Source organism: Paracoccus halophilus, assembly GCF_000763905.1.
In the GTDB taxonomy this organism is placed as follows: Bacteria; Pseudomonadota; Alphaproteobacteria; order Rhodobacterales; family Rhodobacteraceae; genus Paracoccus; species Paracoccus halophilus.
Genome location: NZ_JRKN01000027.1, coordinates 1 through 43,700, shown reverse-complemented (window position 1 = coordinate 43,700; position 43,700 = coordinate 1). Strand labels below are relative to the sequence as shown.

Annotated in this window: 37 protein-coding genes and 4 pseudogenes; 19 read left to right on the top strand and 22 right to left on the bottom strand. The window is 66.3% G+C overall.

Annotation, left to right across the window (positions count from 1 at the left end; translation table 11 throughout):
* Together IT41_RS15195 and IT41_RS21675 are read right to left on the bottom strand one after the other, a co-directional pair.
* The coding region (locus tag IT41_RS15195; protein WP_036742929.1) for a nitroreductase family protein at positions 1-525 on the bottom strand (525 nt) is incomplete at its 3' end.
* Positions 422-898 carry a cation:proton antiporter domain-containing protein gene (locus IT41_RS21675; RefSeq protein ID WP_414811557.1) on the bottom strand — a complete coding sequence of 159 codons (477 nt, stop codon included), beginning with the start codon at positions 896-898 and terminating at the stop codon, positions 422-424. The genes IT41_RS21675 and IT41_RS15195, both read right to left, overlap by 104 nt.
* A 19-nt stretch (positions 899-917) precedes the next feature.
* Here IT41_RS21675 and IT41_RS22060 point away from each other — a divergent pair.
* Both IT41_RS22060 and IT41_RS15190 read left to right on the top strand, forming a co-directional pair.
* Positions 918-1,130, top strand: a pseudogene (locus tag IT41_RS22060) (universal stress protein); the annotation flags it as partial.
* A gap of 13 nt (positions 1,131-1,143) precedes the next feature.
* Positions 1,144-1,620, top strand: a complete 477-nt coding sequence (locus IT41_RS15190; RefSeq protein ID WP_052081663.1) for a universal stress protein — start codon at positions 1,144-1,146, stop codon at positions 1,618-1,620.
* 34 nt (positions 1,621-1,654) lie between these two features.
* Here the strand turns inward: IT41_RS15190 and IT41_RS15185 are convergent, their stop codons facing one another.
* Positions 1,655-2,740, bottom strand: a complete 1,086-nt coding sequence (locus tag IT41_RS15185; RefSeq protein ID WP_052081656.1) for an endonuclease/exonuclease/phosphatase family protein — start codon at positions 2,738-2,740, stop codon at positions 1,655-1,657.
* Positions 2,741-2,914: 174 nt separating this feature from the next.
* Positions 2,915-3,238 carry a TIGR02300 family protein gene (locus IT41_RS15180; RefSeq protein ID WP_036742927.1) on the bottom strand — a complete coding sequence of 108 codons (324 nt, stop codon included), beginning with the start codon at positions 3,236-3,238 and terminating at the stop codon, positions 2,915-2,917.
* Between the two features lie 148 nt (positions 3,239-3,386).
* Here IT41_RS15180 and IT41_RS15175 point away from each other — a divergent pair, with 148 nt between their 5' ends.
* Positions 3,387-4,076: a M48 family metallopeptidase gene (locus IT41_RS15175; RefSeq protein WP_036742925.1), complete on the top strand. Its 690-nt coding sequence runs from the start codon at positions 3,387-3,389 to the stop codon at positions 4,074-4,076.
* Between the two features lie 30 nt (positions 4,077-4,106).
* Positions 4,107-4,751 (top strand): GntR family transcriptional regulator, encoded by a 645-nt coding sequence (locus IT41_RS15170; protein ID WP_036742923.1) that lies wholly within the window; start codon positions 4,107-4,109, stop codon positions 4,749-4,751.
* Positions 4,752-4,756: 5 nt separating this feature from the next.
* Here the strand turns inward: IT41_RS15170 and IT41_RS15165 are convergent, their stop codons facing one another.
* The 4 genes from IT41_RS15165 to scpA all read right to left on the bottom strand — a co-directional run bounded on the left by IT41_RS15165 (position 4,757) and on the right by scpA (position 9,752).
* Complete coding sequence (locus tag IT41_RS15165; protein WP_036742920.1) at positions 4,757-6,073, bottom strand: homoserine dehydrogenase; 1,317 nt, start codon at positions 6,071-6,073, stop codon at positions 4,757-4,759.
* A gap of 64 nt (positions 6,074-6,137) precedes the next feature.
* Positions 6,138-6,671, bottom strand: a complete 534-nt coding sequence (locus IT41_RS15160) for a hypothetical protein (protein ID WP_036742917.1) — start codon at positions 6,669-6,671, stop codon at positions 6,138-6,140.
* On the bottom strand, positions 6,659-7,483 hold the full coding sequence (locus IT41_RS15155; RefSeq protein WP_036742915.1) for a hypothetical protein: 825 nt from the start codon (positions 7,481-7,483) through the stop codon (positions 6,659-6,661). Before IT41_RS15155 ends, IT41_RS15160 begins: the two co-directional genes overlap by 13 nt.
* A 127-nt stretch (positions 7,484-7,610) precedes the next feature.
* Positions 7,611-9,752: a methylmalonyl-CoA mutase gene (gene scpA, locus IT41_RS15150; protein WP_036742913.1), complete on the bottom strand. Its 2,142-nt coding sequence runs from the start codon at positions 9,750-9,752 to the stop codon at positions 7,611-7,613.
* Between the two features lie 57 nt (positions 9,753-9,809).
* Here scpA and IT41_RS15145 point away from each other — a divergent pair, with 57 nt between their 5' ends.
* Both IT41_RS15145 and IT41_RS15140 read left to right on the top strand, forming a co-directional pair.
* Entirely contained in the window at positions 9,810-10,328 is a 519-nt protein-coding gene (locus tag IT41_RS15145; protein WP_036742944.1) for a DUF4174 domain-containing protein, read from the top strand.
* Between the two features lie 108 nt (positions 10,329-10,436).
* Complete coding sequence (locus IT41_RS15140; RefSeq protein ID WP_139221642.1) at positions 10,437-10,631, top strand: hypothetical protein; 195 nt, start codon at positions 10,437-10,439, stop codon at positions 10,629-10,631.
* Here IT41_RS15140 and IT41_RS15135 read toward each other — a convergent pair.
* From IT41_RS15135 to IT41_RS15105, 8 genes are all read right to left on the bottom strand, one after another.
* A complete protein-coding gene (locus IT41_RS15135; protein WP_036742910.1) occupies positions 10,597-11,256 on the bottom strand; it encodes a hypothetical protein in 660 nt (219 codons plus the stop codon). The two genes, IT41_RS15140 and IT41_RS15135, sit on opposite strands and share 35 nt — an antisense overlap.
* A gap of 43 nt (positions 11,257-11,299) precedes the next feature.
* Entirely contained in the window at positions 11,300-13,297 is a 1,998-nt protein-coding gene (locus tag IT41_RS15130) for an acetyl-CoA carboxylase biotin carboxylase subunit (protein ID WP_036742908.1), read from the bottom strand.
* A gap of 112 nt (positions 13,298-13,409) precedes the next feature.
* Complete coding sequence (locus IT41_RS15125) at positions 13,410-13,622, bottom strand: hypothetical protein (RefSeq protein WP_036742907.1); 213 nt, start codon at positions 13,620-13,622, stop codon at positions 13,410-13,412.
* 66 nt (positions 13,623-13,688) lie between these two features.
* Entirely contained in the window at positions 13,689-13,928 is a 240-nt protein-coding gene (locus IT41_RS15120) for a hypothetical protein (RefSeq protein ID WP_036742906.1), read from the bottom strand.
* A 130-nt stretch (positions 13,929-14,058) separates the two neighbouring features.
* Positions 14,059-14,460 (bottom strand): hypothetical protein, encoded by a 402-nt coding sequence (locus IT41_RS15115; protein ID WP_036742904.1) that lies wholly within the window; start codon positions 14,458-14,460, stop codon positions 14,059-14,061.
* A 93-nt stretch (positions 14,461-14,553) separates the two neighbouring features.
* Positions 14,554-14,688: a hypothetical protein gene (locus IT41_RS21900; RefSeq protein WP_269429319.1), complete on the bottom strand. Its 135-nt coding sequence runs from the start codon at positions 14,686-14,688 to the stop codon at positions 14,554-14,556.
* 184 nt (positions 14,689-14,872) lie between these two features.
* Positions 14,873-15,496, bottom strand: coding sequence for a DUF6497 family protein (locus tag IT41_RS15110; RefSeq protein ID WP_036742902.1), 624 nt, complete (start codon positions 15,494-15,496; stop codon positions 14,873-14,875).
* A 9-nt stretch (positions 15,497-15,505) separates the two neighbouring features.
* Positions 15,506-17,038: an acyl-CoA carboxylase subunit beta gene (locus IT41_RS15105; protein WP_036742900.1), complete on the bottom strand. Its 1,533-nt coding sequence runs from the start codon at positions 17,036-17,038 to the stop codon at positions 15,506-15,508.
* Positions 17,039-17,197: 159 nt separating this feature from the next.
* Here IT41_RS15105 and alr point away from each other — a divergent pair, with 159 nt between their 5' ends.
* From alr to IT41_RS15075, 6 genes are all read left to right on the top strand, one after another.
* A complete protein-coding gene (gene alr, locus IT41_RS15100) occupies positions 17,198-18,217 on the top strand; it encodes an alanine racemase (RefSeq protein ID WP_036742943.1) in 1,020 nt (339 codons plus the stop codon).
* Positions 18,214-18,972 (top strand): MlaE family ABC transporter permease, encoded by a 759-nt coding sequence (locus IT41_RS15095; protein WP_036742898.1) that lies wholly within the window; start codon positions 18,214-18,216, stop codon positions 18,970-18,972. The genes alr and IT41_RS15095 overlap by 4 nt, the downstream gene beginning before the upstream one ends.
* Positions 18,972-19,706, top strand: coding sequence for an ABC transporter ATP-binding protein (locus IT41_RS15090; RefSeq protein WP_036742896.1), 735 nt, complete (start codon positions 18,972-18,974; stop codon positions 19,704-19,706). Before IT41_RS15095 ends, IT41_RS15090 begins: the two co-directional genes overlap by 1 nt.
* Positions 19,707-19,836: 130 nt before the next feature.
* Positions 19,837-20,961, top strand: a complete 1,125-nt coding sequence (locus IT41_RS15085; protein ID WP_036742893.1) for a PhoH family protein — start codon at positions 19,837-19,839, stop codon at positions 20,959-20,961.
* A gap of 1 nt (position 20,962) precedes the next feature.
* Complete coding sequence (ybeY, locus tag IT41_RS15080; RefSeq protein ID WP_036742892.1) at positions 20,963-21,457, top strand: rRNA maturation RNase YbeY; 495 nt, start codon at positions 20,963-20,965, stop codon at positions 21,455-21,457.
* A complete protein-coding gene (locus IT41_RS15075) occupies positions 21,454-22,410 on the top strand; it encodes a hemolysin family protein (protein WP_081967581.1) in 957 nt (318 codons plus the stop codon). The genes ybeY and IT41_RS15075 overlap by 4 nt, the downstream gene beginning before the upstream one ends.
* Positions 22,411-22,731: 321 nt before the next feature.
* Here IT41_RS15075 and IT41_RS15070 read toward each other — a convergent pair whose 3' ends face one another.
* The 4 genes from IT41_RS15070 to dctP are packed head-to-tail and all read right to left on the bottom strand — an operon-like array spanning position 22,732 to position 27,145.
* Positions 22,732-24,207 (bottom strand): M81 family metallopeptidase, encoded by a 1,476-nt coding sequence (locus IT41_RS15070; protein ID WP_036742937.1) that lies wholly within the window; start codon positions 24,205-24,207, stop codon positions 22,732-22,734.
* A 54-nt stretch (positions 24,208-24,261) separates the two neighbouring features.
* A complete protein-coding gene (locus tag IT41_RS15065; RefSeq protein ID WP_036742891.1) occupies positions 24,262-25,566 on the bottom strand; it encodes a TRAP transporter large permease in 1,305 nt (434 codons plus the stop codon).
* Complete coding sequence (locus tag IT41_RS19545) at positions 25,563-26,078, bottom strand: TRAP transporter small permease (protein WP_074948064.1); 516 nt, start codon at positions 26,076-26,078, stop codon at positions 25,563-25,565. Before IT41_RS19545 ends, IT41_RS15065 begins: the two co-directional genes overlap by 4 nt.
* Positions 26,079-26,137: 59 nt before the next feature.
* Complete coding sequence (dctP, locus tag IT41_RS15055; protein ID WP_036742890.1) at positions 26,138-27,145, bottom strand: TRAP transporter substrate-binding protein DctP; 1,008 nt, start codon at positions 27,143-27,145, stop codon at positions 26,138-26,140.
* Positions 27,146-27,287: 142 nt separating this feature from the next.
* Here dctP and IT41_RS15050 point away from each other — a divergent pair, with 142 nt between their 5' ends.
* Positions 27,288-28,193 (top strand): LysR family transcriptional regulator, encoded by a 906-nt coding sequence (locus IT41_RS15050; RefSeq protein WP_052081651.1) that lies wholly within the window; start codon positions 27,288-27,290, stop codon positions 28,191-28,193.
* A 130-nt stretch (positions 28,194-28,323) separates the two neighbouring features.
* Here the strand turns inward: IT41_RS15050 and IT41_RS21670 are convergent.
* Positions 28,324-28,549 (bottom strand): annotated as a pseudogene (locus IT41_RS21670) (IS256 family transposase); the annotation flags it as partial.
* A 151-nt stretch (positions 28,550-28,700) separates the two neighbouring features.
* Here IT41_RS21670 and IT41_RS21665 point away from each other — a divergent pair.
* Positions 28,701-28,997, top strand: a pseudogene (locus tag IT41_RS21665) (transposase); the annotation flags it as partial.
* 23 nt (positions 28,998-29,020) lie between these two features.
* On the opposite strand, the gene IT41_RS19540 reads toward IT41_RS21665, so the two are convergent.
* The gene (locus IT41_RS19540) at positions 29,021-31,897 is read right to left on the bottom strand and encodes a trypsin-like peptidase domain-containing protein (protein WP_052081649.1); all 2,877 of its coding nucleotides are present in this window, start codon (positions 31,895-31,897) and stop codon (positions 29,021-29,023) included.
* A gap of 240 nt (positions 31,898-32,137) precedes the next feature.
* On the opposite strand from IT41_RS19540, the gene IT41_RS15035 reads away from it, so the two are divergent.
* The 5 genes and pseudogenes from IT41_RS15035 to IT41_RS15015 form a co-directional block, all read left to right on the top strand.
* Entirely contained in the window at positions 32,138-39,484 is a 7,347-nt protein-coding gene (locus IT41_RS15035; RefSeq protein WP_139221643.1) for a cupredoxin domain-containing protein, read from the top strand.
* Complete coding sequence (locus tag IT41_RS15030; RefSeq protein ID WP_036742886.1) at positions 39,466-41,256, top strand: hypothetical protein; 1,791 nt, start codon at positions 39,466-39,468, stop codon at positions 41,254-41,256. Before IT41_RS15035 ends, IT41_RS15030 begins: the two co-directional genes overlap by 19 nt.
* Positions 41,253-41,882, top strand: coding sequence for an SCO family protein (locus IT41_RS15025; RefSeq protein WP_036742885.1), 630 nt, complete (start codon positions 41,253-41,255; stop codon positions 41,880-41,882). Before IT41_RS15030 ends, IT41_RS15025 begins: the two co-directional genes overlap by 4 nt.
* A complete protein-coding gene (locus tag IT41_RS15020) occupies positions 41,867-42,889 on the top strand; it encodes a hypothetical protein (RefSeq protein WP_036742884.1) in 1,023 nt (340 codons plus the stop codon). The genes IT41_RS15025 and IT41_RS15020 overlap by 16 nt, the downstream gene beginning before the upstream one ends.
* 188 nt (positions 42,890-43,077) lie before the next feature.
* Positions 43,078-43,588, top strand: a pseudogene (locus IT41_RS15015) (IS5 family transposase); the annotation flags it as partial.
* Between the last annotated feature and the right edge of the window lie 112 nt (positions 43,589-43,700).

The following is a 43,700-nucleotide window of genomic DNA, read 5'->3' as shown; positions in this document are numbered from 1 at the left end:
GTCAGGGGGCGGGGCGCCGCGCTGGCCGATATGGATCAGCCCGACGACCCGTTCGCCCGGGCCGACCCCCAGATGCGCTTGCGCGAATTCCGGCTGCGCGGCCGGCCCGGTCAGCCATGCCGCGCCATAGCCAGCGGCCAGCGCGGCATTGACGAGGCCAAGGCAGACCGCGCCGGCCGACAGGAACTGCTCCCATTCCGGGATCTTGGCGCTCTCGACCGGGGCCGAGATCACGGCGACGATCACCGGCGAGCCAAAGGCCGCGCGCGCCTTGTCCACCGCGGTCTCGTCGCCGCCCTGCGCTGCCACATATTCGGCAAGCTCGGGGGCAAGGCGATCCAGAACCGGGCGCGTCAGCACGACGAAGCGCCATGGCTCCAGCTTGCCGTGGTCGGGAACGCGGGCGGCCAGTTCCAGCAGTTCAAGCAGCGCGTCGCGCGCCGGCGGCGGATCGTTGAGCAGTTTCGGCGGGTGCGAGCGGCGCTGACGCAGGAAGTTCAGGATGGCGGTATCGGACTGTGGCATTCGGACCTCGAAAACGGCTTGGCCGGCGCAAGACGGCCAGGGAATTGCGGATCCGGGGTGGCCCGGATCCGGGGCACTCGCGCCCGGCCGGCAGGCGGGGCGACTGGGCCTGATACCCCGCAGATAGCCCGCTTTGCGCGGCGGCACCAGCCTTGCCGGCCGGCCCGCCGCCCTCGGCCGTCGCGGCGATGCCGATGGCCGGGAGCACGATCATGGCCAGCACGACGACGAGATCCTGCACGATCAGGAAGCCGAGCGCGATCTGGCCGTGAAAGCTGTCGATCTCGCGCTTGTCCGAAAGCAGCTTCACGATGATGATCTTCGAGGAAAAGGTAAGGGTAACCGCCACATAGAGGCTCGTGACATGCCCCAGTCAGAGCGCGAGCCCGATCATGCGCCTTTCCCGCAGGCATATGCGTCACCACGGCCGGACCCGGCCCGGCTCGGGGCGATCCACCAGACCTGCCGACCCTTTCGCGGGCATCGCGCAAGCCGTGGCCGAAGACGCGCCGGATCTTGTCGTCATCGGGCCGCACAGGCGGCAGGCGCTGCGCGACGTGTTCGTCGGCACGACGGTAGAGCGCAGGATACGCCCGGTCACCCGTTCCGTGTTGATGGATGGTCAAGGCGCCCCCGGTGGCCGCGTATCGGCGCGTGATGCTGACCGCGGACATGTCCGAGGGGGGCCGGAACGCGGTGAAAACCTGCGCCGCGCTCGACATCGCGCGCGGCGCGCGGGCATCTATCCTGCATGTCTTAGACGCGCCCGCCATCCATCTGGCCATCAGCCATGCGCTGCCGTCCGATGAGCGGCAGGCCTATCTCGACGACCAGCGAAAGGAGGCGTCACAGGCGCTCTCGGCCCTCGTGGGATCGGTCGAATGGCGATCGTTCCGGCAGGATCTCCGTCAGGTCCGAAGCCCGCCGGCCGAGGATATTCTTGCCGCGGCGCGAGAGGAATCCGGGGATCTGCTGGTCGTCGGAGCGCATGGGCGCAGCGGCCTCGCCAGATTTTTCCTCGGCAGCGTGGCGGAGGCTGTGCTCTGCCGGGCCGATCGCGAGGTCATGGCGATTCCGCCGGCCGCAAGCCCTTGACCGGCGCTGCCCGGGGGCGGCCGGGGGGCGGCGTTCAGCTGACCGCCGGGCTGCCGGCCTCCTCGAGAATCTTCTCCGCCTCTTCGACCATCGGATTCCAGTCGAAGCGCGCCGCGACGATGCCGTGATCGTTCTGGCCCAGCCGGCGGCGTTCGGCCTCGGTCGAGGTCAGGTGATCGTTGAGGATGTTCATCTCCCGAAAGGACCATTTGCGGATCGACGAGTGATCGTAAAACGAGTCCGAGACCATGATGTGGTCCAGCGACTCCATCTGGTTCTTGAAGATATGCGTGTAATAGACATGCCTGAACGAACGCAGCTGTTGCAGCTTTTCCACCGAATAGAGCCCCGTATCCGACTTGCTGCCGGCCGTGCTCTTGGCAAAGAAACGGTAGCCCGGATTGCCGCTCAGCAGCTCGGTCGAGACCGAGATCGAGCTGTCGTTGAGATCGCCGATCACCACCAGCGGCCTGTCGTTGCCGCTCAGCTCGTCGTCGAGGATGGCGCGAAACGCGCCGGCCTCGACCATGCGCCGCACATGTGACACGACCGAGCGCGCGATGAAGCTGTTGTCGCGCAGAACCGGGTTGTCGCGATCATATCGCAGCGTGGTCGGCCCCTTGGATTTCAGATGCGCGACATAGACCACGATGTTGGGGCTACCCGCAGCCTTGTTGACCACCACCCGCAACAGCGGTCGCGAGAATTTGCGAATGGTGACGGTCACCGATTCCTCGGCATCGCGCGCCTCGCGCAGATCGGTGAAGCGGGCGTTCTCGGGCAGTTCCTCGATCCAGCGCGGTTCTTCGCGAAGCATTCCCTTTCGCGCCGCCAGGGCGACCTGTATGCCGCGCGGCGACAGGGTGCGGGCGACCAGATCGTAGCGGTCCTTCAGGGCGGGACGGTCAAACAGCTCGGCCAGCGCCTCGGCATCCCAGCACTCCTGAAAACCGATGATATCGGCATCGATCTCGGCCAGTCTGCTTTCGCAGAATGCCAGTTTTGCGGCATATTCCAGCTCTGTCCAGCCGTCCTTGCCGTAGATCGGCAGCCCGGGCAGACCGAGGTTCAGAAGGTTGAAGCAGGCAATGCTGATATCGCGCTTGTTCGAACGGGCCATGGATGCACCTGTGACTTGCGGTTGAAACGCTCTGGCGGATATTCCACCCAGTTCCCGTGACATTCGGATGACAGCCGGCGCACAGCCGGCGCGACGGGCGCATGACAAACCCCGCCGCGGCCGGGCCGGGCGGGGTTTTTCCTGCGATGCGATGCGATCCGGGCTAGCGGGCGCTCAGTCCTCGTCCTCGTTCGGCACATCGGCGATCTCGTCCAGCGAGACATCGCCGTCATCATCGTCATCGTCCAGAAGATCATCGTCCAGATCGCCGGTATCGGCGTCATCGTCCAGATCCGCGTCATCGACGATCTCGGCCTGATCGTCGTCATTCGACGAGGTCTTTTCCGAGATCAGCGAACGCGAGCGGCCCGTGGTCAGGCTTTCCAGCGTGAACGCGTTGTTGCAGGCCGGGCAGGTCATCGGGTCATTGTTCAGATCGTAGAAGCGCGTCGCGCAGTGGGGGCACAGGCGTTTCGTGCCCCATTCCTCTTTGGGCATGGTATTCTCTTTCTGCCGCGTTTAGCTAAATCCGCTGTCCCCTGCCACAGCCAGATCGGGCTGTCAAAGCCTTTTCCCCCTTGCGGCCGGATGGCAGGAGGATGGACAAACGGGGCAGGGTTCGGATCAGCGCGGGATACGGTGCATCATGGACAGTTTTCTGGTCGGAGGGGACATTCCCGTGACGCTGAAACGTTCGGCGCGGGCACGGCGGATGACGTTGCGCGTGGCGCGGGCCGGCGGCGAGGTGGTGCTGACCCTGCCCAGCCTGGCCAGCCTGAGCGACGGCCGCGCCTTCGCCGAATCGCGCGCCGGCTGGCTGCGCCAGATTCGCGCGACAATGCCCCAGCCGCGGCTGGCGGCCCATGGCGCGCTGATCCCGGTCGAGGGGCGGGCGCGCGCGATCACGCCCGCGGATGAGCGCCGCGTCCGGTTGCGCGGCGATGCGCTGCTGGTGCCACGGCAGCGGCCCGCCGGCGTGCAGGTCGCGGCATGGCTCAAGCATCTTGCCCGCATGCGGCTGGCGGTGGCCTGTGACCGCCACGGGGCCGCCCTGGGGCGCGGATTTCGCGCCATCGTCCTGCGCGACACGCGTTCACGCTGGGGCAGTTGCACCCATGACGGGCGGCTGATGTTTTCCTGGCGCCTTGCCATGGCGCCGCCCGAGGTGCTGGATTACGTCGCCGCCCATGAGGTCGCGCATCTGCTGCACATGGATCACTCGCCGGCATTCTGGGCCGCGACCGAACGGCTTGTGCCGGATTACGCGCATCATCGCGGCTGGCTGAAGCAGCACGGGCACGAGCTTCTGGCATGGCGCTTTCGCGAAGGCGATTGACGGCGCCGCGCTTTGTGATCACATGGGCGCATGACTCCGCCGCGCAGTTCCGACATTCCCGCCCATGAGCGGCTTTACCGCCATCTTCGCCAAAGCATCATGCTGGGCGAGATGGCGCCCGGCGTCGCGCTGACCCTGCGCGGCATCGGCGCCGAGCATCGCGTCTCGATGACGCCGGCGCGCGAGGCGGTGCGGCGGCTGGCGGCCGAGGGGGCGCTGACGCTGTCCTCCTCGGGGCGGATCACCACGCCCGAACTGTCGGTCGAACGGATCGAGGAACTGGCCGCGCTGCGCGCGCTGATTGAGCCCGAGCTTGCCAGCCGCGCGCTGCCGCGCGCCCATCAGGCGCTGATCGACCGGATGGCGGTGATCAATTCGGCCATCGGCGACGCGGCAGAGCGCCACGACGCCATCGGCTATATCCGCGCCAATCTGGAATTCCACCGCATCCTGTATCTGCGCGCGCAGGCGCCGGCGATGCTGGCCACGATTGAAACCGTCTGGCTGCAGCTTGGCCCGACCATGCGGGCGCTTTACGGCCGCGTCCGGCGCCACGAGCCGCCGCGCCATCACCGCATGATCCTGGCGTCGCTGCGCGCCGGGGACGAGCCGGGGCTGCGGCTGGCGGTGCGGGCGGATGTGACGCATGGGCTGCGTCACCTCGCCACCAGCTAGCTCGCTCAGACCTCCTCGATGCGCAGTTCGATCGGCTCGCCGGCGATGACGCCAGTGCGGGGCAGGGCCTCCATCGCGTGGTCGATTGCCTCGGGCGTGGTCTTGTGGGTCACGATCAGGACCGGCGCGACGCCGGCGGTCTCGGAATGGCCATATTGCCGCATGCGGTCGATCGAGATCCCGGCATCGCCCAGCATGGTCGCGACCTTGGCCAGCGCGCCCGGCTTGTCGGTCAGCTGCAGGCGGATGTAATAGGCGGCCGGAACGGCGGTGCGCGCGGCCTGCGGGGTGGCCAGATCGCGGGCCGGCTGGCCAAAGCTGGGCATGCGCACACCGCGCGCGATCTCGACGATATCGGACATCACCGCGCTGGCCGTCGGGCCTTCGCCCGCGCCGGCGCCGCGCAGCACGATCTGGCCGACCGAGTCGCCCTCGACCACCACCATATTGGTGCCGCCCTGCAATTGCCCCAGCGGGCTGTCGGCGGGCACCAGACAGGGCGACATGCGCTGTTCCAGCCCGCGCGCGGTCATCTGTGCGACGCCCAGCAGCTTGATGCGATAGCCCATATCGGCGGCGCGGCGGATATCGTCGATGCTGACCCGCTCGATCCCCTCGATCTCGACGGCGTCGAAGCTGGGCCGGGTGCCAAAGGCGATGGCCGCGAGGATCGCCAGCTTGTGGCTCGCATCGATCCCGCCCACGTCCAGCGTCGGGTCCGCCTCGAGATAGCCAAGCTGGCGGGCTTCTTCAAAGACCGCCTCATAGGGCAGGCCGCCGTTTTCCATCCGGGTCAGGATATAGTTGCAGGTGCCGTTCATCACCCCCATGACGCGGCGGATCTGGTTCCCGGCCAGCGATTCGGTCATCGACTTGATGATCGGGATGCCGCCGGCCACGGCCGCCTCGAAGCGGATGACGCGGCCCCGTTCCTCGGCCAGTTCGGCCAGTTCCTGGCCGTGGATCGCCAGCAGCGCCTTGTTGGCGGTCACCACGTCCTTGCCGGCCCTGAGCGCCTCGGTCACGGAGGCGCGCGCGATGCCCTCATCGCCGCCGATCAGTTCGACGAAAACGTCGATATCGTCACGCACGGCCAGCGCGCGGGCGTCATCCTCCCAATCGTAATCCGACAGGTCCAGATCGCGGTTCTTCATCCGGTCGCGCGCGCTGACGGCGGTGATCGTGACGGGTCGGCCGCAGCGCGCCGACAACAGCTTGGCATGCTTGCGGATGATCTTGACGGTGCCGGTGCCGACCGTCCCGAGGCCGGCGATGCCGAGACGAAGCGGAGAGGCGTTTTGCCCCGGTTCATGGGCGGACATGCGAAACTCACATCTAAGGGTGAGGCGGTGTTAGCCCAAGGCGGCAGGGCTTGCAACGCGGGGCTTACGCCTCGTCGTCGCCGGCCCAGCAGCCGCGCTCGCCGGTGGCCCGCATGACACGCATGACGCGGGTGCCGATCTCCAGCGTGTCGCCGCGGATGCGGTCCAGATCCTCAAGGCTCAGCGCGCGCTTCTGCACTTCGCCCCGGTTGCTGACAAAGGCGGGGTGCCAGCGGGCCTTGCCCTCGGTCGGCCGCCAGGAGGCATGGCACAGCAGGTTGCGATGCAGCCGGATCTCGTTCAGCCGGTCGGTGATGCGGTTGCGGTCGTGGAGCCCCGGATGGCGGCGCATCGCAGCGTCCAGCTGCTCGATCAGCGTGCCCATGGAATCATCCGCCAGATGGCCGATCCGCTCCAGCCAGGATTGCAGCTCTTCCTCGGTCAGGTCATCGGCCAGGCGGGCGCTTTCCAGCGCATAGATGGTGCGCTTGATGATCTCTTCCAGCCAGCCGAAATTCGCCACGCATTGCCCCAGCAGGGCCGCGAATTCCTCAGGCAGCGTGTAATGCTGCTCGGGGGGCGCGCCTATTCGCGCCACAGCTCGTCCACCCAGCCGACCGGCAAGAGGTAATGGCGCAGATGCTTGGAGAACCGCTCGCGCCGGCGCCCGTCAAAGGCCGCGCGCAGATGATCCATGGGCGCGCGGTGCCGGTCGTTTTCGCTCCAGCGTCCGGCGATGGCGTCGGGCGGGTTCAGGTTGCCGGGAAAGATCACGATCCTGGTCCCCGGCGGAATCCGCGCCTCGCGGAAATAGTTCAGCGGAAAGTTCGGGATGCAATGCATGCGGAAATGCGCCAGCCAACCCTTGGGCCAGAATTTTACGCCGCCGGGGGCGTTGCGGGTGACGAAACGCTGCTCATATCTGAACTTGTCGGCGGCGGCCTGCGGATCGGCGCGGAACATGTCCTGAAGCGGCTTCAGCTTGCCCACCCGCATCCGATAGACCGAGGTCTGGCCCATCTTCTCCAGGGGCGTGTTCGGATTCAGCCCCAGCACCGTGTCGTCCGGGTCGCCATAGGCAAAGAAATCGTCAAGGCTGCCGGTGATGATGACATCCAGATCCAGAAACAGCACCACCCCGGTCACATCGCCCAGATCGCCCCAGAGCCGCGATTTCGGCCATTTTCCGCGCGTGTTGACCGGCGCCTGATAGTCGAATTCGGGCAAGGGGCGCACGGCGATATCGGGATGCAGTCCGGCCCCGTCATCGGTAAAGCAATACAGCCGGAACGGCGGCGTGATATTGCGCCCGATCATCGCATGCAGGCGGTTGACGAATTCCGGTCCGAATTTCGCCCCCCATTTGATGCAGATGATCTGCTTGACCGTGCCGTTGCGCCCGTCGTTCATGCCGCCCCCGTCTTTGCCGCGACTCTTTCACAGGGCGACCAGACTGACAAGCCGGGGCCCGCCGCGCGGATTTCTTCTTCATCCAAATATCCATGCGACAGCGCCCGCAGGCGCTGCCGGGGCGGATTCAGGCCTGTGCGGCCCGGATCAGCCCCAGGATATCCCTGGCGGCCGAGGGGATGTTGGTGCCGGGGCCGAAGATCGCCTTGACCCCGGCTTTCTTCAGGAAATCGTAATCCTGCTGCGGGATGACGCCGCCACAGATCACGATGATGTTGCCGGCGTCCTGATCCTTCAGCGCGGCGATCAGCTTTGGCGCCAGCGTCTTGTGCCCCGCCGCCTGGGAACTGATGCCGACGACATGCACGTCGCTGTCCACGGCGCTCTGCGCGGCCTCCTCGGGGGTCTGGAACAAAGGGCCGACATCGACGTCAAAGCCGATATCGGCGAAGGCGGTGGCGATCACCTTGGCGCCGCGGTCATGGCCGTCCTGACCCATCTTGACGACCAGCATGCGGGGGCGGCGGCCCGCTTCCTCGGCAAAGGCGTCGACATCGCGCTGGATGGCGGCGAATTCGTCGTCGCCCTCATAGGCGGCGCCGTAGACCCCGGCCAGGGTCTTTACCTCGGCCCGGTGGCGGCCGAATTCCTTTTCCATTGCCATGCTGATCTCTCCCACGGAGGCGCGCGCGCGTGCGGCCTCGACCGCCGCTGCCAGCAGGTTGCCGCCCTCGCGCGCGCGGCGCGACAACTCGTCCAGCGCGGCCCGGCAGGCGGGCTCATCGCGGGTTTCGCGGATTTTTTGCAGCCGTTCGATCTGCGCCTCGCGGACCTTCATGTTGTCGATATCGAGGATGTCGATCGGATCCTGCTGTGACAGGCGGTACTTGTTCACGCCCACGATGACCTCCTCGCCGCGATCGATCTGGGCCTGGCGGCGGGCGGCGGTTTCCTCGATCCGCAGCTTGGGCATGCCGCTGGCGACAGCCTTGGTCATGCCGCCCATGGCCTCGACCTCCTCGATCAGCTCCCAGGCCTTGTCGGCCAGCTCGGCGGTCAGGCTTTCGACGTAATAGCTGCCGGCCAGCGGATCGACGACATGGGTGATGCCGGTTTCCTCTTGCAGGATCAGCTGCGTGTTGCGTGCGATCCGGGCGGAGAACTCGGTCGGCAGGGCGATGGCCTCGTCCAGCGCATTGGTATGGAGCGATTGCGTGCCGCCAAGCGCCGCCGCCATGGCCTCATAGGCGGTGCGCACGACATTGTTATAGGGGTCCTGTTCCTGCAGGCTGACGCCCGAGGTCTGGCAATGCGTGCGCAGCATCAGGCTGCCCGGCTTCTTTGGGTTGAACTCGGACATGATGCGGTGCCACAGCAGGCGGGCCGCGCGCAGCTTGGCGGCCTCCATGAAGAAATTCATGCCGATGGCGAAAAAGAACGAAAGCCGCCCGGCGAACTTGTCCACATCCATGCCCGCGCTCAGCGCCGCGCGGACATATTCGCGCCCGTCGGCCAGCGTATAGGCCAGTTCCTGGACCAGATTGGCCCCGGCCTCCTGCATGTGATAGCCGGAAATCGAGATCGAGTTGAATTTCGGCATCTCGGCCGAGGTATATTCGATGATATCCGCGATGATCCGCATGCTGGGCTCGGGCGGATAGATATAGGTGTTGCGCACCATGAATTCTTTCAGGATGTCGTTCTGGATGGTGCCCGACAACACGCTGCGATCATGGCCCTGTTCCTCGCCGGTGACGATGAAACTGGCCAGAATCGGGATCACCGCGCCGTTCATCGTCATGCTGACCGACACCCTGTCCAGCGGGATGCCGTCAAACAGGATCTTCATATCCTCGACCGAATCGATGGCGACGCCGGCCTTGCCGACATCGCCCTCGACCCGGGGATGATCGCTGTCATAGCCGCGATGGGTCGCCAGATCGAAGGCGACCGAGACGCCCTGCTGCCCGGCGGCCAGGGCTTTTCGATAAAATGCGTTGGATTCCTCGGCCGTCGAAAACCCGGCATATTGGCGGATGGTCCAGGGCCGGCCGGCATACATGGTGGCGCGCGGGCCGCGGGTAAAGGGCGCGATCCCGGGCAGGCTGCCCATATGGGGCAGGGCGGCCACATCCGCCTGGGTGTAAAGCGGCTTGACCTCGATTCCCTCCAGCGTGTGCCAGATCAACTTGTCGGGATCGGCGCCCTTGAGTTCCTTGCTGGCGAGCGCGCGCCAGTCCTCCAGACCGGGTGTGGGGCTTTTGCTCATCTTGCATCCTTTCCCATGGCCGCTCGGCTCTTATATTGGGGTAGAGACGAGGGGATGATGAAACTGAAACGGTTGATCTTTCTGGCACTGGTGCCGCTGGTGGCGGCGATGGGCGGCAAACCCGAGGGCGAGGCCGACCAGTCGCAGCGATATGTGCGCGGCATGGTGCCCGCCGCACGCAGCGAGGCGCCCGAGGTCGAGCGGCCGACGCGCGAGCTGGCCATCCTGTCCGCCGCCGAGGCCGATCCGGCACAATTCATGTGGCAGCAACGCCCGTTGGTGATCTTTGCCGATACGGTCGCCGATCCGGCCTTCGTCGAGCAGCTGGCCGAGGTGCGGCGCGATTCGATCCCGCTTCTGATGCGCGACGTGGTGGTGATCACGGATACAGATCCGGCGGCGAACAGCATCTGGCGGCGGCAATTGCGCCCCGAGGGCTTTTCGCTGGTGCTGATGGACAAGGACGGGCAGGTCAAGCAGCGCAAGCCCGTCCCCTGGTCGGTGCGCGAAATTACCCGTGCGATCGACAAGTTTCCCTTGCGGCGGCAGGAAATCGGCCGTTCGCGCCTGCCCTGAGCGGTCATTTCCCCGCGCGCGCCGCGCAGAGCGATGTTGCGCAATCGGCCAAGGATGACTACCTTTGTGATGCGGGGAGGTGAAACCCTGCTGGAAAAGGAACGGGCAATGGCCAGATCGACCTCATTGCGCAAGACCGAACCTGTCGCCCCCGGCGCGGAGGCCGGCAAGCGGACGCGTTCCGCTGCCGCGACCGAAACGCTGGTCAAGAGGCTGGTGCGGACCCGCTCGGCCAATGAGATTACCAATGTGATCGGTCTGAAACCCATCAAAGGCCGCTCCGGTCCGAAAATCGCCTATTGAGATCGTCGCGCATCTGCGCGAGTTCCTGCGGCAGGTTCTGCCGGATCGTCTTTCCCGCTTCTTCGCGCTGGCGCTCCAGCATCGCCTCGATTTCCGCCGCGCCGCCCTGCAGGCTGGCGGTCAGGATTTCGAGAACATCCAGTCCGGCCTCGCGCGCTTCCTCGTTCAGCAGGATGTAATCCACCATCATTTCCGAGGCCTGATCGGGGCGGTTCCGCGCCGTGCGGCGGATCGAATCCGCCATGTTGTCCATGACCGCGATCAGCCGGTAATAGATCACCACCGGGTCGATGACCGAGCCGGGCAGCAGGTGGATCTCGGTCAGGATGGCGCGAAAGATCCGGTCATTGCCGCCATGCTGCATGACCAGCGTGGCATCGCCATTCTCGACCCGCTCCAGCAACTCGTCGAAGCTGCCCTCCTGCAACTGACGTTCCAGGCTGACGACATGGGCGCGCACCTCGGCCAGCAGCGCGCGCTGCATGTCCTCGACCCGCGAGCGGCGCTGCCTGCGGTCGCGCCAGGCGTTCTGAAAGGCCACGACCCACCAGCCGGCGGCGATGAACATCCCGGCGATGACCGCCTGCTGCGCCTGTGGCGCAAGATATGCGTCAAGCGGCGCCATTAGCGGTCGTCGCGGTCACGGTCCTGGCGCGCCGCGCTGGCCATCATTCGAACTCCATGATGACATCGTCCACCTTCAGGCTGTCGCCCGCCGTGGCGGCGACCGATTTCACCACGGCCTTTCGCTCGGCGCGCAGGATGTTTTCCATCTTCATCGCCTCGACCGTGGCCAGCGCCTGACCCTCCTGCACCTCGTCGCCGGGGGCGACATTGACGCGCACCACCAACCCCGGCATCGGGCAGAGCAGGAATTTCGAGGTATCGGGCGGCAGCTTTTCCGGCATCAGGCGCGCCAGTTCGGCGGCGCGCGGTCGGCGGACGAAGACCTTGAGATCGGCGCCCCGCACCCGCAGCCGGTAGCCCGAGGGCAGGCGGTCCGTCTTCATCACCAGCGGCGCGCCATCGACCGTCAGCCGCGCCAGCGACTGACCCGGCCGCCAGTCGCTTTCGACCCGCAGCCTGCCGCCCGCGATCTCGACGGTCGAGCCCTGCCTGTCGGCGGTGATGCGGACCGGAAATTCCTGCCCGTCCACCGTCACCACCCAATGTTCGCCGACATGGCGTTCGTGATTGTCCAGCCGCCCGCTGATCCGCGTGCGCCGGATCTCGGCCACCCGGTGCATGGCCGCGGCCGAGGCGGCGACGCGGATCACCTCGGCCTCGGGCAGGGTCGCGCCGGCGAAACCTTCGGGATATTCCTCGGCGATGAAGGCGGTCGAGATGTCGCCCGAGATGAATTTCGGGTGATCCATCACCGCCGACAGAAAGGGCAGGTTGTGGCCGATCCCCTCGACCTCGAATTCGTCCAGCGCCAGGCGCATCTGCTCGATCGCCTTGTCGCGGCTGGGCGCCCAGGTGCAGAGCTTGGCGATCATCGGGTCGTAATACATGCTGATCTCGCCGCCCTCATAGACGCCGGTATCGTTGCGCACGACATGGTCGGCATCCGCGATCTCGGCCGGTGGGCGGTAACGGGTCAGCCGCCCGATCGAAGGCAGGAAGTTGCGATAGGGATCCTCGGCGTAAAGCCGGCTTTCGATGGCCCAGCCGTTGATCTTCAGATCGGACTGGGCAAAGGGCAGGGGCTGGCCATCGGCCACCCGGATCATCTGTTCCACCAGATCGATGCCGGTGATCAGTTCGGTGACCGGGTGTTCCACCTGCAGCCGCGTGTTCATTTCCAGGAAATAGAAATTGCGCTGGCCATCGACGATGAATTCCACCGTGCCCGCGCTGGTATAGCCCACCGCACGCGCCAGCGCGACGGCCTGCTCGCCCATCGCCTTGCGCGTCGCCTCGTCGAGGAAGGGCGAGGGGGCCTCTTCGATGACCTTCTGATTGCGCCGCTGGATCGAGCATTCGCGCTCGTGCAGATAGACGGCATTGCCATGCTGGTCGGCCAGCACCTGAATTTCGATATGGCGGGGCTGGGTGACGAATTTCTCGATAAAGATGCGGTCGTCGCCAAAGCTGCTGGCGGCCTCGTTCTTCGAGGACTGGAAGCCCTCGCGCGCCTCGGCCTCGTTCCAGGCGATGCGCATGCCTTTGCCGCCGCCGCCGGCGCTGGCCTTGATCATCACCGGATAGCCGATCTGGCCCGAGATCTTCACCGCCTCATCGGCATCGGCGATCAGCCCCATATAGCCGGGCACGGTGGAGACGCCGGCCTCCTGCGCGATCTTCTTCGAGGTGATCTTGTCGCCCATCGCCTCGATGGCGCTGGCCGGCGGGCCGATGAAGGCCACGCCTTCGGCCTCGAGCGCCTCGGCGAATTTGCGGTTCTCGGACAGGAAGCCATAGCCGGGATGCACCGCCTCGGCCCCGGTCTGGCGAATGGCATCCATGATCCTGTCGATCACGATATAGGACTGGTTCGCCGGGGGCGGGCCGATATGGACGGCCTCGTCGGCCATCTTCACATGCAGCGCATGGCGGTCGGCATCGGAATAGACGGCCACCGTCTGAATGCCCATCCTGCGGGCGGTCTTGATGACGCGGCAGGCGATCTCGCCCCGGTTGGCAATCAGGGTTTTCTTGAACAAGGGCGCTCCTCCGGGTCAGCGGACATGAAAAAACCGTCCGTGGCGCGGGGCCACGGACGGCTGAGGGATGTGAAACGGTCCGCGCCGCGACAGGCGCGCGCCGTTCAGGTCGTTACTGGCAAAGCCGCACGTCGTCGCACATGGCTCCGGCAAGCGCGCCGATGGCCGCGCCCTTGGCGACGTCATGATCGCCGACATAGGCCGCCGTGGCGCCGACACCGGCGCCGATGAGGCCGCGATCCATGTCGGTCGGATTGATGTTCTGGGTGCAGCCGGCAACGCCAGCCACGCCCAGGCCCAAAGCCAGGACGATTTTGTTGAACATCGTGTTCGCTCCGATCTACGGGCGCCGAAACGCGGGTATCGCGACGGTCGATACGCCCGGTTGCGTTCAGTAGCTGCGCTGGCAGATGCCGGCGTCGTCGCAAAGCGCGCCGCCCGCAGCGCCGATAAGCGCGCCGGTCGCGACATCGCCGTCGACAGCCTTGGCGACCACGGCGCCGGCCACGGCGCCGCCAGCGGCGCGCTGCGTGTCGGCCGAAAGGCCGCCGCCATAACCATCCGAGCAGGCCGACAGGGCCCCTGCGATGAGCGCGAGTCCGGCGAAGCGCAGAACGACAGTTTTTTGCATGTTATTGTGCCTGTATTGAGGGCCCGTTTGCGGACCGAAGTTGATAGTGACCGCAGTTTTATCGCATGGCGCGCAGGTGGAAGGAACTGACAACAATGTGAAAAACGCGTGCTACGCGGCAATCCGCCCATTACGCGCCCTCCTCGTCGTCGTCCCAGTCGTCGCTTTCCCAGTCGAACCCGGGCGGATCGCTGGCGAAAAGCTCGGGGAAGGCGGCTTCGGCCCGCTTCATGTCGATGCGCAGCAATTGCGCGTAATCGGTGGGGTCCAGCTTGCCGACCGCGATCACCTCGCGGCCCAGCAGCCATGACAGGCGCCCGGCATCGAGATTGCCGCGCTCGAACGGTTCTTCGCCGAAATGGGCGATCAGCGCCGCCAGAAAGCCCAGATCGGCCTGCCGGTCGGCCGTCTTGCGGTCACGAAAGCGCTCGCGCCGGACAAGCGGCGTTGCGCCCTTCTTGTTGGCGCGGCGGATGATGAACTGGAAATCGGTGCCGGGAAGGCGGCCGGGAAAGCCGCGATGCTTCAGCATGATGCGCCTCGTCTGTGGGATGCATGGGGATGCGGGGCCGGACGGGCGCGAGGTAGGCGCGGGCCGCCAGGCAGCCCGCGCGTGGCAAACGGCTTAGTTGGCGCCGTATTTGCCCTGATACACCGGCTCCGGCTGAACGGTGGTGACCGGAACGACCTCGGGCTCTTTTTTGGCGCAAGCGGCGGCCAGACCAACGAGGACAAGGGCCAGTGCGATCTTTTTCGACATGTTGTCGTGCTCCTGTATGACGGGACAGTCGTATCCCGACTGCTCGGTTGAGAATCGACCGCGACATGCGGCCGTGCGCGGATCATAACGAGGTGATCCGTGCCGGGACAGTTCCCCCCCCGCGCCCGGACAGCGGGTTTCAGCCGATGTGGCCGGCTTGCACCACGAGGGCGAACCGGCGGCATTACCAGGGTTCCCATTCGCATCTGTCGCCGCCGGCGGGCAGGCGGAACGCCTCGGAAAGCTGAACCACTTCGGGGTCATAGCCGTCGAAAGGGGTTTCCTTGTCGACCAGGCTGATGATGATCCGGGTGGGGCGGGGCGCGGGGCTGGCGACGCGTGGCAGGACCCAGTTCTCGCATAGCCAGACGATGTCCTGATGCACCGGATCCTGCGCAAGGACATCGGGCGCGGCCGGCACGACGTCCGGCTCTTGCGGCTGCGATCCGGTTTGCGGCGCGGTCGCGGGCGCGCCGGGAAGCGGGGCGATTTCCACTGCCACCGCCGCGTCCCCGCCGGTTTCCGTGCCGATGTCGATCGGCCCCCCCGCATCCTCGAAATCCGAGGCCGCGCCGCTGGTGGCGGGAACCTGCTGCGCCAGATCGGGCATCACGAAGCGGAAGCGGTAGGTCAGGCCGAGGCTGTTGGTACTGTCGTGCAGAGTCTCTTGCCAGCGGACCCTGGCGCCCGAAGGCAGGACGATCTCCTGCCCCGTCCCGTCCAGCGCCGTCGCGCCCGGGGCCGCTGCCAGCGCGGCCAGCATCACCCCCGCCGCCAACGCCTGCCTGATCCGTTCCGTGCCCTTCATGACCGCCGCCTATAGGGGGATATTGCCGTGTTTCTTCCACGGCATCGACTGGCGCTTGCCGCGCAGGCTGGCGAATGCCCGCGCCACGCGCAGGCGCGTCGAATGCGGCTGGATCACCTCGTCGATAAAGCCGCGCTCGGCCGCGATGAAGGGGTTGGCAAAGCGGTCCTCGTAGCGTTGCGTATGTCCGGCGATCTTTTCCTTGTCGCCCAGATCGGCGCGCATCAGGATCTCGACCGCGCCCTTGGCGCCCATCACCGCGATTTCCGCCGTCGGCCAGGCATAGTTGAAATCGCCGCGCAGATGTTTCGAGGACATGACGTCATAGGCGCCGCCATAGGCCTTGCGGGTGATCACCGTGACCTTGGGCACCGTGGCCTCGCCATAGGCAAAGAGCAGTTTCGCGCCATGCTTGATGACGCCGCCATGTTCCTGGCTGGTCCCGGGCAGGAAGCCCGGCACATCGACCAGCGTCAGGATCGGGATTTCAAAGGCGTCGCAGAAGCGCACGAAACGCGCCGCCTTGCGCGAGCTGTCGATATCCAGACAGCCCGCCAGCACCATTGGCTGATTGGCGACGACACCGACGGTCTGCCCCTCGAGCCGGACGAAGCCGGTGATGATATTGGCGGCGAAATCGCGCTGGATCTCGTAGAAATCCCCCTCATCCGCGATCTTCAGGATCAGCTCTTTCATGTCATAGGGCTGGTTCGGATTGCCGGGGATCAGCGTGTCCAGGCTTTCCTCGATCCGGTCGGGGCGGTCGAAGAACGGCCGGGTGGGGGCTTTTTCGCGGTTGTGAAGCGGCAGGAAATCGACCAGCCGGCGGATTTCCGACATCGCCTCGACATCGTTTTCAAAGGCGCCGTCCGCGACAGAACTCTTGCGGGTATGGGTCGAGGCGCCGCCCAGCTGTTCCGCGCTGACGATCTCGTTGGTGACGGTTTTCACCACATCCGGGCCGGTCACGAACATGTAGCTGGTGTCCTTGACCATGAAGATGAAGTCGGTCATCGCCGGGCTGTAGACCGCGCCGCCGGCGCAGGGCCCCATGATGACGCTGATCTGCGGCACCACGCCCGAGGCCATGATATTGCGCTGGAACACCTCGGCATAGCCGGCCAGGCTGGCCACGCCCTCCTGGATGCGGGCGCCGCCGGAATCGTTCAGCCCGATGACCGGCGCGCCGTTCTGCACCGCCATATCCATGATCTTGCAGATCTTCTGGGCATGGGTTTCCGACAGCGAGCCGCCGAAGACGGTGAAATCCTGCGAATAGACATAGACCATGCGGCCGTTGATCGTGCCCCAGCCGGTCACCACGCCATCGCCGTAGGGGCGGTCCTTGTCCATCCCGAAATCGGTCGAGCGGTGGCGCACGAACATGTCGAACTCCTCGAACGAGCCCTCGTCCAGAAGCAGTTCCAGCCGCTCGCGGGCGGTCAGCTTGCCGCGCGCGTGCTGCGCCTCGATGCGGCGTTCGCCGCCGCCCAGACGGGCCTCGCGACGGCGCGTCTCCAGTTCGCCGAGGATGTCCTTCATCAGATGCCTCCCTTTGGCTTTCGCTCAAGCTACCGGCTTGCCGGGCAGCCGGAAAGCGGAAAGGCGAATATTTGCAAAATGAGCAAGATCGGTGCGCTGCAAATGGCAAAATGGTTAAACCGTCTTGACGGCGAATGGGGCAGGGGCCATGCCGCGACCATGGGACTCGTGATCGATATTCCGGCCATTCAGGCCAATTGGAAAGCGCTGGCCGCGCATGCCCCGGGCGCGCGCGCGGGCGCGGTGGTCAAGGCCGATGGCTACGGCCTGGGCGCGGCGCGGGTGGCGCCCGCGCTTTATCAGGCCGGGGCGCGCGATTTCTTTGTCGCGCTGGCCGGCGAAGGGCGCGCCATCCGCCCGCTGCTGGGCGGGGATGCGCGCATCTTCATCCTTTCGGGCCATATGGAGGGCGAGGACCTGACCGGCCTGACCCCGGTCCTGAACAGCGCCGAGCAATTCTTTCGCGACCGCGCCTTGCGCCCGCGCGGCGCCTTCGCCATTCAGCTGGATAGCGGCATGAACCGCCTCGGGATGGAGCCGGCCGAATGGGCCGCCATCCGCGACGAGGCGCTGGCGGCCGGTCCGCAGCTGATCATGTCGCATCTGGCCTGCGCCGATGAGCCGGAGCACCCGGCCAATGCCGCGCAGCTTGCCGCTTTCCGCGCCATGACCGACGGTGTCGCCGTGCCGCGTTCGCTGGCCGCGACCGGCGGAATCCTGCTGGGGCCGGAATACCATTTCGACCTGGTGCGACCCGGTGTCGGCCTGTATGGCGGGTTGCCATTCGCCGGCGCGCGGCCGGTCGTCACGCTGTCGCTGCCGGTGATCCAGACGCGCGAGGTCATGCCCGGCGAGTCCGTCGGCTACGGCCATGTCTGGACCGCCACGCGGGCGTCGCGCATCGCAACCGTCGCGGCGGGCTATGCCGACGGTCTGGCGCGGGCGCTGGCGCAGGACGGCAAGCTGCGGCTCTGGGCCGGCGAACAGACCTGCCCGGTGGTCGGCCGCATCTCGATGGACCTGATCACGGTCGATGTGACCGATCTGCCCGAGGTGCCGCCCGCGCTCGAGATCCTGAACGCCCGGCAGGGCGTCGATGCGCTGGCCGCCTGTTCCGGCACCATCGGCTACGAGATCCTGACCTCGCTGGGGCGGCGCTACGCGCGGACCTGTCTGTGAACCCCGTCCGGCTGACCGGCAGGGCGGCGATCGGGCTGGCGCGCATGGTCGGGCGGGTGGCGATCTTTGCCGGTCGCGGGCTGGCGCGGGCCGGGGCGCATCCTTCGGAACTGGCGCGGCAGGTGCTGCATATCGGCTGGCTGTCGCTGCCGGTGGTCGGGCTGACGGCGCTGTTCACCGGCGCCGCGCTGGCCTTGCAGATCCATTCCGGGGGCGAGCGGTTTCAGGCCTCTGACGTGGTGCCCGCCATCGTCGCCATCGGCATGGTGCGCGAACTGGGTCCGGTGCTGGGCGGGCTGATGGTGGCCGCGCGCGTGGCCAGTGCCATCGCGGCGGAACTGGGCACGATGCGGGTGACCGAGCAGATCGATGCGCTGGTGACGCTGTCCACCGATCCGGTGGGCTGGCTGGTCTCGCCCCGGCTCTGGGCCGCGATCCTGTGCGTGCCGGTGCTGGTCGGGGTCGGCGATGTGATCGGCATCATGGGCGGCTGGCTGATCGGGGTGAATGTGCTGGGCTTCAACTCGGCCGTCTATATCGCCAATAGCTGGGCCTTTCTCGAGGGCTGGGACGTGGTCTCGGGGCTGATCAAGGGCGCGGCCTTCGGGCTGATCGTGGCGCTGTCGGGCTGCTGGTTCGGCATGACCACGGGCGGCGGCGCGGCGGGCGTGGGGCGGGCGACGACCAGCGCGGTGGTCGCGGCCTCGGTCGGGATACTGGCGGCGAATTTCGTGCTGACGGGGCTGTTCTTCTGATGCTGAGCGTGCGCGGCCTGGTCAAATCCTATGGCCCGAAACAGGTGCTGCAAGGCGTCGATCTGGATCTGGAGGCCGGCGAAAGCCTGGTCGTGATCGGCGGCTCGGGCACCGGGAAATCGGTGCTCCTGCGCTGCATCCTGGGGCTTGAGGCGGCGGATGCCGGCGCGATCCTGTGGCAGGGCGCGCCGCTGGCCGGGCAGCGCGCCCGGTTCATGGACGGCTTCGGCATGCTGTTTCAGCATGCCGCGCTGTTCGACAGCCTGCCGGTCTGGCGCAACGTGGCCTTTCGGCTGCTGCGCGACATGCCGCGCGCCCGTGCCCGCGCCATTGCGATCGAAAAGCTGGCGCGGGTCGGCCTGGGCCCCGAGGTCGCGGATCTCTATCCGGCGGCGCTGTCGGGGGGCATGCGCAAGCGCGCCGGGCTGGCGCGCGCCATCGCCGCCGATCCCCGCGTGATCTTTTTCGACGAGCCGACGACCGGTCTGGATCCGATTCGCGCCGCCACGATCAACGACCTGATCCGCGGCATCGTGGACGAGACCGGCGCCAGCGCCATCACCATCACCCATGACATGAGCTCGGTCCGCGCCATCGCCGACCGGGTGGCGCTGCTGGATCGCGGGCGCATGCGCTGGCAGGGCAGCGTGGCCCAGATGGACAGCGCCGAGGACGGCTATCTGCGCGATTTCGTCGCCGGCCGGGCCCGCCCCATGGCGCGCGGGCTGCCGTGATCGCCGCCGGATCGTGCCGCATTCGCGCCGATTCCGCCGGCGCGGGCGGATTAGCGGGCGCCGCCCCCTTGTGCGAATCCCGCGCAGTTGCAACCATGAGCCATTGCGAACCCGATCCCCGGAGAAAAATTTGGGTCTGACCCCGACCACCCCCGCAAGCACCGCGCCCGGCGAAACCCTGCTGGAATTCCCCGATAACAGGTTGCTGATCGACCTCTGCGGCCCGCATGACAAGCATCTGGCCCGCATCGAGGAGACACTGCAGGTCCATGTCCTGCGGCGCGGCAATCTTCTGGCTGTGGTCGGCCCGATCGACGCCCAGACCGAGGCGGCGCAAGTGCTGAACGCGCTTTACGCCCGGCTCGAACAGGGTCGCCCGGTCGCGATGGCCGAGGTCGAGGCCGCCCTGCGCATGGGCGCCGAGGAGATCGCCGACGGACCCAGCCCGGACGAGCAGCTCGAGATGTTCCAGTCCGGCACGGTCGAGCTGCGCACCCGGAAAAAGACCGTCGAGCCGCGCACCGAGGCGCAAAAGGACTATGTCCGGGCGCTGTTTGCCAATGAGATGGCCTTTGGCATCGGCCCGGCCGGTACCGGCAAGACCTATCTGGCGGTGGCGGTGGGCGTGACCATGCTGATCGGCGGCCATGTCGATCGCATCATCCTGTCGCGCCCCGCCGTCGAGGCGGGCGAGCGTCTGGGCTTTCTGCCCGGCGACATGAAGGAAAAGGTCGATCCCTACATGCAGCCGCTTTACGACGCGCTGAACGATTTCCTGCCCGGCAAGCAGTTGCAGAAACTGATCGAGGAAAAGCGCATCGAGATCGCGCCGCTGGCCTTCATGCGCGGCCGCACGCTGTCCAATGCCTTTGTCGTGCTGGACGAGGCGCAGAACGCCACCACCATGCAGATGAAGATGTTCCTGACCCGCCTGGGCGAGGGCTCGCGCATGGTGATCACCGGCGACCGCACCCAGATCGACCTGCCGCGCGGCATCCATTCCGGGCTCACCGACGCCGAGCAGATCCTCAAGGGCATCAAGGGCATCAGTTTCAGCTATTTCACCGCCAAGGATGTCGTGCGTCACCATCTGGTCGCCCGCATCATCGAGGCCTATGACGCCGAGGCCGAGGCGGCGCTGGCCCGGGGCGAGGTTTTCGACGAACGCGGCCAGCGCATCCCACGCCGCGAGCCGCGGCTGGCCGTCACCGGGCAGGCGCTGCCCGGACAGGCAGGAGCGCGCGGCGATGGCTGAGATGCCCGATATCGTGGATATCGTCCTTGAGGATGACCGCTGGGAGGATGCCGGCCTGCCCGCCATGGCCGAGCGCGCCGCCCGCGCCGTCGGCGAATGGCTGCAACTGGAGGAATTCCAGGTCGTCGTCATGGGCTGCGACGACGAGCGCATCGCCGCGCTGAATGCCGAGTTCCGCGGCAAGCCCGCTCCGACCAATGTGCTGAGCTGGCCCGCCGTCGCCTTCGGCGCGCATGCCCCCGGGACGCATCCGGTCCTGCCCGACATTCGGGAACTGGGCGATATCGCCATCTCCTACGACACCTGCCGGCGCGAGGCCGAAGCCCAGAACAAGGCCTTTGCCGATCATGCGACCCATCTGCTGGTTCACGCTATTTTGCATCTGGCCGGTTATGATCATATTGACGATCAGGATGCCGACACGATGGAGGACGCGGAGCGCGCCATTCTGGCGCGGCTCGGCATTCCCGACCCCTATCTGGAACACGAAACATGAGCAATGACCGAAGTCCCGACACGCCCGCCGCCACGGAACCCGCCTCATGGGCGGACGGTATCGGAGGGGACGGGCGTGACCTGCCGCAATCGCGCGGCTTTCTGGGGCGCATCCTGGGCGCCTTTGGCAGCGGCGAGGGCGAAGCCGCCGCCCCGCAGGACGAGGGGCAGCAGACCAGCAGGCCGGCGACCGGCGTGCCCGGTATGGTCAATCTGCGCCGGATGCGCGTCGATGACGTGGCCATTCCCAAGGCCGAGATTGCCGCCGCGCCGGTGACCGCGACGCTGCCCGAACTGGTCGAGATGTTCAGCGAGCACGGCTTTTCCCGCGTCCCGATCTTTCGCGGCACGCTGGACAGCCCGCTGGGTCTGGTCCATCTCAAGGATCTGGCTCTGAAATTCGGCTTCGGGGCCAAGACTCCGGTCAAGTTCAATCTGCGCGCGATGCTGCGGCCCCTGCTCTATGTGCCGCCCTCGATGCCGATCGGGGTGCTGTTGCAGCAGATGCAGCAGAAACGCATCCACATGGCGCTGGTGATCGACGAATATGGCGGCGTGGACGGGCTGGTCACCATCGAGGACCTGATCGAACAGGTCATCGGCGAGATCGAGGACGAGCATGACGAGGTCGAAGGCGGCCTGTGGCTTCAGGAAAAGCCCGGCCAATGGCTGATCCAGGCCCGCGCGCCGCTGGAGGATGTCGAGGCCGAAACCGGGCTGCGCCTCGCCCTGGACGAAGAGGATGAGGAGATCGACACGCTGGGCGGGCTGGTTTTCATGCTGGCCGGCCGGGTGCCGGTCAGGGGTGAGGTCATTCCCCATGACAGCGGTGCCGAGTTCGAAATCGTCGAGGCCGACCCCCGACGCGTCAAGCGCATCCGTCTGCGTCTGCCGCGTGCGGATGCCGCGCAGGCCAGCCCGGGAACCAAAGACCAGGCCGGTAGCGCCGGCTGAGTTGCTGGGCGCGAAAACCTGCACAGTTTGACACGAATATCTGCACCGAACGATCCTTGGGAAAACGAGGCATTTAGCGCGCCGTCAACATTCCCGTGCATCAGGGTCGAACACCGCGATGAGCATGATCGTATGCCCTGTGCCAGGGAGATCAACGCGCCCTCGGCCGAGGATTCCACATTGTTGCGGGCGCCGCCCAGATCGAGCAAACCCACACAGGCATCAAAGCCGACGACGGTGCGCCACCTTCAAATTTCCACCACTTCCGAGACTCGACCGAGTGTCGCAATCAAAAGAAAGTTTTCGGCATAAAATTTTGATCTATAACAGAATATCCGCCATCGCCGATGGCTGTTCCACGCGGGGCCAGTAGTCGCCGTCGCGGCGGGTATAGGGGATCCTGGCAAAATTCATATCCAGCGCACCCGGGACGGAAAGATAGACGATATGCGGGGTCAGGCGGACAAAGCCGTCATAGAAGTGCTGGAGCGACTTCACGCAAACGAGACGCTTTCGGCGCAGGTCGATGCCGAATTGTTCGAAGGCGTCGGGATGAAGCGTCTGGCAGCGGATTGAGGTCAGGATGACATCCACCTCGTCCCCGGTCCGGATCCAGACCGAATCGCCCATGGGCGCGGGGGCATCCACAAAGGTCTGGCTTGCGGCGGGAAGGATACGGCGCACCTCGACGCAGAGATCCAGCGGATCGCCCGATTCCGGCCCGCATTTTCCGCCCACGCGCAAGCGCAAGATCGCCCCTTCCCCTGCATCCATGCAGATGCGGACGGCGATCGGATCCCAATAGAGACCGGTGGCGACATTTCCGATCTCGCGGTCGAGCAACCGGCGCAGCAGAAAGGTCGAGTCCGAAGATGCCCCGGCGCCTGCATTGTCCCCGGTATCGACCAGCACCACCGGCCCCTCGGGCAGGGACAGCGCATGGTCTATGCCCGGATCCATGTCAAACTGGCGCGGGCCGGTCTGATCGCGCAGCGCGACGATCCGACGGGCAAATTTCCTTGCCACGGCCTCGGCCGCCTGATCGTCATCGTCGCAGATCACCAGCATCTTGGCGCTGCTGAATGGCACATCCGTCCAGGGAAACCCGTGGATAAAGGACACCGACAGCGCCTCGCCCGATGCTTCGGCGGCCTGCATGTCGCGGACGAACCCCGCCATCGGTTCGTCCGAGGTTCTCCAGAGGCTGATCATCCCGGTCTCGCATATTGCCATCCGTGGCCGGATGCGACCATGAAGCGTCCGGATCATCAGTTCCGCCAGTTCGGCCGCCCGATCCGCGATATCCGTATGAGGGTAGAGCTTGAACGACAGGATCAGATCCGAATGTCCGACCATGTCCGGCGTCAGCGTCGCATGCAGGTCGAGTTCGACGCCGATCTTGCACGCATCGCCGACCAGGCCCCGCACGCGGCGCAGGATATCGCCCTCGCAATCCTCATAACCGTCGGCGACCATCGACCCGTGCAGGAAAAGCGCGACCCCGTCCAGCGGCAGGGCCTGCCGTATATCCGATAGCAGTTTGTCGCGCAGCGTTTCATAGGTGATGCGCGAGGTTATCCCGCCGGGCTGGGCAAAGGTGCTGATGCTTTCGACGGTTTCGATCCCTTCCCGTTCGAACCTCTGCCGCCACAGATGCATGGCGGCCGTAAAGGCATGCCTTGGCTGGCGCGTCGCATCTCCGTCGAAATAGCAGGTTTCATGGAAGTTGCTCAATCCGGTGGGAAGTGGCGCGAAACTGTTAGTCTCGGTCGCCAGCATGGCAATCATGATTTTCATCGGCATTTTCCCGAAATCGAGGTTGTGTCGGCCTTCCGCCGTCATGGCAGAAACTCAAAGTCCGCCGTAAACGAGGTCCGGAAGCCAGGTGACCACCCCCGGGAACATCGTGAAGAAGGCGATTCCGGCCAGCAGCAGCAGCCAGTAGGGCAGGGTTTCCCTTGCCGCCTCACCGACCGAGACCCGGTTGCCCGAGATGGTTGACAGGATGAAGAGATTCGGCCCGACAGGCGGTGTGATCATCCCGATTTCGATCAGGACCGTCACCATGACCCCCAGCCAGATCGGATCGAAGCCCTGCCCGATCAGCATAGGGGCGATGAAAGGGACGGTCAGCAGCAGCAGCGAGATCCCGTCGAAAAGGCAACCCAGGATCAGATAGGCCAGAACGATCAGTGCGAAAACCGCATAGCGCCCCAGGCCGCTGTTGGCAGCGGCTTCGATCAGGTCGCGCGGCAATCCCAGGATGGCAACGGCGTTTTTCAGTACCACCGCCCCGATGACGACAAGCGCGATCGCCCCGTATTTGACCATCGTGCTGACAAGGATCGGCCCCAGGTTGCGAAGCGTCAGCCCGCCAACCGTGAACCCGAGCAACAATACGAAGACAAAGCCCACGGCGGCGGATTCGGTCGGCGTTGCAAGCCCCGAATAGAGCGGCCCGAGCACCGCAAACATCAGGATGAAGAGCGGCCAAAGATCGAACAGGGCCAGAATGGCTTCGCCCCAGCCCGGAATCTCGGTCTCGACCGGCACGATTTCCGGCCGCAGCCTGGATTTGATTGCAATCAGGGCCATGAAGCCCAGACCCAGCAGGATGCCCGGCAGCACACCCGCCAGAAACAGCCGGCCGATCGAATTGTCGGTCATCGCCCCAAACAGGATCAGCGCCAGGCTGGGCGGGATCAGCAGCCCCAGCGTTCCCGAGGCCGCGAGCGAGCCGACGACCGTACCGGCATGGTAATTCCTGCGCTCCAGTTCGGGGTAGGCCGCCGCGCCGATGGCGGCCGCGGTGGCGGAACTGGTGCCGCTGACGGCCCCGAACAGCATGCAGACCACAACATTCGTGTGCAGGAGTTTCCCGGGGATGCGCCGAAACAGCGGTGCCAGCGCCCCGTAGCTTTTCTTGCTGAGACCTCCCGCAAAGAAGAGGTCCCCGACCAGGACGAACAGGATGATCGAACTGAAGGTGAAATTGTTGAAGGTGCTCCAGACGCCTTCGAAGGCCAGCGCCATGTTGCCGCCGCCGCCAGCGAAGAAATGATAGAGGATCAACCCGACGCCGGCCAGCGCTGCACCCAGGGGAATCCCGCCGAGGGCGAATACAGTCAGGCCGATAACGATAAGCAGCCAGATCATTCGATTTCCTCCAGCGAAGTCGGCTCTTGCGCGCCTCCGGGCACGGGTCCGGTCAGCGTGGTCAGGAACATCGCCAGCGCGGTTGAGAAACTGGCGAAAAGAACCAGCGCCTTGAACGGATAGACCGGTACTTCGGCGACATTGGTCGTCTCCTGGATCTCGTAGGAAAAGACGATTTCCTCGATGGCCGCGCCGGAAAAGACAGTGAGGATCACGACGGTCAGCAGGCCGGCAACGACCGCCACCAGCTTTTCCGCAGCAGGCCCCAGCCTGTCGGTCAGAAGGCTGAGTTTGATGTTGAGCCCGCGCCGCGTTGCATAGGGCAGGCAAAGGAACGACAAGGACACGAACATCAGCGCGACAAGTTCGTCGCTGAAGCCAAGCGGTGCCCCGACCAGATACCGCATCAGGGCAGAGGTAAAGACCAGGATGCCCATGGCAAAGGCCATGACTGCGGCCAGGGCCACCTGCAAATAGAACAGATGGTCCACGAATCTCAGAATTGGTTTCATCAATGCTTCCTCGGCTTGCGGGGATATGCCGGACTTTGCCCGGCACCCCTGCAAACGGTTCAGGGATCGATTTCCATGACGCGCTCGACCACCTGAAGCGTCTCGCTGCCCGCATCCTCGGCCATCGCGCGCCAGGTCGCCTGCATCGTCTCGACGAGGGCCGTCCGGTCAGCCTCCGAGAAGCCTTCGGTGATGACGATGCCCTTTGCCTCGCGCTCTGCCCGCGAGGCAGCCTTGTCCTGCGAGAATTCGATGGCCATCCGGGTGGTTTCCTCGGTGGCATTCTGACCGGCCTCGCGAAGCGCCGCCTGCTGCGCCTCGGTCAGTTGGTTCCAGGCCTTTTCACTGACGCCGATCGCCGCGGGCGCGGAGATATAGGGCAGAAAATAGGTTTCATATGGCGCAACTTCCTGCAGGCCCATCAATGTGGCCACTTCGCCCAGATAGACCGCGCAATCCACAACGCCGGTCTGAAGCGCGATATAGAGATCTTCCTGCGAGATCATCTGTGCGGCAACCCCAAGCGACTGGAAGCTTTCCAGCTGATGTTTGGTCCAGACCCTCAGTTTCATCGCCTTAAGCTGATCCAGCGAGGTCACGGGCTGCTTGCAGAAGATCGAATGATCCAGCACCAGCGGCTGTGTCGTGCCCACGAAAACCGTGTCCCAACGCTCCAGACTCTTTTCGAACTCCTCGGCGAAAACATCCCGATAGGCCGTGATATCTTCGGATCGGGTGATCCCGCCATCCACCAGCATGAGCGTCAGGGATTCGGCATCGCGCGAATAATAGGCCCCCAGGATATTGCCGATATCGACGGTGCCGCGCTTGAGATGGCGCAGCAGATCCCTGACCTCGAAGCCAAGACCGCCGGCATAGAAGGTCTGGACCGTCACCTCGCCATTCGTCAGTTCCGCCACCTTGTCGGCGAAGGTCTCGTTGAACATCCTTGCTTCAGGCCGGGTCTCGGTGACCGGGATGAAGGCGCGCAGGGTGGTTTCCGCGATGGCAGGCGAAGCCACCATGATGACGGATGCCAGCACTGCCATGATCGTTTTATTCTGCAAAGGTTCCTCCTCCTCAAGAAAACCGAATGCGATGAAGTAAGTGACTCCATGACCGTGGAAACTGATCTGGCGGCTACCCTAGACCGGCATGGCCTGTTAAGAAATTGAATTGATTCAAACAAGACTTTCGAGATATTCGAACATGCATCCGAACCTACTGGAACAGCTTCATGTTTTTCGCACCGTGGTCGATTGCGGCTCGTTTTCGAAAGGCGCAGACCGGCTGAACAAGACCGTGTCTTCGGTCAGCTACACGATTTCGAACCTTGAAACCCATTTGCGGCTGACCCTTTTCGACAGGACATCCTACCGGCTGAAGCTGACCGATCCGGGCGAATCCGTCTATGCGGAATCCGAACTTCTGTTGCGCCGGGTGGACCGCTTTCGCGCGCATGTGGGCCGGATCAGCGGCGGCGAAAAGACAGAGCTGCGCCTGTCCGTCGATCACCTTTTTCCGCGGTTCGTGCTGATGGATGCGCTGTCACAACTGGCCGCCTGGGACACTGTTCCGCATGTCACGCTGCGGCTTGCCGAGATGGATCACGCCATCGAGGACCTGCTGAACGGTCGTGCCGATATCGCGCTGCATTCGATCGATATCCGGCTCAGTTACCGTGACATCGACGGCGCTCAGGTCGGCTCGACGGAAAACATGCTCGTGGCCGCACCGCAGCATCCGCTTGCCACGCGGGATCGGCCCTTCACGATGCCGGAACTTGAAAACCACCGCCAGCTTGTCCTCGCCCTGGCCGAAACGCCGAAGGGAAAAGACAATTATCAGGTGCATCGCACCGAAACCTGGACGCTCGGGGATGTCGAAACAATGATCGGGCTGCTGAAAGCGGGCCGTGGATGGGCCTTCATGCACCGTCACTTCGTCGCGGCAGAACTTGCGGCTGGCCGGCTGGTGACACTGGATTGCAAGGATATCCGCAGCTGGCGGCTGCACCGTTTCGGAGCGAGCTGGCGGGTGGCCGATCCGCCGTCGGGATCACATGGGCAGTTTCTAGATGCGCTTCGCAGCAGCTTTCGATCCAGCGATGTCTGACTGCCCCTGTCCTGGCCGCTTTTCCAGGCCGGGCATCCTGCATTGAGGATGTTGTCACAGGGATGCAATCCCATGGAGTGGTGTAGCTGGCGCTGCTCGTCACCGTATTGTTCGGTGCGGGCCTGCTTTATCAGGATGTCACGGCAGGCAAAGTGATAACCTGATCACCTACCATCGGCGCGATGGTTTCCAGCGTCATGTAGCGGGCTCGTTGGGCAGCCCATTCGTCAGTCTGTTCCATTCGCCTGGTCGGGGCCTTGCGTATCGGTTCGAAGCTTGATCGCGCCGTGCAGCCGCTCGACGGGATTGGCCGAGTGTAACCTGGCCCGGTGTTCTTTTGGGAAAGACATGTAGGCAGTCCGCGCAGCAGCGACCCGCGCTGCGCCTCGTCCAGATCTCCGATCACCGTCGCAAGCGCCCCATGACACCGGGCCGGAGCGGCTGATCCAGACCGGGATCGGGCCAATTCAGGTCGCCCGGCACAAGGTCCGCGATCGCGCCGTGCCGCCCAGGCTGGCTGTCGGCGATGGCAGTTTGGGCTTCTGGAAGGCACTCGACGAGGTCTTTCCGAGCACCCGTCATCAGTGCTGCTGGTTTCACAAAATGGCAAACGTGCTCAATTGCTTTCCCAAACCCATTCAGCCTGCCGTTACCCGCGACCTGCGGCAGACCTCCCATGCCGAAACCCGCGCCGCCGCGTTGGCGGCCATTGAGACCTTCAGGGAAAAATATGCCGCCAAATACCGGCGTGGCGTGGCTTGCCTGACCAAGGACGGCGAAGCCTTGCTGGCCTTTTACGACTTCAAGGTGCATGGTGCCGGCGTGGGTCAGACCGGGCGGAATTGCCGCTGGGCCGAGGGCGCGCGGCCTTTCAGCACCGTGACGATCTCGTTCAGCAGCGCTGGCTCGACGCAGCAGCCGGCGATGCTGCCGGGCAGGGTCGAGCCGCTGCCGTCGCCGGCGCGCGGACCCGCGCCGGCATTCTGCACCGCCTGCACCAGATCGCCCCAGTCCCCGGCATAGGCGGGCAGGGCGCCGATCTCTGCCGCATCGGGCAACCGCCATTCCCGCAGCCGGGCCGAGCCGAGTTCGTCCGCCGGCGGGCGCGGCCCGATCGCCCCGACCAGCAGCAGCCGGTGCAGCGGCGGGTTGCCCGATTGCCGCATCAGTCGGTGCTGGGCCAGGGCCGCGATGCTGCCGGTGCCGAAGGATAGCACCGAGACCGCCCGGCCCCGCGACGCTTCGGCACAAAGCGCGGTGCGCGCCTGCCACAGCGGGCCGCCCGCATCCGCCGCCCGCGCGGCGCCGGCGCAGAAATCCTGCACCAGCCGCCCGCACAGCCGCCCGGCCCGCCGTTCCAGATAGCCCGAGGCTTCGTTCAGCGAGGCGCCGAAGCGCTTGCTGACGATCTCTGCCTCATACAGCATCCGGGCGCTGATCGTGGCCACCTCGTCCACGCCATAGGCGATATGCAGCGGGAAGATGCCGTTCTTCAGCAGGGTCTCGGTCTGGTAGGCGGCGATCCGGGCGATGGCGTCGGCGCCGAGGAAGGGATCGTGATAGACCAGCAGGATATGCGGGCTGTCCTTCGCCGGATCCTGCCCCCGCAGCAGCGCCCCGGCCTCGCGCAGCGGCGCCAGCCCCAGGCCCAGCCGGCCGCGATCCACCACCATGTCGCGTTCGGCATGGACGATATGGCCCAGCAGGGCAAAGTGATGCGGCCGCGGCAGGCGGCGCAGCGGCTTGGGCATGCTGGTATCCTCGTTCAGCGACAGCACCGGCTGCAGCCCGAACGTGTCGGGGGCCGAGGGCGCCAGCCGCAGCACCCAGGCATCGATGACATTCTGCGCCCAGTCCTCGTAGGTCCAGCAGGCAAGCCCCGGCCGTTCATGCCAATTGCCCCATCCCGGGCCCCAGGAATTCTGGATGATGAAGCCCCTGTCGTCATAGCCCAGGGCGACGAAGGCATGGGCGGCGCGGTCGGCGGGCCGGCCATGGCGCAGCTGGATGGTGCGGATGCGCCCGCCGCCGCTGCGGAACCAGCCGTCATGGATATAGGCCGAGACGATGATCGCCCCCGCCTCCTGGATCGCTGCCTGGAAATCGACCAGCCGGTGGCGCAGCCGGTAATAGGCGCCCGGCATGACGCTGCGCGCCTCGGCAGCGATGTCGCGGTTCAGGCGCCAGTTGCTCTGGCCCGGCACGAAGGGGGCGCTTTCCTCGCTGCAGACACCGCTGTAGAAAAAGCCCTTGATCGCGGCGCGCAGGCTGGTGCCGCCCACCGACTCGTCCAGCCATTCGTCATGGCTCAGCGCCATTTCGTACAGCATCCGGGCGCTGACCGGCGCCGCCTTGCGCCGCCCGCGCAGATGCTGGGCATTGATCAGCGCGGCCATGGCGAAGCCGACACAGGCCGGATCGGCGCCCTGGTTGAGGATGCGCAGATCCGCACTGTCGGGCACCGGCACCCGGTCCTTGGGCGCGGTCAGCGGCGGGCTGTAGTAATAGTCGCGCGTATCCGGCCGGTCGGGGACCACCGCGCGCAGCAGATCGGCCGGCAGATCCCGGCCGTTCGTGGCCACGAAGATCGAGGCCTCCGCGTCCGGATCCTCCTCCAGTATGCTGGGCGTCCACACCGAAATCCGGTGCGCGTCCGGCGCCAGGTTCTGCGGGTTGGGCGCGCCCAGCAATTCGATCCCAAGCCGGGCCTCGGCAAGCGCCCGCGCCAGCGGCACCGCCTGATTGGCGTGGTCCGTCGGCGTGAGGTAGGTGGGGTCGTCGTTTTTGCAATAGCTGCCGCCGCGGATATGCAGCCCGACGACCTTCCCGGTTGTGAGGCAGAAGACCGGGGCGCCGGAATTGCCCATCAGTGTCGAGGCGTCGTGGCGCAGGCTGGCGGCGATGGCAGTGATGGGCGCGGCCAGCGGCGCCAGCGTGGCGTCATATTCGGTCAGCAGGCCGGGCGACAGCCGCCGCCAGGCCAGCGAGCCTTCGAAGACCTGGGAGAAGCCGGTCGAGCCGAGCGCTGCGTGAATCTGGTCCTGATCGATCGGATAGCCGAGAACCGCCAGCCCCGCGCCGCTGACCGGCTGCCAGTCGGTGCCGGTCAGCGGCGGCGTGCGGATATCGGCCAGCGGGCGGTCAAGCTCGCAGATCATCAGATCCCACAGCCCGTGGGGCCAGATCACCGCCTGCAGGCGGGGATTGTGGCCGTCGTCATTGCTGTCCCCGACGGGGGGCCGGTCGGCAAAGCAGATCCGCGTCTCGCGCAGCAGCGCCGCGTCGAACTCCGTGCGCGCCAACCGGCGCTTGAAGGACATGTCTGGTTGCAGCATGTTGCAGAGCAGGTGCCCGGCGGTGACGATGCGGGCCGGCGCGCCATTGCCGCCGGGGCTGGTGACCCAGCCGGTGCCGATCGGTTGCCATTTACCGTTCTGGCTGCGTACGTCTATCCGGCCAATCGCGGCTGACCAGCTGCCGACGACGGTCTCGGCCTTCTGCCGGGCGTCGTCATCCAGCCAGTTCAGTTGCGAGGCTATGTCATATTCGGCGTCATTGCCGTGGACCATGAGCCCGTTCAGGGTCAGGATGCCCGGTCTGAAGCGGCGGATGATGCGGCCGACGCGCGACGGGCTATCGGCCGGAATACGACGATCCTCGGCGACCAGACAGCGCAGGTGATTGACCAGGCTTGTGTCCCGCAAGGTAATAAACCTTATTTTTGCATGGGTAAATTGAGCGAATCAGAAAGATATAATACAATATCGAGAAATATTGTTTCTGGAAATCTATCCCTTTGACGCCCGTCGTGAGGGCGCCAGTCGTTTTCCGAGGATGTGACCATGGTCGGTTCCCAAAGGTTTCGCAGCCTTGCGGCAGCAGGGTTTTTTCTTGCCTTCAGTTCTTTGACGGCACAGACGCAGGAACCGTCGCCGCGCCCCGACATGGCCGAGATATGCCGCGGCATCGAGGATGCCGGGCGGGTCGTCTGCGCCGATATCGGGGCATTGGATCAGACGCTGGTCTATAACCGCTTCGGCTCTTTCAATCCGTTCGGGATGATCTTCGCGCTGGATCGCGATCTGGCGGTGCTGCGCCGCGACGAAGGATCGGACGAGGCGCAAACCGAGGGCGATGACGAGAGCGATGAGGAGGCGGCGCAAGCCGGGTTGGTGACGGCGTCGTACTGTGCCGCGATGACCGGGGCGGAATACGGCCATGCCGGCGCGGATCTGTCGCCCGGCAATGTGCGGCTGCGCGATTGCAAGCGGCCGCGTCCGCTGGTGTTGCGCGCCAATGTCGACGACACTCTGGTCATCCGTGTGACGAACTGGCTCTATCAGCCGCAATCGCCCGATTTCTCGCGCGATTTCTGCAACGACGGGCCGACGCTGGACAGCAATGCCGAATCCGTGCGCCCCGAACTGTCGCGCGGCGCCCGCAGTCTGGTGCGGCATGGCGAGGCAATCTGCCCCGAGCGGGACACGCCCGAGGACGAGCCCGAGATCCTGTCGCTGCCCGAGGCGCCCGACTGGCCGAATACGCGCGGGGTGAATTTCCTGCTGCAGGGGCTGACGCCCTTGCCCATCGACGGCGACATCCATCCCGGCTGTATCGGCAGCGGCTCGGTCGCGCCGGGCGGCAGTTTCCTGTGCAAATACAAGTTGCAGCGCGAGGGCACCTATTTCTTCGCCTCGCAGGCGGCACCCGCCGGCGGCGAGGGCGATGGCGGCTCGATCGTGCATGGGTTGTTCGGGGCGCTGATGGTCGAACGCAAGGGCACGCGCGCCTATCGCAGCCAGACCTCGACCGCGGCCTTCGATGCCGTCTGGCCGCGCGCCGGGAATGGCAAGCGCCATGCCCGGACCGAGATCATCGATTACGAGAAGACCCTGTTTGACCATCTGGACGCGATGAACGATCCGGCGGCCGATGCGGATGATCCGAACCAGCGCATCCCCCTGCTGAATCTGGCGATAGTGCTGGACCGGCCCGCCGCCGGCGGGATGCCGGTTCAGGACGATTTCGCCGACGCGACGCGGCTTGAGATCGTCCACTCGGACCTGAACGCCATCATCTATTGCGACCCGAAACTGGTCGCCAATGACTGCCGGCAGGACAGCGACGCGCCGCCGGCCAGCACGCAGGAGCCCGGCTATAACGCCTTTCGCGAATTTTCCGTCTTTTTCCATGACGAGCTGAAGACCTTCTACACCAAGAATTTTCAGGAACTGGCGTCGCTGGGGCAGCTGGCCGGGGTCAGGGACGGGTTCGCGATCAATTACGGATCCTCGGGCATGGGGTCGTTGCTGCTGGCCAATCGCAAGGGCATCGGACCGGCATCGGAATGCAAGGAATGCCTCTATGAGGAATTCTTCCTGACCTCATGGGCGAATGGCGATCCGGCGCTGCTGGAATGGTATGCCGACGATCCGTCGAACGTGCATCATTCCTATCTGAACGATCCGGTGGTGTTTCGCAATTTTCACGCCGGGCCGAAGGAAACCCATGTGTTCCACCTGCATGCGCATCAGTGGTTCGCCGGCAACGATCCCGGCCGGGGGGCCTATCTGGACAGCCAGACCGTCGCGCCGCAGCAGGGCTTTACCTACAATATCTATCACGGCGGGCTGCGCGACCTGAACGGCAAGGACAAGGGCTGGTGGGACACGCAGGGCTCGGGCAACCGCAACCGGACGGTGGGCGATTCCATCTTCCACTGCCATCTTTACCCGCATTTCGCGCAGGGCATGTGGGCGCTGTGGCGGGTCCATGACGTGCTGGAGGACGGCACCCGCAAGATGCCCGACGGGCAGGTAGATGCAAGCCTGTCGACCGAATTCCCCGAGGCCGCCGATCGCGGCCACAGCCGCCCCGGCAGCGTCGAGCGGCTGACCGGGCGCTGGATCGGGCCCGAGGACGGCTCGGACCCCGACGAAAGCCTTGGCACCCCTATCCCCGCGCTGATCCCGCTGCCGGGCGAGCCCTTGCCGCTGTTGCCGACCTATGCCAGCGAAGAGGATGTGGACACAAGCGGCGCGACCCCGGTGCTGAAGGCCGAGGCGAAGACGCCGATGCCGGGCTTTCCCTTCTATATCGCCGGCCAGCCCGGCCACCGCCCGCCGCAGCCGCCGCTGGATATCGCCCGCGAATTGACGCCGCCCGAGGGCACGGAACCCGCCGACGCGATCCAGGACCTGCTGCCCCAGCAGACGACCACGCGGGCCGAGATCGACACACGCGTGACCGGCGAGGGTTGGCTGGATGGCGGGCTGGGCCGGCATGTGGTCATGGACGGATCGACGCGCAAGCCCGGCTTCATGCTATCCGCAGAGATCGGCAACAAGTTGAAGCCCGCCGCCTTCGACGCGCTGTCGACGGATAAGCGCGGGGCGCTGACCTCGCAGGTCGTGGCCAAGGCATTCGCGCTTGGCGATCTGAGCGAACATCTGACCAGCGCGAGGATCGAGACCCTGCCGAATGACGGCACGCGGCTGGAACGCGCGGCGATGGGGTTTCACTATAATGGCCGGCTTTACCGCGCCGACGGGCTGAACGGGCAGCTGAACCTGTCGGATGTGCGCGGCTCTGACCTGCCCGAGCCGGATGGCGGCGGCGATTTCGACGGCAGTTATGCGACCGGCCATGCCCAATTGCCCGACCAGTCGGATCCCGAGGACCGGGGCAGGGGGCTTTACGTGAACGGCGCCCCGCCCAAGCCGGGCGCGCCCTTCGCCGATCCCTGCGGCACCGGCCGGGTGGGGCGTGCCGAGGGCGCCGCGCTCAAGGACCCGCTTTACGGGTCCGAGACGAATTTCTGGCGCGATCCGCTGCTGATCGGCTATCGCCGCTATGAGGTGTCGGCGGTGCAGCTGGACATGGTGGTCAACCGCGCCGGCTGGCACGATCCGCAGGCGCGCATCAATGTCCGCACGCAGGAATCGCTACGCTTCAAGGATCAGGTGCTGAGGACCGGGGCAAAGCCGATCTCGCCCACCATCAGCGACACCGAAGAGCCGTTCTTCTTCCGCGCCATCTCGGGCGAGTGCATCGAGTTCCGACATACGAACGAACTGCCCAAGGAACTGGCGCTGGACGATTTCCAGGTCAAGACCCCGACCGACACGATCGGCCAGCATATCCATCTGGTGAAATTCGACGTGACCGCCTCGGACGGGTCGGGCAACGGCTGGAACTACGAGGACGGCACCTTTGCCGCCGATGAGCTGGCGCTGCGCCGCTGCGCCTCGGCGGGGCTGGTGACGCCCGTCGAGGATGCGCCGGGCGTCACGCTGGCGCCGGGCGAATGCGTCGGGCCCGAGCCCGCACTCAGCGATATCTGGCGACGGCCGCTGGCCCAGAATCGCGACCGCTTCCAGACCACGGTGCAGCGCTGGTTCGCCGATCCGATGCTGACCCTGAACGGCAATTCCGACGATCCGAAGCTGCGCGACCGCACCCTGCGCACGGTGTTTTCGCATGATCATTTCGGCCCCTCCTCGATCCAGCAGCACGGTTTCTATTCGGCGCTGGTGATCGAGCCGGGGGTGGATGCGAACGAACTGGCCTATGGCGATCTGCCCGGCGCGCCGAATGATGCGCTGAATGTGGAACTGGCCGAGATCTGCACCCAGAACGAGGACCAATGCGTCGCGCCGCTGCCCGATGCCGCGGCGCGCCATGGCAATGTCGCCTGGGGTGGCGAGATATGGGACGGCGCCAAGCGCAAGGTGAAGGTGCAGGGCGAGAACCCGGCCCATCCCGATTACCGCGAATTCGCCATCTCGGTCGCCGATTTTGCGCTGCTCTACGACCCGCGTGACCGCATCAGCGAGGCCGAACTGCGCCGCACATCGGGCCTGGGCGCGAACGAGGTGCTGGATGCCGGCGACCCCGCCTATGCCGAGCAATTCGGCATGGGCCGGATCTATTGCGAGGCCAAGTGGCGGCTAAGCCCGCTGATCCTGCAAAAGCTGTGCGGAGCATCGGCGAAAAAGGATCTGCTGCGCGATGCGAAACCGGGCGACGGGCTGAGCAGGGACAGCTGGTATTTCAACCCCGAGGACGTGCCGCCGGCATGGATCGCGGGCGGCGCCAATCGCGACGATTCGCACAAGGACCGCTATATCGGCAAGGATCTGTTCGCCAGCGCGACCGAGCCGGGCAAGGAGGTGCAGGATCTGTTCGACTATATGGTCTCGTATCGCGCCCGGGCGGCGGGGCATCCGGCGGCACCGCCCGACCCGACGGTCGCCGCGCTGGCCAAGCCGGTGGCGCCGCCGGCGCGGCCCGAGGCGATCTCGGTCGATCATCACGACCCCTATCTGGTGAATTACCGCAACGCGCCGCTGCCGCTGCGGATCGGCGACAAGGAACCGCGCGCACCCCGCGTCGCGCAAAGCGACGCTTGCCGGCTCTTGGGCATGGGGGTGCCGGGCCAGCATGCTCCCGAACCGGACAGCCCGGTTGTCAAGACGCTGAAGACCGCGGCCTTCGGCGAATGTTCGACCGACTGGCAGCTCGCGGGCACCTATGGCGACATGGGCGGGGCGCTGCTGTCGGGCCTGCATGGCGATCCGGAAACGCCGGTGCTGGAAGCCTATCAGAACGAACGCATGGTCATCCGCATGGTTCAGGGTGCGCAGGAGGTGCAGCACACGTTCAACGTTGCCGGGCTGGCCTTCAAGCGCAATATCGACCAGACGTTCCCCTCGGGCCGGCAGTTGCTGGGCCTGTCGGATCAGCGGATGAACAACCTGTCGCTGCGCGAACGCTGTCTCAGGACCGGCGCGGGGCTGGAGGGGCGGCCCGACGATTATCTGCGCTGGCGCGACCGCGAGCCGGACCATGCCGGACACGACCCGTTCTGGCGCGATTTCGAGACCGCGCTGGCCGGCTGCGACAATCTGGAAGGGCTGACCTTCGCGCAGGAGATCGGCATCTCGGAGCATTTCGAGATGAACGGCTCGTTGCGCGCCGATATCGGCGTCAGCGTCGAGGGCGTTCCGCTGCCGCGGCCGGTCCCGCAGGACCAGGACCAGGACCAGCGCGTCGCCCGGAACTCGTCGGATTACCTGTATAATTTCGGCTCGGTCGATTCGCTGTGGAACGGCGCATGGGGGCTGATGCGGATCTATGGCAATGAAGATGCGCCGGATCCGGCCACGCTGGCCTCGCTGAATGCCGACAATCCGCATGCGCCGCAGGACAAGCTGTCGGCTGAGGGAGAGAAGATATCCGGCCGACTGGGCATCGCGCCGGCGAACCTGCCGACCGAATCCGTCAGCGGGGCTGCGCGCGCGCTGCCGATGGGGACCGGCGGCCTTGTATGTCCCTATCCGGGCGAGAACGAGACGCAGCGCGTTGTCGAGGCGGTGCTGGCGGCGGTCGAGACCAGATATGTCTGGGACGATGCCGCGGTCAGGGGCACGGATTACGGGCTTGGCCGCCATGACCCGGACGGGCTGATGCTGGCGCTGCTGTCGCCGACGGCGTTTTTCGAACAGGGACTCGAGGCGGATGGCTGGCAGGATCTGACGCGCGCGGCGGTGAAGGCGGCGGTCAGGGCGGCCTATACCAACGGCCCGCGCCCCATGACCCTGCGCGTCAGGGCGGGCGATTGCGTCCGGGTGCGCTTTGTCAACGCGCTGCGCGACAGCGATGATGGGTTACGCGACGAGCTGGGCGATGCCAGGCTGCCCCCGATCACGCCGCTGAACGCGGATCCGGCGCCGACCGCGCCCGAACATGGCAAGAGCGACGGCAAGCTGGAACCCGTCGAGGCGTCAATGCCACGCGGCGGGTTGCGGCCTTCGGCGCAGCTGGGGCTCAGCGTGGCGTTGCCGGGGATGGACGTGCTGCGCGACCTGCCGCTGGCCTATGGCTATGGCGCGCGGGCGCTGCCCGCCGCCGCGGGCGATGGCGTGACGGTCAGCAATATCTTCATGTTCTATGCCGGCCGCATGCGGCTGGATCTGCCCGACGAGGCGGCGCAGAACGCCTTGCTGACCGGGATCGGCGATGCCATTGCCGAAGCCGTCGCGACCGGCCCCGAGCCCTGGCTGAGCGACGGGACCGATATCTTCCCGCTGCCCGAACAGCGCGGGTTCCTGCAACTGGTGCCGATCACCGATGCGAAGGGCGCGGTGGTGCAGTTGCTGGGCGTCAATTACGGCGTCGCGGTGGTGCCGCAGGACGCGGCAGACTATCCCGATAACGATCTGATCCAGCGGCTGGATGAACCGGCCGTGCCGCCGGTCGTCGATGCCTCGGAGGGCGGGATGGAGGATTTGGCGGCGCTGGTCTGCACCGCTGCGCCGGATTGTTTTGACCGGTCGGCGGCGCAGCAGCGCCTGCTGGATCTGGCCCGGCCGATTGCCACCGAGAGGCTGGATGCGCGGGTCCACTGGGTTCCCTATGCCTTCGGGGCGGTGCCGATCCGGTCCACCTCGGATGTGATCGGGCATGTCCAGCACGGCCTTTTCGGCGCCATCGACGTTGTGCCGGCCAGCTGGCGGCGCGACGATGCCCAGGGCTGGCAGAGCGGCGACGAAAACTGCACGCTGCAGGGTCGGTATGAATATTGCCAGGTCGGTTTTGCCGAAGCCCCGGCCGAGGCGGGCGATGGCAGCCCGACCCTGTATCTGGCCGATCCGCTGCCCGGCGCGCCGCCCGAGGCGCAGCCGGAACAGGTGCGGGAATTCGTGCTGTATTATCAGGACGGGCTGAACCTGTGGGACGAGGGCAGCCGGATCTCCTGGAGATGGGATGACAAAAGGGGTGCCGAGGTCAAGGGCCTTGCCGGCTCGGCGCTGAAGATGGTGCCCGACTGCCTTGTCTGCGATGACAGCTATGACCGGGGCGAGCAGGGGGTGAATTATCGCTCGCCCGCCTTCGCGCAGGGGCTGTCGACGAACGGACTCAGGGTCGAGGCCAGCGACGACCTGAACGCGCTGACCTTCGCGCCCGATTTCTGGATCAGCCACCCCAATGCGATCAGGCTGCGGGCCTGCGCGGGGGAACAGGTGGTGATCCGGGTGGTCCATCCCGGCGGCCGCGCCCGGCAGCGCGCCTTCGTGATGAACGGGGCAGATTACGACGACCTGTTCCCCGGCTTCGGCTTTCCGCGCTCGGCCTTGCTGGCGCCGGGCAAGACCATCTCGGCCTGGCTGACGCCACGCATCGAGAAGGGCACCTATCTGTGGCATGACGGGCCGACGACGATCCGGTCAGGCGGGGTCTGGGGCCTGCTGGAGGTCGCCGGGAAAGAGCAATGCGCCTATCCGTTCTGATCCTCCTGTCGGGGCTGGCCCTCGCATCCGCGTCGGGCGCGCAGCCGCGCGCGGATCTGCGCCCGGCGCTGACCGCCTCGGTCGCCTTCACCGGCGCGGACGGGCGGGCGCTGGACCGGATCGACCCCGAGCAGCCCTTCGACATCACCGTCACCATTGCCAACAGCCTCGGCCGCGATCCGCCCGCCGGGCTGACGCTGGCCGGCTGGCTGCGGCCGGTCTCGGACAGCAATCTGGACTGCACCGAGGCCGCCCGCAGCTTTCTGGCCACCGCGCGCCTGCCCACCGGGGCGGTCAAGCTGAACGGGCCGGTGATCGGCGTGGCCAGCCGCGACGGCGCCTTCGTCATCGCCGACCCGGAACTGAACCTTGCCACCGCCAACCTGATGGGCGCGACGACCTTCGACAGCGTGCCCGCCAGCCTGGCCGCGGATATCGAGAACAGGCGATTTCTTGCGGCCTTTCCCGAGGCGGGCGAGGTCCGGGCGATCAATGTCCCGACCGCCCGCGCGACAGTGCTGGCGCGGGGGCTGTCGCGCCCCACCGCCGCATTCGCGGGGGCCGATGGCGCGATCTGGGTGCTGGATCAGGGCGCGGGAGCGGTGCTGCATGTCAGGCCGGGCGCGGCGCCGGTGAGGGTTCTGGACGGCGCGCACCGGCTGGTCCCGGCCATTGGCGGCGGCACCCTGGCGGCGGCGGGGGCCGAGACGACCGTGCTGCTGGATGCGGCCAGCGGAGAGGTGCTGCTGCGCCTTGACCAGGGCGCCGGCGACGCCGCCCCGCTGGATGATGAGACCGGCACCTATGCGCTGGCCCGGCTGCGGGGCGAGAGGGTCTGGATCCACTATCTGGACGCGCCCGAAAGCCCGGTCGAGGTGGTTCTGCCCGATCCGGCGACACGGCTGGTCGCCAGCATCGACGGGCGCTGGATGCTGGCCCATGATCCCGGCCGCCTGCAGCCGGCGGCGCTGATCGACGTGGCCAGCGGCAGCGCGGTTCAGCGCATCTCGACCGGGGTGCCGGTTTCGGAAATCGCCTTCACCGACCGCGCCGCCTATCTGATGCTGGCCGATCAGTCGCGGGTCGGCGTGCTGGATCTGGCCACGGTGTCGCCGGGCAAGCCCTCGATGCTGCGCGATGTCATGCTGGGACAGGCGCAGACGCCGCTGCGCGAGGGACCGGGGATGCTGGCCTCGCTCTGGCCGCAGCCGGGGATGCTGGCGGTGCATGCGCAGAACTATACCGGCTTTCTGATCCACGATTACAGCGTCATGGGCGACGCCCCGCCGATGAGCGCGCTGCGCCTGCGCGGCGGCATCCCGGCGCGTGTCGGCACCTTCGACCGGAGCTTTCGCGAGATCGCCACCGGCCGCTTCCGCACCTCGGCCATGCTGCCGGGGCCGGGCCGCTATGAGCTGGTGACGACGACCGGGATCGGCGCCCTGTCCTTCTGCGCCATGCTGCCCGAAACCATCGGCACGGCGCAGCCCGAAGCCCGACCCGGCACGCTGCGCGCGCGGCGCGACGCCGCCGATCCCTCGCGGGTGCATCTGCGCTTTCTGACCGAAGCCGGGGCGCCGGCCGCAGGCCACCGCCTGACCGTGCTGGTCAGCAGCCTGCGCAGCCCGTGGCGCGCGGTGGCGGAGCTGCGCCTCGATGCCGAAGGGCGCGCGACGCTGCCGGTCGCCGTGCCCGCCAACAGCCTTGCCGTCATCGCCGTCACGGCCTCGGACGGCGCGGGCTTTCACCCCCTGATGCTGGAGACACCATGACCCGTTCCCCGATCCCGACCCTCGTGGCAATCGCGCTGGCCGCAGGCGCGGCCGGCGCCCATGGCACCATGCAAGAGGACATGGAGGGCCATGACATGTCGCAGATGACCATGACCCCCGGCCAGATGCAAAGCAATGCGCAAGAGACCCTGGCCCCGCCCGATATCCCGGTCACCGACGCCGATGGCCGGACCGAGGGCTTCGTCGCCCGGATGCGCGATGCCGGCCCGGTGATCGTCAGTTTCATGTATACCGAATGCGACACGGTCTGCGACATCACCAACGGCATCCTTTACGGCGTCGATCAGGAACTGGCCGGCGGCGACGATCGGATCACGCTGGTCAGCCTCAGCATCGACCCGGCCAATGACACGCCCGCCGCCCTGCGCAAGACGGCCGATGAATTCGCCGCCAGCCCGCGCTGGCTGTGGCTGACGGCGGGGCAGCGCGGCACCTCGCCGCTGCTGGACAGTCTGGGCGTCGCCTTCGACAGTATCGAGACGCATGACCCGATGTTCCTGATCGGGGATTTCTGTTCGAACCGCTTCACCCGCGTGATCGGCATCCCCGAGCCCGAGGCGCTGATCGCGATGGCCCGCGACGTGCCGGAATGCGCCGCGTCCTGATCGCGCTGTTGTGGTGCGGCGCGGCCGCGGCCGAGACGCCGGGCGAGGCGCTGTTCCTGCGCGGCGCGGGGGCCGAGGCGATCATCGGCGGCGGCGCGGTGCGCCTGCCCGCCAGCCGTTTCGCCTGCGCCGGCTGTCACGGCGCCGATGGCGAGGGCCGGGCCGAGGGCGGCACCGCCTTTCCGGCGATCCACTGGTCGGCGCTGACCGCGCGCGCCGCGCCCTATGACGCGGCGGCGGTGCTGCGGGTGCTGCGCGAGGGGGTTGCGCCTGACGGGCGGGTGCTGGGCTCGGCCATGCCGCGCTATGAGGCGCCGCCCGGCGTGATGGAATCGCTGGTCGCGCATCTGCGCGGGCTGAAGGCCGCGGGCGAGGCGATCGGCTCCGACCGGATCCGGGTTCTCGCCTCGGGCGATGCGGCGCTGGATGCGGGTTTCGCCGCCGCCGCGGCGCGTTTCAACGACCGCGGCGGGGCCTATGGCCGGCGGCTGGAACTGGTCGAGGGCGGCCCGGGCATCGCGCTGGCCGGACTGGCCGAGGCGGTCGCGCCCCGGCTGACCGAGGCCTGCACCGATGCCCTTCTGACCGCCATGCGGCAGGCCGGGGTGACGGATTTCGCGCAGATCGGCGGTCGCCCGGCGGATGTCGCCTATCGCGCGCGGGCGGTCGGGCTGACACTGACCGACAGGGCAGAGGATATCCTGGCGATGGCGGCGCCGGAGAGGGGTGCGGCGGGGCGGCATTACTATGGCTGCCTCGACGTGCTGGGGCCGGTGGCCGGCGCGCTGGTGGCCGAGGGCAGTCGCCTCACCATCGCCCTGCCGGACCGCGCGGCGTTCGACTGGGCGCGGGCCGGGGGCCATGACCGCCAGGCGATGCGCGGCTATACGCTGGGCGGGCTTCTGGGCCAGGCCGCGCGCGACGCCGGCCGCCGCACCACCGGCGCCAAGCTGACCGAGGCCGCCCGCGCGCTGCCGGTGGCGATCGAGGTGATCAGCCTGCCCTGATGCCGGGGCCGCGCACCCCTCAGAAGGCGCGGCGCAGCGCGATCTCGAAGTTCCGCCCGGCGCCGGCCCGGTCAAATTTTCGCGGTCGGTGACATTTTCGATGCTCCTGTTCGCCGTGACACGGTGTTGTTTCAGAACTCTGTCGGTGAAGGAGTCATAGCGCGAATCCATGCGGTTAGAGGACCGGCATGAGCAAACCATCCCCGCCCGCTACCGCACCGCGAACTGGTCCAGCGACACTGCTTCGCTGCGCAAGCGCGGATCACTGTTGATCTGGTTGGACAAGGAGATGACCTGGCTCGCGCCGCATGATGGCAGCCCCGGTCGTCCTGCGGTGCTCCTGGATGCGGCGATCCAGTTCTGTCTTTCGATCAAGGTCCTGTTCAGGCTGCCACTCAGGCAGACTGCCGGGATGGTCGCCAGCCTGCTGCGTCTTGCCGGGCTGGACTGGCCCGTCCCGGATTGTACGACCCTGTGCCGCCGTCAGAAGACCTTGCAGGTCCAGATCCCGTGTCGCCGGGCCGATGGGCCTGCTCGTCGACAATGCGGCGCGAGCGCGCCACCGGTTCAAGCGCCGCGCCGAATGGGCTCAAGTTCCTCGGAGACGGTGAATGGCAGGCTCGCAAGCACGGTGTTCAGGGTCGACGCCAATGGCGCAAGGTCCATCTGGCGATGGATACCGCCGCCTCCGACATCAGAGGGTCACGTCCGTCAATTTGGTGTAACTTCCGGGATGGCCTGAGGTCATGATCAGGCTGCTTTCGTAGTGATGCTGAGAATGGGGTCGATCTCCTCCTTGTCGATCTGGGCG

Coding starts and splice junctions, on each gene's coding strand:
- IT41_RS15190 (WP_052081663.1), top strand. CDS start 1,144: ATGGTCAAGGCGCCCCCGGTGGCCGCGTATCGGCGCGTGATGCTGACC.
- IT41_RS15185 (WP_052081656.1), bottom strand. CDS start 2,740: ATGGCCCGTTCGAACAAGCGCGATATCAGCATTGCCTGCTTCAACCTT.
- IT41_RS15180 (WP_036742927.1), bottom strand. CDS start 3,238: ATGCCCAAAGAGGAATGGGGCACGAAACGCCTGTGCCCCCACTGCGCG.
- IT41_RS15175 (WP_036742925.1), top strand. CDS start 3,387: ATGGACAGTTTTCTGGTCGGAGGGGACATTCCCGTGACGCTGAAACGT.
- IT41_RS15170 (WP_036742923.1), top strand. CDS start 4,107: ATGACTCCGCCGCGCAGTTCCGACATTCCCGCCCATGAGCGGCTTTAC.
- IT41_RS15165 (WP_036742920.1), bottom strand. CDS start 6,073: ATGTCCGCCCATGAACCGGGGCAAAACGCCTCTCCGCTTCGTCTCGGC.
- IT41_RS15155 (WP_036742915.1), bottom strand. CDS start 7,483: ATGAACGACGGGCGCAACGGCACGGTCAAGCAGATCATCTGCATCAAA.
- scpA (WP_036742913.1), bottom strand. CDS start 9,752: ATGAGCAAAAGCCCCACACCCGGTCTGGAGGACTGGCGCGCGCTCGCC.
- IT41_RS15145 (WP_036742944.1), top strand. CDS start 9,810: ATGAAACTGAAACGGTTGATCTTTCTGGCACTGGTGCCGCTGGTGGCG.
- IT41_RS15140 (WP_139221642.1), top strand. CDS start 10,437: ATGGCCAGATCGACCTCATTGCGCAAGACCGAACCTGTCGCCCCCGGC.
- IT41_RS15135 (WP_036742910.1), bottom strand. CDS start 11,256: ATGGCGCCGCTTGACGCATATCTTGCGCCACAGGCGCAGCAGGCGGTC.
- IT41_RS15125 (WP_036742907.1), bottom strand. CDS start 13,622: ATGTTCAACAAAATCGTCCTGGCTTTGGGCCTGGGCGTGGCTGGCGTT.
- IT41_RS15120 (WP_036742906.1), bottom strand. CDS start 13,928: ATGCAAAAAACTGTCGTTCTGCGCTTCGCCGGACTCGCGCTCATCGCA.
- IT41_RS15115 (WP_036742904.1), bottom strand. CDS start 14,460: ATGCTGAAGCATCGCGGCTTTCCCGGCCGCCTTCCCGGCACCGATTTC.
- IT41_RS21900 (WP_269429319.1), bottom strand. CDS start 14,688: ATGTCGAAAAAGATCGCACTGGCCCTTGTCCTCGTTGGTCTGGCCGCC.
- IT41_RS15110 (WP_036742902.1), bottom strand. CDS start 15,496: ATGAAGGGCACGGAACGGATCAGGCAGGCGTTGGCGGCGGGGGTGATG.
- IT41_RS15105 (WP_036742900.1), bottom strand. CDS start 17,038: ATGAAGGACATCCTCGGCGAACTGGAGACGCGCCGTCGCGAGGCCCGT.
- alr (WP_036742943.1), top strand. CDS start 17,198: ATGGGACTCGTGATCGATATTCCGGCCATTCAGGCCAATTGGAAAGCG.
- IT41_RS15090 (WP_036742896.1), top strand. CDS start 18,972: ATGCTGAGCGTGCGCGGCCTGGTCAAATCCTATGGCCCGAAACAGGTG.
- ybeY (WP_036742892.1), top strand. CDS start 20,963: ATGCCCGATATCGTGGATATCGTCCTTGAGGATGACCGCTGGGAGGAT.
- IT41_RS15075 (WP_081967581.1), top strand. CDS start 21,454: ATGAGCAATGACCGAAGTCCCGACACGCCCGCCGCCACGGAACCCGCC.
- IT41_RS15070 (WP_036742937.1), bottom strand. CDS start 24,207: ATGAAAATCATGATTGCCATGCTGGCGACCGAGACTAACAGTTTCGCG.
- IT41_RS15065 (WP_036742891.1), bottom strand. CDS start 25,566: ATGATCTGGCTGCTTATCGTTATCGGCCTGACTGTATTCGCCCTCGGC.
- IT41_RS19545 (WP_074948064.1), bottom strand. CDS start 26,078: ATGAAACCAATTCTGAGATTCGTGGACCATCTGTTCTATTTGCAGGTG.
- IT41_RS15050 (WP_052081651.1), top strand. CDS start 27,288: ATGCATCCGAACCTACTGGAACAGCTTCATGTTTTTCGCACCGTGGTC.
- IT41_RS15035 (WP_139221643.1), top strand. CDS start 32,138: ATGGCCGAGATATGCCGCGGCATCGAGGATGCCGGGCGGGTCGTCTGC.
- IT41_RS15030 (WP_036742886.1), top strand. CDS start 39,466: ATGCGCCTATCCGTTCTGATCCTCCTGTCGGGGCTGGCCCTCGCATCC.
- IT41_RS15025 (WP_036742885.1), top strand. CDS start 41,253: ATGACCCGTTCCCCGATCCCGACCCTCGTGGCAATCGCGCTGGCCGCA.
- IT41_RS15020 (WP_036742884.1), top strand. CDS start 41,867: ATGCGCCGCGTCCTGATCGCGCTGTTGTGGTGCGGCGCGGCCGCGGCC.